Genomic DNA, 55,093 nt, shown 5'->3' on the forward strand with positions numbered 1-55,093 from the left:
GCGCTGCGACGCCGGCTGCCGCAGGGCGCCCCCAGCCTGGAGCTCAGGGTCGGCTTGCGGCGCCGGCTTCCCTCTACCGTACGAGCGCCACCGGTGACGTCGGCCCTGCCGGGGACGACTGGAGACCACCCGCCTTCGGGCCCGCGCAGCGTGGCCGGCGGACCGCGACGAGCGCGGCCGGCGGGCGGTCCGTGTCCCAACTCCGCCGGGCCGAAGGATGAGGATTCAGTGCTCGCAGAGGGAGAATTCTCGTTCGTAGAGCTGCTCATTGTGTTCGTCGACGAAGAACTTGCGCTCCTGCATGAGCTGTTCGCGGTAGTTCCTGGCCTGTTCGAGCGTCATGGTCGAGGTGTCGGACCATGGTTGTTGCGGTGACACATCGGATGTCGAGACGATCCTTTCCGACGGGTCGACCAGGAAGAACGCGAGAATCTTGCGATGTCCCGGGCGGGTGGTGTCCGTGAGGCGGAATGAGCCGACGCGGTGTTGCAGGACGTTCGGGAACGCCAGGCAGCGGCCCGCCGGGGTCGATGCCGACCCCAGTACCTGGTTCAGTGCGTCTTCGTCCTCCAGGCCGTAGACCTCACGCAGGCCGTTGTCGTCGTTCTGTTCGTAGTTCGGGTCGTCGAGCGCCGCCCGGAAACTCAGCCGGCTTTCGGTGATGTTCTCGCTGTCCCAGTAGTAGATGCCGGTAGAGACGATCCGTTCGTTCATCATCCCCTCGACGTGCCAGGAACCGCCGGGGTACTCCGGCTTGTCCGGGGTGAGATGAATGGTGGCGAGCTTGACGATGACCTGGAGACGGCTGCCGCGCAGGTCCACTCGGGCGGATGCGTCGGGCAACTCGGGCGGGGTGAAGGCCGGGGCGTCCGGGATGACCGGGCGGCGGTTCTCCCACCAGTCGTCCTGTGCCTGTTCCCACGTACGAACGGCTTCTGCGTAGGCCTCGTCATCGCTGTAGGAGGATTTGTCCGGATACTCCGGCTCCGAGTCGTACCACCCGTAGGGATCGGCCTCGATGCGCAGGGGCCGCGGATGGCGCAGATCGCTGAGCACGTTCTCCAGCAGCGGGCGCATGCGCGCGAACAAGTCCGGCAGGACGGAGGCCAGTTCGTGATGAGTCTCGGGGTGGACGTTGTTGACGTACGAACGGAAGGCGACATCGCCGTCGTCGCTGACCTCGACGTCCGTGGGCAGCCACTGGAACTTCTCCGAGAACTCGTGCTTCGAGTAGCGGTCCGTCGGGTTCTGCCAAGCCCGCTCGGGCGCGCCGCTCACGTCTCTCACCAGGCAGAACAGTGAGGGATGAACCAGATCCAGTACCTGACCGTCGGATCCGGGATGCCAGTCCCGTTCTGCTTCGGGGACCTGTTCCAGAACCTGAACCGCCTCGCGCAGCCGGGACCTGAGCTTGTCGTCGACCAGCGTGTCCGACTGCCACACCCCGTCGACGGCGGACACCTCGACGCCGGTCCGTCCGTCCCGCAGCGCGGCGTAATGCACGAGTTCGGCAAGCACGTAACGAACCTGCGCCTCGGTGAGGCCCTGTGCGACCGCTTCCTGCGTCCACCTGGCGACGACGTCAGCATCGTTCATCTTGTCGAACCAGCCCGGCTTCGCCCGAATGTGCGAGCTGCACTGCATCATCTGCAGTTCCCGGAGCGTTCGGGGTGTCGCGAACGATAGGGAACGGGATGCCTGAAAGGGCAGCGGGAAAGCAGACAGGCCAGTCAATTCTCTTGGTCCTCCGAGTCGGTGTGCGTGTGGCGGGAAGGTTACTTCAGCGGACTGACACCGCAGCCGTGGTCCCCGCCATCGATGCTCCGGGTGTGGTCCTCGCCGTGTGTGGCACACCGGGCCATCGGCGCGTTCGAGCCCAGGAGCCGGTGGGGAACGTCACCTGCCGGTGGAGCCGGGAGGTGAGCCACCTCGTGTGGAGGACGTCGGGTGCGCCCGCCAGGCTGCCAAGGACCGATCGGAACGAGCCTGGCGGGCGAAAGCCCGGTTCAGGCGCCGGCCAGGAACGGCGGGGAAGGGTTCGGTGGCGGCGTTGGTCCGCGACCGCGATCGGCCCGGATCCCGGTCTGTTCGGAGGCGTGATCGTGTGCTGTCGAGCGCGTCAGTGACCTGCGTACCGCACGCACGTTACGGCCGCAGTGGTGGCTTCCTCCGGCGGAGTCGTGAGCCGCGGCCCGGTGTAGTGCCCTGCTCAACGGTGCGCTGTTCAACGGATGCGCTGTTCAACGACCGATCGGGTCAGGACAAATCGACGAACCGTGCACACAATGGAGGTGGGCATAGGCCACAACCTGCGAGGTGACGGCGGCATGCTCGGAGGAGTCTCATCGGACCTGTCGGGTGGGCTCCTGCATGCACGCGTCGAATCGCTGATCGGCCGGATCGGCGCGGGCAGGACGAGCGTCCAGTCGATCGGGCCGGAGCTGCGCGGGCGCGTGGCGACGCGCTTGACGACGGCGTTCCACCTGCGTGGGGTCGAAGCCGCCAAGCTCCTCGCGGAGATCGAAGACGGCGGGGCGCCGGAAACAATGTGGACGGAGCTCTATCGCCTCCAGCTCGAACTCGACGAACTCTTCGAGGAGACCCTGTCCCTCGTGGAAGGCGCGGCCCTGCGCGCCGCCAGCCTCGATGACGGGTACTGCCAACTGGCCGACGCCCTGCTGGACGAGATCGGCGGGAAGACCCCGGTCGCGTGGGACTCGTTCACGGTGCTCGGTACGGAGGAGATCTTCGCGCGGTCCACACGGGTGATCCGTGTCCGCTTTCCGGGTAGGTCGTTCTGGGACCTTCCGGTGGTCGCGCACGAGTACGGGCACTTCGCCGGTCCCGCCGTGACGGTCGACGGGGGCGTGCGAACCGTCCACCCCCTCGAGGACCTGCTCGACGGCGCTCTGGAGGGGTCGTCCGGCGCGACCTGGCCATGGCTGCACGAGCTGTTCGCCGATGCTTTCGCAAGCTTTGTTCTCGGTCCGGCGTACGGCCTGGCCTGCGCGTTCGACCGGTTCGACCCGGCTGTGGCCCGAAACGGCACCGAAACCCACCCCGCCCCCAACATCCGAATGGCGGCGATCGGGGCCGCGCTGGACCGACTCAACCGGGACCATCGCTACGACTACGCGCTCCACACCATGCGCACGGCGTGGAACTCGGGTACGGCCGATGCGGGTACTGGGGGCGAGGAGGGTCTGACCGAGCCGTTCGGCAGCTGGCTGGACGCCTGTATGAACTTCATGTCCGGACACCTTCCGGAGGCCGGCTACGGCGGTTGGTGGACGGCGCAAGAGCTGGCGCACCACTTCGGCGAAGACGAGCAGGAGGGGCCGGAGCACCACGGGAGCGGTCCCGAGGGTGCATACCGGATATGCGACATCGTCAACGCCGGCTGGCTCGCTCGTATCGACGCGGCCGACGCCAGGGCCCGGCTTCGTATCGCGCGACAGGCCAGGAAGCTGGCTGAGTTCAGTGTTTCGTAGGAGGTGATCTGATGCCCCCGTCGATTCTGGAAGAACGCATCGCCTCTCTCCGGCGCAATCTGAAGAGGGCGAACGCAGCCTCCGAGCAGCAACTGGAGTTCGCCCACATCACGGTGGAGGAGGAGCCCTGGATCAGGGCGTTCAACGAGATCCGCAGGAACTCGGCGACCGACCTGAAGATGCTTGAGGCCCTCGTCGCCAAGGTCGACGGCGGGAACATCGATCCGAGTCAGGCCTGGCAGTCGTACTCCGAGATCGAATGCCTGAGCGAGGAGGTGTTTCGCGAATGCCTGGAGGTGCTGGGCGGTCTGGTCTTCCGTGACATGAGGCTGGATGAGCAGATCTGTCTGTTCGCGGACGAATTGATCAAGGAGTGTGCCAAGAGCGTCGGGAAGATGCCCACGATCGTCATCCCCTCGCCCGACCGCGTACCGCCTGTGGACATGCGCCGTATCGCCCACATTCGGTTCCCCGAATGGGATGTCTGGACCTTGCCGCTCGTCGCGCACGAGTACGGGCGCGTGGCGATCGTCGAAACGGAACAGGCGAACGAATTCGCCACTGAGACCGCGCACGAGGCATACCTCGGCCTCGCGGGCGGCCGGGCGGTCACGCCGGAGGCCGTCGAACAGCGGGTCCGCGTGCTGCTGGCGGACGCCTTCGCCGCCTTCACGAACGGCCCTGCCTACGCCTGTGCGCTCATGCTGCTGCGGCTCGACATGGTTGCCCCGTCTTTGGCGTCCCGCGAGCTCGTACGCCAGCGCGCCGACATGGTCAGGGGGGTGATCGACGCACTCGACACCCAGGGCCTGATCAAGGCCCAGATCCACCAGGAATTGGCGAACTGCTGGGAGCAGGCCATCGAGTCGCTGCCTCCCGCCGACCCCGAAGAGGTCGATCCATTGGGCACTCTCGCTCTGGAGCCGGCGGATGTATTCGCCGCTCTGAAGCAGGCCTTCTACCCGGGCGCCGCGTACACCCCTGCGCACTGGAGCAACGCGATGCGCTGGGGGTCGGACTGGCTGGCGCAGCTGGACAGGGGAGAGAGACCTGCCCGCCCCGGCGATGTGCTGAAGACGCATCGCTTGCGGGACGCGCTCCACGCGTCCTGGTACGTACGGATCCAGCGGCCCGAGTGGGTAACGGAGGGCGCCGGCGTGACCCGGGAGTTGTGCCAGAAGATCATCGATGGACGTGGCTGGGGTGGGCCGGGGCCTGTGCGCGGCGAGTCCCGCCCGCCGGGAGGTGGTTGAAGTGACCACGGTCAGCCCCTGGGGCTTCAAGGGCACTCTGGTAGGCCAGCTGTCATCGGAGCTGGCCACAGCGCGCGAGGCGCTCAGATCCGGCAGGGCCGAGGACGGCGCGAGGATCGCGACGCGCCTGGTGACGGAGATCGCCACCGGGAACGCGAGGGCCGACGACGCAGAGGACCAGCAGCGCCTCGAACTGATCCACGCATCCGCGCTGACCACCCTCGGGCGGGCGGAACAGGAGGTGTCTCGGCCGGAGGGCCTACCCCGGTTCGAGGACGCGGTACGGATCTTCAGCCGCGCGGTGCTTGCCGGGGCGGAGCTGCGGCGCGACGAATTCGCCGACTACGGCACGGCGCTCGGTGAACTGGGCAGGCTGGAGGAGGCGGAGCAGTTCGTCACTCAGGCACTGGAACAGGACGCACCCGTACCTGCGGAGGTGGTCCTGGACCTCGCCGACCTGCTGAGCCGACGCTCCGAACATGCGGAGGCGGACCGACTCCTGAACCTCGCGCTTGACGCCGGGGCCGAACATCCGGGGATCGCCGAGCGGCTCGCCCGGCGCCTGGGCGAGGCAGGCCAGCCGGACAAGGCCGCGGAGGCGTTCGCCCAGGCCGGCATGTGGTACGGAGCCGGCGGAACACCCGGCGAGGCTCTCAGATGCTTCGACCTGGCCCTCGGCCTGGCATCCGACCACATCGGAGCGATGGTCGGCCGGAGTTACGCCCTGTACGACCTCGGGCGGTGCGAGGAAGCGCTCGCGGCCGTCGAGCAGGCGCTGGAACGCCATCCGGAATCCGCCGAGGCGCGCGCGTACACGGCGCAGCTCCTCGGCTCACTGGGACGGGGCGAGGAGGCGCTCCGCCTGTTGGAGGACGGATTCGCACTCTCCGGGGAGGTACCGGAACTGCGTGCCGCGCTGGCCCACGTGCTGCTGTCCACGGGCAGGCCGCAGGAGGCCCTCACAGCCACGGACGGATTGCTCGCCGAACTGCCGACCCATGTCGAGCTGCGCAGGCTTAAGGCGCGGATCCTGCGCAACCTCGGTCGTCCGGAAGGTGCGATAGAGATCCTCAGCGGGCTCCTCGCCGAGAATCTGGCCACGACGGGCGACCGGCTCGACGTGATCGACACGGTGATCGGCATGGGCGAGTCCGAACGGGCCCTCACCGAGACGGAACACGCCCTGCTCTTCGTGCCGGAGAACGCTGCCCTGCTCGGGCGCCGCGCGCTGATCCTGGTGCTCCTCGAGCGGTTCGACGAGGCTCTCGACGCGGCGCTGCATGCGACCGCGCTGGACCCCACCGACCCGGTGCCCCTCCACGCCCGGACGGCGGCGCTGATCGCACTGGGGCGGGCCGAGGAGGCTGTGGGACCGCTCCGGCAACTCCTGAGCCTGGGCACGGACTCCCTGGACACCAGACGACAGCTCACCGAGCTCCTCGTCGATCTGGGGCAGCTCGACGAGGCGGACCTCCTGGTCCAGGCGGGACTGCGGATCCACGGAGAGGATCCCGCTCTGCTGAGGTCACAGGGGCACATCGCCATCCTGCGCGGGGCCTACGACGAGGCGCTGACACCTCTTGAGACGGCAGCCCGGCGACTGGACGAGGCCGCCGAGGGGGAAGCCGACGACGACACGGTGGTGGACGTGCACCTCTGGTGGGGTGAGGCGCTGCGCCAACTCGGACGGAACGCGGAAGCCCGCTCCTCCCTGGAGCGCGCCCTCGCACTCCGCCCGGACAGCGGCTGGCTCCTGGGCACCCTGGGGCAGGTGCTGCGGGCGTCGGACCGTGGAATCGCCGAAGAGACGCTGCGCCGGGCCGTCAGCAGTGAGGACAGTCCCACCTTCGCCCACGTCGAACTCGGAGAGCTGCTCCGGGAGGAGGGCCGGCTCGCCGAATCGCGGGACGTGCTCGCCGGAGGCACCGATCGGTGGCCCGCCGACGCATGGCTCTGGGGGAGCCTCAGCGCCACCGAGTACCTGCTCCAGAACTACGACGCGGCGCTCGCGTCCTGCGACAAGGCGCTGTCCCGCAACAGCGCCTACCCCTGGGCATGGGTGCTCAAGGGGTCCGTACTCATGGACACCGACGAACTCGGCCGGGCCATCGAGGCTTTCGACGCCGCTCTGGAGCTGGAACCGGCCAATGGCTGGCCGTGGATGCTTCGTGGCTGGACCCTGGAGATGCTGGGGCGGCGGGAGGACGCGCGCCGGAGCTTCCGGAATGCGGTGGACGGCGGCGCGGACGCCTGGGCGTCGATCGGGCTGGCCGACCTGCGGCTCCAGGAAGGAGGGTTCGAGGAGGCACGACGCGGCTTCGAGCAGGTCCTGTCCACCCTGCCCGGAGTCGACGCCTCCGAGCTGTCCCAGATCGGCTGGTGCCACCTGCGGCTGGACGCCTGCGAGCAGGCCGCGCGCGAGTTCGGCGAAGCCCTGCTCCTCGAGGAGTCCTTCAGCCCCGTCCAGTTCGACCTGGCACTCGCACTGCTGGGCATGGAGCCGGTCGAGCGTGCCGTGGACGCCTACGCCGAGGCCGTCGTGGCCGTGCGCGGCGTCCCGCATCCCGGCCGCAGGAGCTTCCTGCTGCACGTGGCCGAGCACGATCTGGACGTCGTACAGACCCAGCCGAGTTTCCAGAAGGTCGACCCCGAGTTCCTGGACCTGATCCGGTGGATGCTGCGGCGCGACGGACCGGCCGTACCGGGATGGAGGGAAGACATGGAAGGCAAGCTGACGCCGGAGAAGTACCACTGTGCCGTGCACGAGACCGATCTCACGGACAAGGTCGTCGAGTGCCTGTCCAGCGACCCGGTGAGGGTGGTCAACTTCGGCTTCTCCGTACGACGGCGCGGGGGCGCGCGGAAGGACAAGCCGTTCACCGTCGTGGTGCGGTGTCCCGGCTCCGGTACGGGCCAGGACGCGCACGACCACGAGTTCAAAGGAGTTGTCGTGTCATGACCGGCGCGACCGGCTCGGATGCGCCGCCGCAAGCCATGGTGTCGGCCGACACAAGGCGCTGGCAGCGGGCCGCGGCGGCGCTCGAACCCGAGCACACGCTGACCAAGATCGCGACCAATGCGAAATTCGTCCTGACGTCCATCACCCTGCTCGGCACCGCGATCTCCGCGGCCGGTCTCGTGTCGATCACCCGGCTGACGCAACGGCCGGAACTGCTCGCGCTCACCGTGTTCGCGTTCGTCCTTTCGCTGGGCGCGGTGCTGTTGGCTCTGTGGACGCTCGTGTTGCGCAGCCGCGAGGTCAACCTGGACGACCTGGAGGACGTCAAGGCCTGGTACGAGGAGGAGTTCGGCCACGCGGTGCGGGTGGCCGCAGCGGGATGGCTGCTCTGCGCGGGCGTCCTGCTGGCCGGCGTGGCGGCCGTGATCGCCGCCGTCGTGGCGGCTCCGTCGTACCAGGTCGCCCTGCAGAGTGCCGGGTCCGATGGCAAGCACAGCATCACGGCGTCCGCGTCCGCGACCGGCGCCGGCCAGGACTCGGTCCTGACCGTCACCGTCACTGGCACGGACGCGTCCGGCGCTGAGACGGTGCTGATCCGCAGCAGCAGCACGGCCGACGCCGACGGTGCGGCCAAGGTCAAGGCCTCCGTCGACACCGACCGGGCCTTCGCGTCCTACGCGATCGTGTTGACCGACGACGACAAGCAGAAGGCGGCCCTGACCGTTCGCGCGCCCTGACGCCCGCCCGCCATCGGCCAGTCCTCCTGGAACTGGCGCGGCAGGGCACCGCAGGCGGCGGCTGACTCGGATTCCGCCGGAGGCCGGCACCGGACCGTTCGTGTGGCGTACGCACGAGATCGCCGAGCTCGTCTCGGCGCTGGGAAACCAGCCGTTGGTCCCCGGTCGGGGTCGGGGTCGGCGGCGTCGGCGTCGACACAGCAGTCCCACGGGCTGAGCCACAATCCGGCCCGTGTGCGGCCCGGAACTGCTGGTCAGGACCGGGACGGGTGTGATGGACCGGAGAAGAGGCGTACTTCGACGCCTCCCCGATGGGCCAAGCTGCAGGCGGCTGGTCCGTGTAGGGCCGGATCGTGGTCGGCACGGAGCGGCCGGTGGACGTCTGCCGGCACCACCCGAAGGTAGTTCCTGCGTCGACGAGGTACGTGAGCATGTCGTCCGCGGTCGTGAACCCATGGACGATCAAGAACGTGAAGTCGTTCGCCTCAAGGCTGTACGGCACCACGAGGTGCGGCCGGCCGGCTGTCTCCACGTAGAAGGGCAGATCGTCCGAGTAGTCGTCGGGTTGTCGAGGAAACCGCCTTCCTCGACGACGAGGTGCCGTGTCGCGGAACTTGTCCGGCCGGTGTACCAGCCGACGGGCCGGCGTCCGACGAGTCGCTCGATCGTGGCGGCCGTGCGCCCGATATCGGCGCGCTCGACGTCCTCGGGAACGGCGCGGTCGTCGATCCAGCGCCAGCCGTGCCCTGCCACCTCCCAGCCGGCGGCGTCCATCGCGCGCGGCATCCGGATTGCGCTCCAGGGCCTGTCCGACGGCGTAGACGGTGAGTGGCACGTACCGAGTGTGCGATGAATGCGTCAGAACCCGGCGCGCGAGCAGTAGGCGAACATCGCCCCGACGTTCAGATCACGTCCGCCGACCACCGGCGGCGCACCGACGACCTCGTGCAGGAACCCCTCCGAGGCGCGGTCGCCGTCAAGGACGCTAGGCTCGCCGCCCTCCTCGTAGTCGAGAACAAGACTGACGGCGACGCGAGCGCCACCGGGCCAGGCGGCAGGAGGCGGCTCGGCGCCGTAGCCGACGAGGTCGCGCTGGTGCTCGGACACGGGCGGCACCCTATCGGTGATCGACGACCGTCCGGACGACGCGCTGCGACGCCACTCCGGGACCCACGCGTCTGGTCGCTCCGCACCGCTTCACCCGCCGGCCGATGACAGCCCACCCTGCCGGGCACGGCCGCGCATGCGCCTCACGGAGGTTCCGGAGAAGGCCGGCGGGGAACATGACGCTCCGGATCGTGGAGTCGCGGTACGTCGACGTCGTCGCCCCGGTATTGGCGAGCCCTCGTGCCGCACTCGATGTATGTGCCCCAGCTGTCCGTCGTTCTCGCTTGCTCAACGCACTTCGGGACGCCGAACATCCCAGGGTTCATCGGCGAGTTCGAATCCCGGAGGGGCGGTCCGGGCCTGGCCGGAGGGGCGGGTGTCGTGCCGGCGAGACCGTGCTTGGTTGCGTGGAACGTCATGTGCCGACCGGATGAGAGGCCGGAACTCACGGCTCGTCCGATTTCGACCGTTCTGCCCCTATGATGCCCGTGCCATCCCATTGTTCTGAAGGAGTATCTCGTGGCATCTCGTCTCAACCCGTACATCAGCTTCTCCGGCGATGCGCGGCAGGCCATGGAGTTCTACAAGAGCGTCCTGGGCGGTGATCTCAGGCTCAGCGGTTACGGCGAGTTCGGCTCCGAGGTGCCGCCTGGATACGACGACAAGATCATGCACGGCATGCTCGAGACCTCCGGCGGATTGACGCTGATGGGCGCCGACGTGCCGCCGGGCATGGAGCACAAGGCCGGGACCAACTTCGCGGTGAGTCTGAGCGGCGACGACGCGGACGAGCTCAGGGGCTACTGGGAGAAGCTGTCCGCCGAAGGCGCCGTCTCCGTACCCCTGGAGAAGCAGATGTGGGGCGACGTGTTCGGAATGTGTACGGACAAGTTCGGCATCACGTGGATGGTCAACATCAGCGAGCAGGTCTGACCGCGCTCCCGGCTCAGTGAGAACGGAAGACTCGGCCGCCCCATCCACCTTGGAGCGGCCGAGCCGGTGGTGCGCCACCTGCTGTGCGAGCCGGATGATCCCGCGCCGCCATCCGGGCCGTGTCCCGGTGTCTGCGGAGTCACGGTCGCGAGGCGACGTCCGTGACCGTGACGCCACGCCCGCCTCGTCCGGGAGGTTGGACCGGCGCTGTGGCCGGCATCGCGACGAGAGGAGCGGCCACGGGTCACTAGGTGGTGCTCCACCCGGCTGTGCCGGAGTACGACACATGGGCGGATCGAGTGCGGCGACTTCTCTGCCTGTGCGGTGCTTGTGTGCGTTGTCGGGTGCGTAGAGCAGCGCCTCGGCCCAGACGAGGTCGTCGGTGTACGGGACGAACCGCTGTGGATCTCGAAGTACGCTCTCGTGCTCTCCACGGCCGGCGACGACCGCGGCACGGGTGGAGAGGAACTGAGCGCTCGACAGATTGTCGCCGTACCGCGGTCCCGTCTGGACAAAGCCCAGGAGAGCTGCTCTGCGGACCTGGTCACCTTGGATACACGGCTGTTCGCCAGCCGGGCGTCAGGGCAGCGGCGATCTTGTCGCCCTGGACCGGCCTTCCGCGGAGGAGTCGCAATCCTGCGCGGCCGAACATCTGGCGACCGAGCGCGGCGACGGCGGCCGGTCCGGCACGGGCCGTGCGATGTCATGTGAAGTGCAGGTAGGCACGGAGGCGCACGTAGCTCCTTTGGCAGCCGAGGGGCACGATCTCTCCCCCCGCACACAGCTCCGGTCGTCGAGGCAGGGCCTTCACTCGTCCAGGACGGACGACCGCTTCCGCACTGGTCGGTGCAGCGCCGGCCCTCGGGTACGGCAGTGGCTTGCCCAGCCCTGCGCAGGGAGCCTTGAGCCGGCCCGGCCTCATGGGAAGTTTCACTGGCGGAACGGACAACCCCCCGCCCACGACCGTGCCGGTGAGCAGCCGGCCTGGCTCAGACTGAGAGCAGGTCCACCACGAAGACCAGGGTCGAGCCCGCCGGGATCAACGGCGAGGGCGACTGCTTGCCGTAGCCGAGACGCGGGGGAACGATGATCTCGCGCCGGCCGCCGACCTTCATCCCCCTCACCCCCCGGTCCCAGCCCTTGATGACCCTGCCACCGCCCAGGGCGAACTTGAACGGCTGGCCCCGGTCCCAGGAGGCGTCGAACTCCTTCCCGGACTCGAAAGTGACGCCGACATAGTGAACCCTGACCACCATGCCGGGCTTCGCCTCGGCCCCGTCCCCGACGACCAGGTCCCGGATGGTCAGCTCGGTGGGAGCATCACCCTCCGGAACGTCGACCTCAGGCTTCGTCAGTTCGCTCATCGCAGCCTCATCCCTCTCCGCCGGAAGCCCTCGCACGGACCAGCCGGACACATGGACACTCCATGCGGCAGATGATCACGCTATCGAGAATGCCGACTCCCGGAGCACATCAGCTCCAGCGGAGCGCGTCGCTCAGCCGGCATCCCGTACCGGCCTCCTCGTCCGCCATCGCTCGGGGCGATGCGCCAAGCGCTCGAGCGCTGCTGGCGGCACGCTTCAGGCCGGGCATGTCTCTCCCCGGCCGTCGTCGCGCAGGGCGGACGGCCGGGGAGAGCCAGGGGTTTCCTCCTAGAGGGTGCCGTGCCAGGTGCAGGCGTCAGCCCCTTCACCTGGCGGGCAGTTCCACCCGCGGGCGTCCGGGCCGGCCCAGGGCGGGTCGTTGACGTCGGAGCCGAAGGTGGACTTGGGCGGGGGCTCTTCCATCAGATACCCCGCCTTCTCTGTCTTGGGATCCTCCTCGGTGGTGTAGTAGTAGACGCGTACGGCCTTCAGGAAAGGCCGGTACGTGTCCCAGCGGCGCTCCACTGCCCCGAGCACGGGCAGATTGAGCCCTGTGCCGGCGGGCGTGGCGGCCGCTTGGTACGTGTCGTTCATGCCGCCGTCCTTTCGGGCCTGGCCGGGGCCGCGGCACAGCCGCGGGCGCCCGGGGTGCGGCCCTCACTTGAAGAAGGCGCCGATCGCCTTCGTGGCCAGGGGCAGCAGCCAGGCGAAGTCCGCCTCGACGCCGCCCCCGTTCTCAGAGCCGGCGGCATGGGGGGCCGGCCGGGTGCGATCGACGGCCGGTGCCTGGACAGGCGCGCGCACGACGGCCGCCGGGGCCGTGTGCTGGGGAACGTCCTTGTTCATGTCCGTGTCCTTTCAGAACAGTGCGCCGTGGTGCTAGGCCCGGCGGGAGAGCCAGGCGTCCAGCATTCCTTTGGCTCCGTGGCCGATCAGCTCCCAGGGCATCTCCCAGCTCGCCTCGACGCCCCGCAAGCCGGCGCCGGCGCGTGCCGGGGCCGCGGGGCTCCGGTCGACCGCGGGCGTCTGCAGGGGAGGCCGGGGGGCGGCCGGCGACGGGGCTGTGTGCGGGATTTCGCTGTTCATCGCGGTGTCCTTTCGAAGAAAGGTTCGTGCAGCGGTGGCCGGGGCGCCTGGGCGCGGGCCACCGCTGCCGCGAGGGGTGCTACAAGGTGACCTCTAGAAGAGGACCTTCTTCGCGATGTTCCAGACGTCACCCAGGCCGAAGTTGGCCTGGACGCCGTCGGTCCCTTCACCAGCGTTCTTGGGGCCGGTCGGGCTGCGGTCGATGGCGGGAGTCTGGAACGGCGTCTGCGGAGCGCCGGCCGGAGCCGGCCGCTCGTCGTACTGCGTGAACGACTCGTTCATCTTTCTCACCTTTCACCTGGTGACGATCCGGCGAGCGGTTGCCGCCGGACGGCTTGTGTTGCCCGGCGCCACGGCGTGTGTCACAGCGCCTGTGACCGCTGCGCGTAGCACATCTGCCGGGCAGGTCCCCACAGGTCCGCGCAGCCCGAGCGTGCTGCCTGGACGCCGTGGTCCGGCTGCTGCTGCGGCTGCCGCGACTGGTCGCGGCAGACCGGCGGCGCTTGCGGCGGGAAGGAGGCGGGCACGAGGGCGGGAAGCCGGGGGGTGGGGTTGGCGGTCGTGTCCATGAGGAGCTCCTCGGTGTGGGGCGGCGGTTACACGCCGCCGATGAAGGTGTGGACCGGAGCGAGGCTGACCGGTACTTCGTCGCTCACGTCGAACGTGAACAGGTACGACACCGGAGCGCGCTGGTCGTTCTCGGGGTCGAAGAAGGTCAGGACGACGTCCTGGCAGTCAGAACCGGTACGACAGAAGGGGCTTGGGGTCACGCTGACGGTGTCCAGCGAGTAGAAGTTGTTGCCGCTGCCGGGGACGTGCTCGGCGGAGAGGATGCCGTCCTGGATCTGGGCGCCGACCACGAACGCGTTGGTGCCGGCGGCGTTGAGCGCGCGGTCGGCGGAACTCCGTCCGAGGTTGCGGAACTTCCAGTAGATCTTGTCCAGCAGGGCGCGGATCGTCTTCTTGAGGAACTCGCCCTTCTTGCCGTCGAACTCGTTGCGGACCTCCGCCTCGGCGGCGTCCTGGGCCGCCGCGGAAGCCTCGTCTGTCAGGCCGTTGCTCTCGGCCTCCTCGGCTGCCTGCCGACGCGCCTCCCTCACGCGGGTGGCGACCACCGCGGCGTACACCGCGTTGACCAGCAGCGTCTCGTTCCACGTGAACAGTCCACGGCTCTTGACCTCCACCACGGGCAGCACTTCGCCCGAGAACAATCGGACGGTGCGGTCCGTGAGGACCCCGGGTATCGAGACCCGCGAGATGTAGTCGATGTCCTTCTGGTTCTTGGACTGCCCCAGCAGGGCGTCGCGGAAGGTGCGGTAGACGTAGGAGACCGGTGGGTAGGCGAGGGTCTCGAGGATCTGGGCGAGGAGCCCCGCGGTGTCGGCCCCGGCGTCCTTCCCGACGCCCTTGGCGGCGTTCTCCGCGAGCTTCTGCACCTTCTCCTTGGACGCCTTGGGGTCGGTGATGATGGGCCGGGTCCAGTCCATGCCCACCGGCATCTCCGCCTCCAGGGCGTAGATCGGGGTGGCGTCCATGTTGAGCGTCCAGATCAGCTTGTCGGAGGCCCACGGGTTCTTGCTCAGGTAGGCATGCAGCTGCTTGGGGTCGTAGACATTCGGCTGGGTCTCCGTCTCCGGCTGATCTCCCTTGGCATCGACGACGATGTTCGGCATCAGCTGGCGGAAGCTGTCGCGACGTGCCTCGGTCTGGAAGTCGAACCCGATGGTGCCGATCGCGTAGATCAGCTGCCGCCCCGGCGCCGGGGCCGTCGGGTGGCCGCTCCCGCTGGGACGACCGCCCGCTTCTGCGCACGTACCGCCGCACCCCGCACATGACGGGCACACGCCCGTGGGCGTCGCAGAGGCGGCGGGCTGCGCGGCGGTGGAAGGAGCGGCAGGCGCGGCCGGTGCGACGGGTGCGGCGGTGGGCACAGCTCCGGCGGCGGCCTGCACACCAGCCGTCATATCGGCCTGGGCCGCACCCTGCGTCGCCCTGGACGCTGCCGGCGGGTAGGGAGGGGGAGCGGGCAGCGCTTCCGGCGCTGTGGATACCGCAGCCGGCCAAGGCGCGGTGACCGGCACTCCATCGGTTCCCGCGGTCTGTGCGAATCCGCCGCCCGGCACACCCTCCGCCCACGCCGCGCCCGCCGGGTCCTGAGCCCCGGCCGGAATCGCAGGCGCGGCCGTGGGCATGGCTGCGGGCGTGGTCGTGCGCGCGTCTGTGGGCGTGGTCTCGGGAGGCTGGGAGGCCTGCGCGTGTACGGCATTTGTGTCCATGACGATGGCTCCTTCTCTCGGTTCGGCGTGAGTCGTCCCCCGGCCGGCCGGGGCCGGTCCGCCTGCCTGGTCGACCAGGGCGAAGGCGCCGGCGGCATTCAGCAGGCCGCGAAGCAGCCTGCGGCACTCGGTTGCGTCGTCGGGGCCGCAGGGCGGGCGGAGCGCCGACTCCAGGACGGCGCGGCCCGCCGCGATCGGGTCGGCCGCACGCCCCATGGCCAGCTGCCTGGCCACCAGCAGCGCCACGACCCCGGTCACCGCCGGGGCGGCGAAGCTGCTGCCGGTCAGCGAGGCGAGTCCGCCGTCGGGTGCGGCTCCCTGGATGTCCTGGCCTGGCGCCAGCACCCCGTTCAGCCGGTAGGCGGCGCCCCAATTGTTGATGCCGAGCGGCACCCCGGTGGCGTCGGCCGCTCCCACGGCGACCACGGACGGCGTGGCGGCGGGCGCCTGCAGACAGTCGCACCCGTCGTTCCCGACCGCCGCGACCACCAGCACCCCTTTGTCTTCGCACAGCCGAAGCGCCCGTTCGAGCATGCTGTTCGGGGTGCCTGCGGGGGTGCGTTCCCCGCCGCTGATGTTGATGACGTGGGCGCCGGCTTCCACGGCTTGCTCCACGGCCCGGGCCAGGTCCAGCTGGGGCACGCGGGTCACCCGGCCGTCGGGGGACTCCCGGAAGACCGGCAGCAGCAGGCCGGTGCAGCGCGGCACAAGGCCCGTCACCGAACAGGCGGGCTGTCCGAAGAGCAGGCTCGTGACGTGGGTGCCGTGGAGCGACATCGGACCGGGCCCGGCCGGGTCGGACACCAGGGTGGGCATACGGGTCAGGTTCGCTCCCGCGAAACAGGGATGTTCCACATCCACGGGGCCGTCGAGCACCGCCACACGTACCTCGGGGCTCCCAAGGAGCTCGCCGTGTCCGGCGATCCCGCGTACCACCGACCGGATGTCCATCCTGAACCTCCGCGATCTGCGACATCCCGGCGTACGCCGGGATGGGTCCGTCGTGGCCCGGCCAACCCGTACACGGCGTACCGCGCCACGACAGAAGGTGTCCCACCAGCGCATTGCGGAGACGTTGCTCTTCCCGGCGCGGCGCGTTCGCGAGCCGTCGCCGAAACGTTCGGCGCGCGTCGCACCACTCGGGGGCGAAACGTTTCTGCATCGTGAATGCGGCGCATCCCACGCCTCACCGGACCGGCACAAACGCGCCGCGACGCGCAACCGACCCGCACATTCCACCGGTTGCAGCCGCATAGGGCCTCGCGCACAGTGAAAAGCGTGTCGCAGCGAGCACGACTCGAACTCCTTCGCCCCCTCCAAATCACCTGCGGGGGGCGGCGCGTCACTGTCTCCGCCGCGGCTCAGCGCCTCCTGGCCTTCCTGGCGCTGCACCGCGACGGCGCACACCGACGTGACGCAGCCGAACAGCTGTGGCCCGACTGCACCCCATGCCGAGCGGCCGCCAACCTGCGATCCGCCCTTTGCCAGGGCAGGAAACTCGCAACGACACCCGTCATCGACAGCGCGGACCACACGCTGGCCCTCTCACCCTCCCTCGCCGTCGACTTCCACGACGCGTGGGACGCCGCCCACCTCCTCGTGTCCGGCGACGATCCACCCCCCGGCACCGACCAGCTCGTCACAGACCTCAGCCAGGTCATGCTCCCGGGCTGGGACGACGAATGGCTGCTCCTCGAACGCGAACGCTGGGACCAGCTACGGCTCTACGCCCTGGAAGCACTCGCCCAGCGCTTCCAGTCTGAAGGCCGCCACCTGTCGGCGCTGCAGACCTCTCTCGTCGCCGCCTCCATCGACCCGTACCGTGAGACCCCCCACCGCATCGCCGTCGAGGTACATCTGGCCGAGGGCAACCCTGCCTGTGCCGTCAAGCGCTACCACGACTACCGGCGCCTGCTCCAGGCGGAGTTGAAGGTTGCCCCGTCCGACCGGCTGACCCGCCTCGTCCGCGACCTGACGCGGACGTAGACGCCCCCGCATGCCCGCCCGTTCGTCAGCCGGCCTGCGGCCTCGGCGGCCTTGAGGTTGCGGACCATGTCGTCGAGGCTGGTGAAGTAGATCGGCGTCTCGCCCTGGTGTTCCCCCACCGCGCCCCCTTTGATGGGGGCGCCGGTGGCGGCTCGGTGCGGGCGCCGGCCGCGTGCTGATGGGCCCGCTCTATCGACGGCCGGGCCGGTGGATGATCGGCTGGGCGGAGGAAGTGTCGGCGGCTCGCGGCATCGGGGTGATAGTGGTGCGGCCGTGGGGGAGGGACTACTGGTGCGAGTGGCGAGGGCAGTATCGCTGTGTGGACGCAAGCGGCCAGTCTCTGCGGCACACTGACGGCAGGCAGGAATTGCGGCGAACGGGGGGTGTCGTGGTGCCCGATAGTACGGGGGAGGTACGCCGACTGCGGGAAGAGGTCTTCCGTATCCGCCGGGAGAACGGGGACGTGACCCCCGCCCGGTTGTCGCAGCTGGCCTGGGAATGCTGGTCGCACCAGCTCAGCGCCGAGACGGCATATCTGGCGCAGTGCACGATCCGACAGGACGCGGTCGACGGCGGCGACCCGGATCGGCGGGTGTACGCCCGGGCGCTCTTGATCGCGGCTTTGAACCGCGGCCAGCGGCTTGCGGAAGCGGCGGACATCGTCGACCAGGGGGAACCGCCGTCCCCGGGAAGCTCTCCCTCGGCCCGCTTCCAACTACACCTCAACGAGGGTGTGGTGATGATCGAAACGGGACGCTACGAGGAGGCACTCGACCGGTTCCGGCTCGCCGACGCACATGCCGACAACGTCGACTCCGGAGAGCTGCACGGTGTGCTGGAGCTGAATCGGGGAGCGGCGCTGAACTCCCTGGCCCGCTACGACGAGGCGATTACCGCGCACTCCCGTGCACTGGCCGAACTTCCGGCCCACCGTCACCCGGAAGCGCTGCACAACCTCGCCAACGCACTGGCAGGCAGCGGGCGCACGGATGATGCCGAGCAGCACTACCGGGAAGCGTTCGAATCGGCCAGCGGCAATCCCAGGGTCCAGGGGAACGTCCTGAGCAATCTTGCCAAACTCCTCATGCACGAGAATCGCGCCGACGAAGCAGCGGACATGTTGCGCGACGCCTTGGACCTTCGGGCCGCCGCTGGGGACGTCATCGGTCAGGCTCGGTCGCACGAGTTGATGAGCACCTTACTGGTCGAGCGTTGGGACTTCCGGGGCGCTCTGGACCATGTGGAGCGCTCCTTGGTGCTGAGCCGTGGCGCAGGGGTGCCCGATTCCCCGGAAGTGGTCGAGCGAGCACGCCGATTGGCGGAGATGCTGCACAGGCTGGACGCCTCGCCCGCCGAGGAAGCGCAGATCCTGGTTCACCGGATGCGCCAGGCAGTGATGGTCTCGGAACTGAGAGAGCTGCTCGAATCGGCCCCCCGGGAGGTGCTGAGGCGGGTCGGCCCGGTGCTGGAACGGGAGCAGCAGCAGGGGCGGGGCAGCGAGACGCTCAAGGAGCTGGCCCGTCTCGTGCATCGGGTGCTGGAGCAGGGCACTCAGATGGCGATCGCAGAGTTCACCGCGAAGCAGGCCGAGCGGAACAGGCTCATCAGCACCGCCAAGGAATTCTTCAAGAGTGATTCCTGGCTGGCGCGCAAGCGCTACTACGAGGCTCACCGGAAGGCGCTGGAGAGCGAAGAGCTGAGGGGGATGTTGCCGGGGCTGGCCGAGCGGCCGGGACCGTTGCACGTCGCGCCGGGGGATGCCGAAGCTCTGCTGCGGCTCGTCGCGGCATGCCGGGACGAGGGCGTGGACATGGCGTTCGCCCGGCTCCCGGCCGAGGGCCCCATGGACCTGATCAGCCGGTTCGTGCAGGTGGGAACCTGGCGGGAGAGCCTGGCTCTCGTACAGGCGCACCCTGCCTGGCTCCTCGGCGACGAGGTGTCGCGGGTACTGGAACAGGCGGCCCTCGGACCGAACCCGATCCAGCGCGCTCGCCTGCAGACCCATCTGGAAGTGCTACGGCAGTGTCGGCTGGTGGGGCCGGAGGCGGCCTGCGCCGCCGCTCCATCTGGCATGGACGGACCACTGGGCACCAAGAGCGCCATCGCCAGCTGGAGTTTGAAGGGCGCCGAGGACCATCCCGACGAACCGTTCGCAGCGGAGCGAAGACTGGCCGAGCACGCGGTAGCGAGCGGCGACGAAGAGTCCGAGATGCTGGCCCTCGTCGGCCTCGGAAAGCAATATCTGCAACGGGCCGAGGGCGATCGGCGGCACAATCTCGAACGGGCGCGGCAAGCGCTGTCGCGGCTACGGGAGATCTCCCGATCCATGCTCCGGTTCCAGACCTTCGGCGGGGCCAGCGTAGATCTCGGGATGGCACTGCTGGAACTGAGCAGGCTGAGCCCGCCGGGGGACGGGCTCCTGGAGGAGGCCCGGTCCGTCTTCAGGGAAGTGCTCGGGCGCTCGGACAACCGGTTCCCCGCTACGCACGTCCGGTCGGCCGCCCGCGGCATGTACGAGACCCTGAGAGCCCTCGAAGCGGCAGATCCGACTCTGGGGCGTCGCGCGCGGTTCCGGGCCGAACGCACCGCCGCCTGCCAGGCCGCGATGGACGCGTCCGATGAACTCGTACGAACCGGTGGGGTGGAGGACCGCCGCAAGGAGTTCCAACAGACGTTCTGGGCCTGTGCGCAATTGGTGGAGGACCGCTTCGCCGAGCGTCGCTTCGCAGACGCGCTGATCGCCGCCGAGCGGGGCCGAGGGCGCGGGTTCCTCGCGGAAATCGGCGGCACGGGCCCACTGCCCGACTTCGTCCCCGTAGCCCTCGTCCGTCGAGAGGACGAGGCGCGATCCCGGCTCGCCGTGCTGAGGGAGCGGGCCACCCAGGCAGACAGCGTGGACGCCATTGTGGCGGAGCAGACCCTGGCACACGTACACCGCGAACTCGCCGTCTTTTCACCTCGGTTGGCTCTGCTGCGTACGGGTGCCGCGCCGACCCTGGACGAGCTCCTCGAGCTGAGGGGCAGTCTCGAACCCGGCACGGTGCTGCTGTCCTGGTTCTCGATGCCCCATGCCTGCATCACCTTCGCCCTCTTCGACGACGGACAGGTGCTGGCCGAGAAGTCTCCCCTGTCCTGGGCGGACCTCGAGTCCTACTGCGCGCTGGCCAGAGCTGACGTCTGGCGCCGCCCCAGCAGCCCCGACCAGCCACTTTCCCCGGCGTGGGCGAAGCTCACCGACGCTCTGGTGCCACGGGCCTGGTGCCCGCGCATCGCCGAGGCGGCGGCCACCGTCCTCGTACCGCACGGCCTGCTCCACGATCTGCCGCTGCACGTGCTTCCCGTGGCGGGGCTGGACGGCCGATCGCTGACCGAGATCGCCCCTGTGCGTTACTTGCCGGGTCTGGTCCTGGGGCGACGCCTCGACAACCGCCGTCCCGAAGACGGGTCCGCCCTCGTGCTCGCCCACTCCGGTGCTGACCCGGCCGCGGGGAACGACGAGTTCCTCCGAGAGGCGCACGAGGCCACGGCACTGCTGGGCGCGGGAACGGACCGTATCGCCACCGGACCGGACGCGAGGATCGACCGCATCGCCGAACTGGGGCCGACACTCACGGCCTTGCACATCGCGGCACACGGGTTCTTCGATCCGGAGGACCCACTTGGTTCCGGCCTGCTCTTGTCCGACGGCACACAAGGAGGGTTCGAAGTGCTCTCCGCACGCACGGTGATCTCACGGGTAAGGCTCAATGGGGCGGTCGTGGTGCTCAGCGGGTGCGACTCCAACCGCCGTGAATTAGGACCGACCGATGAGGGCGAGGGGCTCGTTCGGGCTTTCCTGGTGGCCGGTGCCAGGCAGGTCGTTGCGAGCCAGTGGAAGGTTGACTCCGCGGTGACTCGCTCACTGATGAACGGCTACTACTCCCGGGTGAAGCGGAACGCCGATGTGCCCGGGGCCATGCGGGACGCCGCGCTTGAGCTGCGTGCCGAACCGGATACCGCACACCCCTACTACTGGGGACCGTTCGTAGTCGTGGGAGTGTGACAAGCAATGCCCTTGGACGAGGCCGACGCACAGACCGCCTTCCCCGAGTGGCGGCCGGACGCCGTCCACCGCTGGTTGGAACCTTCTGACGAAGGAGGCGGTGTACGGGGGCCGGTCGCGCTGCCTGATGCCGCTGGCAGACCACATGTCGAGCTGCCCCGTTCGGTCTTCGACTGCATTTCCCTCGACGGGCTGCGTGACCACCCGTCGGTGGATCCGCTCGTCAGGGCCCAACTGGACGCGGGCGTCTCTTTCCGGCTCCTGCGGTTCCCCTTCTCGCTGCGCCGGCCGGCCGACGGCAGGGTCCGCGAGATCGTCTTCTCCGTACGGCTCGACGGTGGCGACGGGAGCGGACCGCCGCGTGTGCACAGCATCCACCCCACACGCGAAGAGACGCATGACGAGGTAGCGACCGATGTCGCCCTGGAACCGCAGCTGAGTCTCGGTTCGCTCGCGCAGGTGGGAGTGGGCCGGATCGGGCGCACGGTCACGGCGCGGCGCAGCCGCGCGGCAGTGGTGGGGCTGTGGGGCGAACTCGGCGCGGACTGGGTGCTACAGACGCCGAATCGCTCGGACTCGGGTCTCGACGGCACCTGGGAGTTCCTTTCGGTCGTCCGCTGGGACGGGCCGCCGGGTCGACTGAGCGCTCTGCTGGCGGTATCGGCGACGGTGGAAACCTCAAGGAGGCTGTGGACGACGAAGCGGGTGGAGCATGCGTACGGGCCGTACGAACTCGTTGGGTGCCAGGCCATCGTCTGATTTCTTGCAATCAATCGTCATCGGACGGAACATAGGCGGCGATCAGCATGCGGCCGGCTGAGGGTGCGATCGAAGCCCCCTAGTGGCGTGGCTGGCCTGGTGCTGCCTGCGGCCGTAGCCGTGGGCGAGTTCGAAGGCGACGTCCTGGAGCAGGGCAGCGGGGACGTGCGCTGAGAGCCGTATGGACCAGAAGGGCTGTTCGGGATGGTTGCCACCCCAGATGGTCCAGGTGTCGCGTGTGGCGGTCGGCTTCGTCGCGGCGAAGGCGTTGAAGGGATTGCGGCCAGCTCCTCGGTGGGCGCGATCCACTCCACTGCTCGGGCGTTGACGGTCAACTGCCAGCCGGTCTCGGCGAGGCTGTCGAGTAAGGCGCTCATGCTTGGTGAAGAAGCCGGTCAAGAGGGCTTCGTGGTCGCCGGGGTCGGCGGCGTACACGGGCACCGTCTCCGGCCTCGGTTCGTTGGGCGCAGCGTTCTCGGCCGGCGTGAACGTGGGTGGCTGGGAGGGAGGTTTGGTGAGGAGTTCGGCGGCGGCGCGTTCGATGTCGGTGAGGGGGGCCGGTCCGAGGCGGGCGGCGATCGAGCACTGGCTGTGGAAGTCCGTCCTCGCCGTGGAAGTGGACGCTCCTGCCGTCTCAGTAGGTACCGACCGCCACGGTGGTCCAGCCGTCGTACGCGTGGAGGCGGCCGGAGGCGATGTCGTCGTGGATCTGCTGGGCGGCGGCGCTGGGAAGCCGCGCCATCGCACGCGGCGTTCCTCCAGTGGTGCGCGCCTGAGCATCTCGTTGCTTGTGCGCGGTAGGTGAGGAGTGTGGTTGACGAGCCGGGCAGAATTGCCGACGACCGCGATGCTGCTCGTCGGCCGGGACGGGGTTCATGGATCCGCCGGCTCCGGCGACCAGCCCGAGCAGGTTGACTCCGATGGCGAGGCCGTAGTTCTGGCGTACGACGCGCAGGGTGTGGCCGCTGAGTTCGACGACGGCGGGGACGTGGCGCAAGTCGTTGCCGGCCAGGGCAATGTCGGCGGTCTCCAGTGCCACGTGCGAGGAGTGCTCGCCCAAGGCGATGCCGACGTCGGCCAGCGCGAGGGCGGGGGCGTCGTTGGTTCCGTCGCCCACCATGGCGACCGTGTGGCCTTCGGCCTGGAGGTCCCGGATCAGCTGGAGTTTGGCCTCCGGCAGGGCATGCGCATGGACCTCGGTGATTCCGACGGGGCATTTGCACAGGCCAGAAAGTGCTCAGCGTCTGCTGGCATGCACAGTGGAGCGGCGATCGGACTGGCCCGTGCACGGCCCGGATCTTCGCTATGAAGTGGGATATCGGAGGCAAGCGAACTCTGCAATCACCCGACTTCGGTAGCCATCTCGAGACCAGGGAACGGTGCCTGACCGGCCTTTTTGTGCAGGTCAGACGCGTGCTCAACCTTTTAGAAGAAGCCGATCTTCTTGGGTGAGTAGCTTACTAATAGGTTCTTCGTCTGCTGGTAGTGGTCCAGCATCATCTTGTGGGTCTCGCGGCCGATGCCCGACTGCTTGTAGCCGCCGAAGGCCGCGTGTGCCGGGTAGGCGTGGTAGCAGTTCGTCCAGACTCGGCCCGCCTGGATCGCGCGGCCCGCGCGGTAGGCCGTGTTGCCGTCGCGGGTCCAGACGCCCGCGCCCAGGCCGTAGAGGGTGTCGTTCGCCGTGCGGATCGCGTCGTCGAAGTCGGTGAAGGAGGTGACCGCGACGACCGGGCCGAAGATCTCCTCCTGGAAGATCCGCATGCGGTTGTCGCCCTCGAAGATCGTCGGCTGGACGTAGCAGCCGCCCGCCAGCTCGCCGTCGTACTCGATCCGCTGGCCGCCCGTCAGGATCTTCGCGCCCTCCTGCTGGCCGATGTCGAGATACGAAAGGATCTTCTGGAGCTGGTCGTTGGACGCCTGGGCGCCGATCATCGTGTCCGTGTCCAGCGGGTGGCCCGGGAGGATCTCCTCCGTGCGGGAGATCGCCGCCTCCAGGAACTCGCTGTAATGGCCCCGCTGGATCAGGGCCCTTGACGGGCACGTGCAGACCTCGCCCTGGTTCAGCGCGAACATCGTGAAGCCCTCGAGCGCCTTGTCGCGGAAGTCGTCGTCCGCCGCCCATACGTCGTCGAAGAAGATGTTCGGCGACTTGCCGCCCAGCTCCAGCGTGACCGGCTTGATGTTCTCGGAGGCGTACTGCATGATCAGCCGGCCCGTCGTCGTCTCGCCCGTGAAGGCGATCTTCGCGACGCGCGACGAGGACGCGAGCGGCTTGCCCGCCTCCGCGCCGAAACCGTTGACGATGTTCACCACGCCCGGCGGCAGCAGGTCGGCGATCAGGCTCATCCAGAAGTGCACGGAGGCCGGGGTCTGTTCGGCGGGCTTCAGGACCACCGCGTTGCCCGCCGCCAGCGCCGGCGCCAGTTTCCAGACCGCCATCAGGATCGGGAAGTTCCACGGGATGATCTGAGCGACCACGCCCAGCGGCTCGTGGAAGTGGTACGCGACGGTGTCGTCGTCGATCTCGCTCAGCGCGCCCTCCTGGCCGCGCAGCGCGCCCGCGAAGTAGCGGAAGTGGTCGATCGCCAGCGGGATGTCGGCGGCCAGGGTCTCGCGGACCGGCTTGCCGTTCTCCCAGCTCTCCGCGACCGCCAGTCGCTCCAGGTTCGCCTCCATCCTGTCGGCGATCCGCAGGAGGACGTTCGACCGCTCGGTCGGCGCCGTGCGTCCCCAGGCCGGGGCCGCCGCGTGCGCCGCGTCCAGGGCGCGCTCCACGTCCTCGGCCGTGCCGCGGGCGACCTCGGTGAAAGGACGGCCGTCGACCGGGCTCGGGTTCTCGAAGTACTGCCCCCGGGCCGGGGCGACGTACTCACCGCCGATCCAGTGGTCGTAGCGGGCTTCGTACGACATGATCGCGCCCTCGGTACCGGGTGCGGCGTAACGGGTCATGGACATGGCCTCCCTCGGACCGCGCCGGCCGTCCCTGACCGGCGCTCACCGCCGAGAGTGCGCCGCCCGACGTTGCAACACCGTTGCGCCCGCCGACAGTTCCGCGTCCAGTGCCCGCAACCGGGCCAGCACGGGCGCCAGTCCGGAATCGGGGACGACCTCGGACAGCGCGCGCCACATCTCGACGTCGTCCTCGCCCCACGTGCTGTACGTCCAGTCCGCGAGCAGACCCGGATCGCCCCGGTCCACCAGCGCCGCCCGCAGCCGGTCCGCGAGCCGCTCGCGCAGCCGTACGACCCCGGGAGCGCGCGACGAAGGCAGCAGCGGCCCCGCGTATTCGCCGAGCGCCGCCGACACCGCGCCCGAGCCGAGCCGCCGGTCGACCGTGCCGAAGTCCGCGTCCACCACCGCGTCGAGCCGGTACGGACGGGAGCGCAACAGCTCCGCGCCGAGCAGCCCGCGCAGCCGGGACAGCTCCGCCCGCAGCGTGACCGGGGTGACCGACTCGTCCTCGTACAGGAGCGTCAGGAGTTCGTCGCCGCTCACCCCCTCGGGGCGGTGCGCGAGGACGACCAGGATCTCGCTGTGCCGCCGGCTCAGCCGCTGTCGGCGGCCGTCCACGCTCAGCAGGGCTTCGTCCCGGCCCAGGGCGGTCAGCCGCACCCGGTCCGCGGCCGGTGCGGGAGCGAGGAGGGCGAGCTGGGACTCGGCCGCCCGCGCCACGGCCTGCACGAAGGCGAGGCTGTGCGGATGGGCGAGCCGGTCCCCGCCCGTGATGTCGACCGCGCCGAGCAGCCGCCCGGTCCGTGGATCGTGTACGGGAGCGGCGGCGCAGGTCCACGCCTGCACGGGCCGCCGGAAGTGCTCGGCGCTGAAGACCTGCACCGGCCGGTCCACGGCGATCGCGGTCCCCGGTGCGTTCGTCCCCGCCACCGACTCCGACCAGCGGGCCCCGGCGACGAAGTTCATCGCGCGGGCCCGACGCAGCGTCCCGGGATGGCCCTCCACCCACAGCATCCGTCCGGCCGCGTCGCAGACCGCGAGCAGATGCTCCCCGTCCGTCGCGTACGCGCCCATCAACTCACGGATCACCGGCATCGCGGCGGACAGCGGATGCTCCTCACGGTGTCCGGCGAGCTCCTCGTCGGCCAGCTCCACACAGGCCGCGCCGTCCGGGCTCACCCGCGCCCGCGCCGAGCGCCGCCAGGAGTCGGCGACCAGCGGCCGTACCGGAGGAAGCTGCACCCTGCCACCGCTGTTGAACGCCTCGTGCGCCCGCCGCAGCGCACCGGCGTCCGGCTCCGACGCCACCCACGCATCGCTCAACTCGGCCTCCACGTCGAGGTCCACCGTTCCCTTCGTGGTCATCGTCGTGCGCGCGCGAGCCGCCCACAAGCGTCCGGACACCGCGGCATATGCACCCTGTCCTGACACCGCCGCCGGGTCCTCACGTAGAGTGGGGCTCGGGCCGTGACTGGCGCTTGAGGTGGATCACCACCGGGGAGCGGCCCCGCCGGACCCCGCGCACCCGCGCGGATCCGTCGCTGCCGTGCGCCTGGGCGATCACCTGTCATCGACGACGCCCAGGAGTGGCCCATGTCCACCAGCACCGCCTCCCTCATGGACGGCACCGCGCTCGCCCGCCGCACGGTCGAGGAGACCGCCGCCCGCGCCGCCGAGATCACCCGCCGCACCGGCGTCACGCCGTGTCTCGCCACGGTCCTCGTCGGCGAGGACCCGGCCTCCGTCACGTACGTGAAGATGAAGCAGAACCGCTGCGCGAAGGCCGGAATCCGCTCCAAGCACGTCGAGCTGCCCGCCTCGACGACCACCGAGGAACTCGTCGCCGCGATCACCCCGCTCTCCGAGGACCCCGAGGTCCACGGCATCCTGCTCCAGCACCCGGTCGGGCCGCACATCGACGAGCGTGCCGCCTTCGAGGCGATCGCGCCGGAGAAGGACGTCGACGGTGTCACCATGGCCTCCTTCGCCGCCATGGGCTTCGGCCTCCCGGGCTTCGTCTCCTGCACGCCCGGCGGCATCATGCGCCTGCTCGACGCCTACGACGTCGAGCTCAGCGGCAAGCGGGCCGTCGTCGTGGGCCGCTCCGCGATCCTCGGCAAGCCGGCCGGCCTGCTGCTGCTCGGCCGCGACGCCACCGTCACGTACTGCCACTCGCGCACCGCCGAGCTCTCCTCGATCGTCCGTGAGGCCGACATCCTCGTCGCCGCCGTGGGCAAGCCCCGCTTCATCAAGGGCGAGGACATCAAGCCCGGCGCGGTCGTGATCGACGCGGGCTACAACCCCGGCAACATCGGCGACGTCGACTTCGAGACGGCCGCCGAGCGGGCCTCGCTCATCACGCCCGTACCCGGTGGCGTGGGCCCGATGACCATCGCCGTGCTCCTCGCGCAGACCGTCGAAGGGGCGGAGCGCCAGCTCGGCCTTTAGCACGAGGACGGGGTGTCGCGCGACCCGTGGGTGAACGGACTTTGTCACCGTTCTGTCCGCGGTGTGCTGCAACTTGCCTTCAGCCAAAGGAAGCTGACGGTTCGTGAGTGATCCTGGTCACCATGTCCCGGCTCTCCGTCGACCTGCTGTCGCCGTTGCGGCACCTCCTCGTGCCCGTCCTTCTCCTGGTGGCGGGTCTCGTGGTCGTGAGCTGTCACGGCGGCGGGGGCGCGGGCCGGTTCTCGGCGGACCCGGGGGAGCGGGGGGATCTGCGGTCCGCGACCGCCCAGGCCGCGAGCCGTGAACTCGCACCCCAGGGCGGCGCCGCGACGCCCCGCCCCTGGCCCAGCACCAGCCCGTCCGGAGCGACCTCGCCCGTGCCGTACGAGCGGCTCGCGCCGGGGGAGTGCTTCGACATCGATCGGGAAGCGCCGGGCACCGTCGTGCGGCGCGGCTGCGAGCAGCCGCACGACGCCCAACTCGTCGTCGTGCTCCGGCTGACCGGCGATCACGGCACCGACCGGGACGTACGCGAGGGGGCCGCGGCCCTCTGCCGCGAGCCGCTGCGCCGCGAAGCCGCGGAGCAGCCGTACGGCACGCGCTGGACCACCTTCGTCCAGTACCCGTACCGCAGCAGCTACCTCCTCGGCTCCGACACCGTGGCCTGCAGCCTGGCCGCGCACACCCCGAACTCCGCCACGGGCGGCACGGTTCGCAAACTCACCGCGCCACTCCAGTGACAGTGACAGTGGAGCCTCAGCCCTCGCCCGCCACCACAACAGCGAGCGCGGCGGCCGGATCCTGGTCCGCCGGACCGGCAGGGACCCAGTGCCCGCGCTCCTTGCGATAGGGCCACCAGCGGCCGTCCTCGCCGAGCCGCAGCTGCGCCTCCGCACCGACCACCGTCCAGCGGGCCGCACCCGCCGGCCTCAGCACCGGCCGGTCGGCATCCGCCCACGCCTCCGCGAGCAGTGTCCTCGCCCGTGCCAGCGCCTCGGCGTCAGGCGTCCACTCCTCCTCCAGTACGGACAGGGCGGCGGCGCCCCCGTAATGCCACGCGCGCGTGGCCAGGTCCAGCTCAGCCCGCCGTCGTCCCGACCCGGCGGCGAGACGGGACGCGATCCCCGACGGCACGGACCCGGTGGCCGCCAGCCGTACCGCGTCCTGTCCGACCGTCAGGGACGCCTCCGCCGCGGACCGCTCATGACCCGGGGCGAGCGCCTCGGCAAGCAGCCGGTGCGCCCGACCGGCCGCGTCCGCCGCCAGGAACTCCAGCGCCGACGGGTCGAGACCGGGCGCCGGGTCCGTCTCTGTGTCCAGAGACGGTGGCATGCCCGGCGCCGAAGGGAGCACCGGCGGCGCCGGCAGCGGCGGCAGGATGTCGCGCGCGGCGAACGCCTCCACGGCCGATACGCCGCCGTTCTCGGCCCCTGCCTCGTCCGCGGCCGGGTCCGGGGCGCCCGGAGCCGCCCGCGCGGTGCTGCGCTCCTGCAGTTCGTCCAGGAGCGCCCGCTCCCCCCGCCCCCGCATCAACAGCAGCACGAACGGATCTTCGTCGAGCAGCCGCGCCACCTGGTAGCAGAGGGCCGCCGTATGCGGGCAGTGGTCCCACGCCTCGCAGCCGCATTCCGGGTCCAGATCGCCGATGCCCGGCAGCAGTTCGAGCCCGGCCGCCGTCGCGTCCTCCACGAGGTGCGGCGGCATCTCGTGGTCGAGCAGGGCCGCGATGTGCCCCGCGCTCTCCACCGCGAGGTCGAGCAGCCGGTCCCACTCGTCCGCCGACAGCTCCCGCAGCAGCACATCGCCGCGGTACGAGGAGCCGTCGCGGTCCCGTACGACCGCCGTGATCCGCCCCGGCCGTACCGACACCGCGCCCACCGCGCCCTCACGGGCGCGCTTGCGCCCCTCCTTCAGCTGCCGGCCGTCGAGCGCCGTGTCCTCCAGCGCCTTCAACCACGCCCGGCCCCACCATGTGCGGGCGAAACCGGAACCGCGGGCCGGCGGCAGCGCCGCGAAGGTCCGCTCGTCGTCATGTGTGTACCCGCTCATCGTCCGTCCCCTCGCAGCTGGACCAGATCCGCCAGCTCGGCATCCGTCAGTTCGGTCAGCGCCGCCTCGCCCGAGCCCAGCACGGAGTCGGCCAGCGCCCGCTTGCGCAGCAGCATGTCCGCGATCCGGTCCTCGATCGTCCCCTCGGCGATCAGCCGGTGGACCTGCACCGGCTGGGTCTGTCCGATGCGGTACGCGCGGTCGGTGGCCTGGGCCTCCACGGCCGGATTCCACCAGCGGTCGTAGTGCACGACATGCCCGGCCCGGGTCAGGTTGAGCCCCGTGCCCGCCGCCTTCAACGACAGCAGGAAGACGGGGACTTCACCGTCCTGGAAGCGCGCGACCATCGCCTCGCGCTCGGCGACGGGTGTGCCGCCGTGCAGGAACTGCGTCCGTACCCCCCGTGCCGCCAGATGTTGTTCGAGCAGCCGCGCCATCCGTACGTACTGGGTGAAGACCAGGACGCTCGCGTCCTCGGCGAGGATCGTGTCGAGCAGCTCGTCGAGCAGCTCCAGCTTGCCGGAACGGCCCTCGATGCGCGGCCGGTCCTCCTTCAGGTACTGGGCGGGGTGGTTGCAGATCTGCTTGAGCCCCGTCAGCAGCTTGACCACCAGCCCGCGGCGCTCCATGCCGTCGGCATCGGCGATGGCCGTGAGGGTCTCCCGCACCACCGCCTCGTACAGCCCCGCCTGTTCCTTCGTCAGGGAGACGGCCCGATCGGTCTCGGTCTTCGGCGGAAGTTCGGGTGCGATGCCCGGGTCCGACTTCCGGCGCCGCAGCAGGAACGGGCGGACCAGCGCGGCGAGCCGCTCGGCGGCGGCCGGATCCGCACCGCCCTCGACGGCCGACGCGTAGCGGGAGCGGAAAGTGCCGAGCCGACCGAGGAGGCCGGGTGTCGTCCAGTCGAGGATCGCCCACAGCTCGGAGAGGTTGTTCTCGACGGGCGTGCCGGACAGGGCGACGCGCGCCTTGGCTCCGATGGTGCGCAGCTGCTTGGCGGTGGCCGAGTACGGGTTCTTGACGTGCTGGGCCTCGTCGGCGACGACCATGCCCCACGGCCGTCCGGCGAGCTGCTCGGTGTCCAGCCGCATGGTCCCGTACGTGGTGAGGACGAACTCGCCGTCGGCCAGGCCTTCCAGGCTCCGGGCCGGGCCGTGGAAGCGGCGCACGGGCGTGCCGGGCGCGAACTTCTCGATCTCCCGCTGCCAGTTGCCCATGAGCGAGGTCGGACAGACGACGAGGGTGGGACCGGCGGCGTCGGGCTCGCTCTGCCGGTGCAGATGGAGCGCGATGAGCGTGATCGTCTTGCCCAGACCCATGTCGTCGGCGAGACAGCCGCCGAGGCAGAGGGAGGTCATCCGGTGCAGCCAGTCGAGGCCGCGCAGCTGGTAGTCGCGGAGCGTCGCGGCGAGCGCCGCGGGCTGTGCCACCTCCTGCGGGCCGCCCTCGGGGTCGGCGAGGCGGGCGCGCAGCTGCTCCAGCCAGCCTGTCGCATGCGCCTCGAACCGTCGGCCGTCGGCCTCCGCCGTCCCGGTGAGGACGGCGCCGAGTGCGTCCACGGGCGTGATCTTGCGGTCGTGCGAGTCGCGGGCGCGGCGCACCTCGGCCGGGTCGACCAGCACCCACTGGTCGCGCAGCCGGACCACCGGGCGACCGGCCTCGGCGAGCTGGTCCAGCTCGGCACGGGTGAGCTCCTGGTCACCGACCGCGAAACGCCAGTTGAAGGCGAGGAGCGCGTCGGCGGACAGGAAGGAGGGGAGCGCGGAGGAGCGGTGGCCGGCGGGGGAGGGTGCGGAGTCGGACGCCTCCCCGGGGTACGGCGCGTCCGTCGAGGCGGAATCGCCGTCCGACGGGCCGATCACCGCGCGGACCGTGAGCCGGTGGGCCAGGTCGCGCGGCCAGTGGATCTGGACGCCCGTCGCGGCGAGGGCCCGGGCCGCGGGGCCGAGCAGGTCGGTGACCTCCTCGTCCGCCAGCTCGACGGCGTCCGGGACGGCGGCCGAGAGCAGTGGGGCAAGCGGTGCCCAGGCACGGGCGGCACGGCGCAGCGCGAGAAGCGCGTCCATCCGGGCCCGGGGTTCGAACGCCCCGCCGGCAGGCCCCGATCCGGCCCAGACGTCCGCCGCGTCCGCGACCAGCGTCGGGTCGGCGACGCTGTGCATCTGCAGAACGGCCCGGAAGGACGGAGCCTCCCGCTCGTCGAGACCCGGCAGTTCGAGGCGCAGGGAGAGACGTACGCCGGCGTCGTGGCCGGCCGCCACGTCCGCCGCCCACGCCCGCTGCTCGGGCACCTCCCGCGGTTCGTCGGCCGCGAATACGGGCCCGCCGGCGGCGAGTGGCGCTGCCGGGGTGCGCGGCAGCGCGTCCGCGACCGCGTCCACGAAGGAGCGCAGCAGCCGCTCGGGCTCGGGAAGGAGAAGGGGACCGGCACCGGACAGCGGTACGGCATGGGCGGTGGGCGGCATCGAGGCGGCGAGCGCCCGCAGCTCGGCCAGCTCCTCGGGGCCGAGGGGCCCGGCCCGCCACGCGTCCCGGTCGGTGGCCGTGAGGCCGGGCAGGAAGAGCCCCTTGGCCCCGAGATGGAGGGCGAACAGGGCGGCGGCACCCCAGAAGGCGGTCGCGGGCGAGGACGCGTCGGAGAAGCGGGCGCGGGTGAGGACCGGCAGGGCGTCCCGTACGGGGAGGAGGAGCGCGGGAACGGTGTGCGGACGGACGTCGTCGGCGACCGCCGTCACGACGGTCAGTTCGTCGGCCATCACGGTCGGAGCGTCGGCCACGGCAGGCAGGTGATCGGCAGGCAGCTGGTCGGTCGGCGGACGGTCGGCGGTCGGGACCCCGTCAGGGGACCAGAAGGCGATCCGGCCGGCGCGTGGCGGATCGGAAGGCAGGAAGACGGCGGAGCAGCGGGCGAGTTCATCAATTCTCTGGGACGACGGCAACGCATTCCTCAAATTTGACTACTGGGCCGAGCGGCCGAGGGTACCTGAACCGACCACCCTCCCGTGGACGCGATCGCCGTGACCTGGCTCACGTCCCAGCCGTCGGCCTCGGAGACTCCGACGCCCGTGGTGGAGCCAGCCCCACCCCCGCCCCCGGGCAAGCCCCCCGGAATCCCGGGGGGTGACGCCATGGCTCCGGACGATCACCGATCCGTACGTTCGAGGGAGTCCGGGCGGCCAGCGCCCGGGCCCCGACAACGGACACCGGAGACCGCCATGCCCCAGGCCACCGCAACGCTCACGGCGCCCGACCGGAGCCTTTCGGCGCCCGACGAGAACAGCTCCACCAGAAGGGGCGGCGGCAGCGAGTTCGCGCCGTTGCTGCGCACCGTGAGGGAGCAGGGGCTGCTGGAGCGCAGGTCCGGCTGGTACGCCCGTGGGATCGCCGTCAACCTCCTCGGCCTCTCCGCCGTCGTCGCGGGTCTGGTCCTGCTCGGTCCGTCCTGGTGGGCCCTGCTGCTCGCCGTCCCGCTCGCGCTGCTCTCCGCCCGGGTAGCCTTCGTCGGACACGACGCCGGGCACTCCCAGATCTCCGGGGACCGGCGCCGCAACCGGATCATCCAGCTCGTCCACGCCAACCTCCTGCTCGGCATGAGCCAGGAGTGGTGGAACGACAAGCACAACCGCCACCACGCCAACCCCAACCACCTCGACAAGGACCCGGACGTCGCGGCCGACATCCTCGTCTTCGCCCAGCACCAGACCACCGGTCGAGCCGGCTTCCGCGGCTGGCTCACCCGCCATCAGGCCTGGCTCTTCTTCCCGCTGACCACGCTCGAGGGCATCGCGCTCAAGGTGTACGGATTCCAGGCACTGCTCTCCAAGGACGGTCCGTACAAGACCCGGCGCGAGCGACTCGTCGAAGGCGCCCTGCTCCTCGCCCATGTCGTCGGCTACGTCACCCTGCTGCTGACCACCCTCACCATCGGTCAGGCCCTCGTCTTCGCCCTGATCCATCAGATGCTCCTCGGACTGCACCTGGGCATGGCCTTCGCCCCCAACCACAAGGGCATGGAGATGCCCGACGCCCACCCGGACGGCGACAGCTGGGGCCATCTGCGCCGGCAGGTGCTCACCTCGCGCAACATCCGGGGCGGGATCCTGACCGACTGGTTCCTCGGCGGACTGAACTACCAGATCGAGCACCACCTCTTCCCGAACATGCCCCGGCCGCATCTTCGACTCGCCCAGCCCGCCGTGCGTGCGCACTGCCGTACGGTGGGTATCCCCTACACAGAGACCGGTTTCGTCGAGTCCTACCGACAGGCGCTCGGACATCTGCACGAGGTCGGGGAGCCGCTGCGCTCGGCAGCGTGACAAGGAGGCGTCGGACATGTCGACACGGACGAAGATCGTGATCGGGGGAGTGGCCGTCGGCCTCCTCCTGATGCCCCTCATCGGATTCTGGATGTCCCTGCTGGTGGTGCTCGGCGTACCGGCCGTCGCCTACCTGGCCCTCGACCCGAGCCAGCGGCGCCGACTGCGCAAGATCTCCCGCAAGGAGCTGAACCGCTGATCCGCCCTGGGCTCCGCTGACGCCGCAGACCTCTGCGGACGCCGCACGACCGCCGCTGACCTCGGAGAACGCCTGGCGTACGCTCGGAGGCGATCACCCGCATGTGATCATCGGAACGGAGAAGGGGAGCTCCAGCTCATGAGCAGCGCCACCGTCACGACGGTCAGCAGCAACGGCGTCTATGCGTTCACCAAGCCGAACCGGGACAGCATCACGCTGCTCGCCGGTCTCGGCGTGGAGGGCGACGTCCACGCCGGCGTCACGGTCAAGCACCGATCCCGCGTGGCCAAGGATCCGACCGTGCCGAACCTGCGGCAGGTGCACCTCATCCACGCGGAGCTCTTCGACGAGGTCGCCGGGGCCGGGTTCGAGGTCACCCCGGGCGCGCTCGGCGAGAACGTCACCACCCGCGGCATCGACCTCCTCGGCCTTCCGACCGGCACCCGGCTGCACCTCGGTGCCGAGGCCGTCGTCGAGGTCACGGGCCTGCGCAACCCCTGCGCCCAGATCGACAACTACCGGCACGGGCTGCTGAAGCAGGTCCTCGGCCGGGACGAGAGCGGGGAGATCGTCCGCAAGGCCGGGATCATGAGCATCGTGCTGACCGGTGGAGAGGTGCGGCCCGGCGACCCGATACGGATCGAGCTGCCGGCCGAGCCGCACCGCTCCCTGGAGATGGTCTGAGCCCCGGGCCTCCGGCCCGCCGACGCAGGTCCTACGAGGTCTTCAGCGTGCAGGAGTTGATCACGTCACCGCCCGCCGGCCGTGCGATCGTACGGTCCGCGGGCGGAGCCGTTCCCTCCTCGACCCACTCGCGGAGCGCCGCGAACGCCGAGCGGTAGCAGGGCAGGATCGGACGCAGCCGGTCGGGATGCGTGTCGTACAGACCGTCGGTGTGGGTGCCGTCCTGGACCGTGTAGTACCGGTGCAGCCCGCCCCGCCCCCGGTCGTCGATCATCCGCGCGTACACATCGGAGTCGGTCGCGATGGGCAGCAGGGTGTCCAGATCGCCGTGGAGGGTGATCAGCGGCTTCCCGATCCGCCCGGTCAGCGCGACCTCGGCGACCGCCCGGTGCACGGACGCAGGGCGGGAGGCGTAGTCGTACGACGCGTCGGAGGCACAGGGAGCGAGGATCTGCTCGACCGTCGAACCGGCCGTGGAGCCCGGACACGCGGAGTCGTACGACGGATCGAACTCGGCCCGGAAGATCTTCTGGGTCAGCCCCCAGTACGCCTTCTCGTGGTACGGCCACAGGAAGCGCGAGCCCGGCGCGAACCCTGCGTCGATCAGGTCCTCGTCCGAGGCCCGGCCGAGGGAGCGGGCGACGGTGACGGGGAGGCTCGTCAGCAGGTTGGGCCCCCGGGTCGTCCAGAGCACGCCCTCCCAGTCCACCCCGCCGTCGTACAGCTCCGGACGGTTCTCCAGCTGCCAGCGGGTCAGATAACCGGCGTTGGAGATGCCCGTCATGTACGTGCGCCGGGGCGCGCTGCCGTACCGCTGCCGCACGGCCTTCTTCGCCGCCCTCGTCAGCTCGGTCACCCGGCGGTTCCACTCGGCGACCGCGTCGCCCGGCCGCCGTCCGTCGGTGAAGAAGTCCGGCCCGGTGTTGCCCTTGTCGGTGGCGGCGTAGGCGAAGCCCTGGGCCAGCACGTGGTCGGAGATGAGCGCGTCGGTGGAGTACTGGCGCCGGGTGCCGGGCGCGCCGGTGACGACCAGGCCGCCGTTCCAGTTCTCGGGGAGCCTGATCACGAACTGGGAGTCGTGGCCCCAACCGTGGGTCGCGTTGAGCCGCGAGTCGTCGGGGAAGTAGCCGTCGATCTGGATCCCGGGGACGCCGGAAGGGTTCTTGGTGCCCGTCGCGGCCAGGCCCGCCTGGTCGGCCATGTCGGTGTACGGCGTGCCGGCCAGAGCCGCAGTCGTCAGATCTCCGAGGCAGGCCGTCTCCTGGTGCTCGGCGCCGGGCACGTGGATCCGGTGCTGCCCCGCGCATGCGGATGGCGGGCCCGACCGGGCGCCGGCGGGCGCGGCGGGACCGGCGACGGTCAGCCCGGTCAGGAGCGCGACGAGCAAGGGGACGCCTCGGTTCAGGCGCATGGACGGCCTCCGGTGGGACGACGGGAACGGGGTGCGCCGCCACATCGTGCGGCGCAGCATTCCCGTGCGGCCATGGTCCTGGACCACACCTCGGGTCCTCGGCCCATGTGGGGCCGCGGGTGCCGCGCCCAGGGCTCAGGAGGGGCGAACCGCCATCGCGTCCAGGGCCTCCAGGAGATCCGGCAGCTTCGGGCCGCGCGCCACCGGGAGGACTTCACGGGGCTCGTCGTCCAGGAGGACGAAGGCCATGTCGTCGGTCCGGGCGACGAGCGACCAGCCGGGTCCGTCGGCGCGCAGCATCCGCGCCCCGCCGGTGGCGAAGCTCGACCGCACGCGGCCCACCGGCGGCGCGTCCTCCAGATAGCCACGCAGCTCGGCGATCGCGCGACGGACACCGTCGTAGGGATCGCGGGCGAGGTCGTCCGGGTCGCCGTCGCCGGGGTCTGCGCCGGCGGGCGTGTCGCCTGTCCCGGCGTCGGCCTCGGGCCGTGATGCGTCCGGTACGGACCGGTCGGCGTCCTCGGCTCCCTCGTCGTCCATCTGCGCCCGCCAGGACGCCCACTGCAGGGCCACCTCGTCGGCGCCGAGCCTGCGCTGGGCCGGTCCCCAGACGGCGTCGTCCGGCGGGGTCAGGGGCGCGCGGACGCCCTCCTCCGGCTCCGGGTCGTGCGGGGCCGGGAGGTCCGGGGAGGCCGTCGCCACCGCGAGCGGCCAGCCCGGGAGCGCGGCCACGACCGAGCGCTCGTCGGGGGAGAGGTCGTACTCCATCCCGCAGTCCCACGAGGCGATGGCCACCGCGACCAGCGACACGTCGTCGATGGCCACGGTCCAACGGGCGCCCTCGCCGTCCTGGCCGAGGACGAGCCCGTACCCCTCGGCGTACGGCTCGAGATCCAGCGCCGCGCAGGCAGCCGGATAGTCGTCGCCCAAGGCGCTCGGGAACTGCGCGGGCGTGAGCAGCACCGCGGTCAGCACGTACAGCGCGTCGTCGTCGGCGGTAGCCACGTCAGCCTCCCCATCTGGTCGTCGGCGCACCTTAACCAGTGGGTAACCCGCGCGTCGAGAGTCTTCGGAAGGAATCTGGCACGGGCGATTCCGGACGGCTCAGGCCGTCGGCAGCCCGGGCAGTCCCAGGAGCGAGCGGGCCACGGTCTGCGGCGACTCGCCGCGCTCACGGGCGAGCGCGATCACGGCACGGCAGGCGAGCTCGTTGATGCCGAAGGAGAGGGCTTCGGGGGAGACCCACGCGGCGGCCTCTTCGATCCGGTCCTGATCCTCTTCCACACAGGCGGCCACATAGGTCGCCGCCGCCTCGAAGATGTTGTGCTGCCGTCGCGCCCGGGGCGGCTCGGGTGGGCCTTCCGGTGCTCGTCGCGCGGTCGGCAGGAGGGCATTGAGGAGTGCTCGCATTCTGGCCATGACCTGCCGCCTTCCCCGGACACGGCTGCCCGGCCCTCCCACCGTAGACAGGGAAGTGCCGGGACAGAAGGGCGCGTTGGGCCGTGAAACGACGAAATGGCTCAGTCGCGGACCGCGAGCACCAGGTAACGGTCGTCCGCGTCCACGTAACTGACCATCCGCCATCCGGAACCGGTGAGAAGCGGACGCAGACGGGGCTCGGCGCGCAGGTCGTCGTCGGTGATCTGCCGGCCGTGGCGGGCGGCGAGGGCGGCCCGGCCGATGGGGTGGAAGAGGGCCAGCCGTCCGCCGGGGCGGACCGCCCGGGCCAGCTCGCGCAGGTTCTCGGCGGGGTCCGCCAGATGGGAGATGAGACCGGCCCCGAACACCGCGTCGAGCGCCCCGTCGCGCACCGGCAGTCGGGAAACGTCCGTGAGGAGGAGTTCGGCGGATTCGTCCCGCCCGGCACGTACTGCCTGGGCCAGCATCTGCGGGGTCAGATCGGCGCCGACGACGGTCCCGGTCGGACCCACGGCCGCACGCAGCGCGGGCAGGGCGCGGCCGGTGCCGCACCCCGCGTCGAGCACGGCGTCACCGGGACGCAGCCCGAGATCGGCGACGGCCGCGGCGTACGCGGGACCGTCGTCGGGGAAGCGGGTGTCCCAGTCGGCGGCGCGGGGGCCGAAGAACTCCTGGACATGGGTGGGGTCATCGCTCATGCGTGCATGATGCCTCAGCCTCAGGGGTGAACGTCCTGTGCGCACGTTCGAGCGCGGCACGATCGTTCTGGAACATCTCTATGTCATATTCCATCAGGTTTCGAAATGCGCCCCCGATGCGCCCCCTGGTGCGGTCTAGCGTCCCTGAGTCATGGGACACCTGGACCACGCCACCTTCGGCTGGCTGACACCTGTGCTGTCGTACGCGATGGCCTGCATAGGCGCCGCCCTCGGGCTGCGCTGCACCGTACGAGCGCTCGACGCGACCGGCCGATCGCGACGCAACTGGCTGCTCACCGCCGCGTCCGCCATCGGCACCGGCATCTGGACGATGCACTTCGTCGCGATGCTCGGCTTCGGCGTGACCGGGACCGACATCCGCTACAACGTACCGCTGACCATCCTCAGCCTGCTCATCGCCATGGCCGTCGTCGGAGTCGGCGTCTTCGCCGTCGGCCATGGACGCGACCGGGTCCGCTCACTCCTGATCGGCGGACTCACGACCGGCGTCGGCGTCGCGAGCATGCACTACATGGGCATGGCCGCCCTGCGGCTGCACGGGCAGGTGACGTACGACCCCATGCTCGTCGCCCTCTCCGTCGTCATCGCGGTCGTCGCCGCGACGGCGGCGCTGTGGGCGGCGCTCAACATCCAAGCGCCGGCCGCCGTGGCGGTCGCCTCGCTGGTCATGGGAGCCGCCGTCAGCTCCATGCACTACACGGGCATGTTCGCCGTCCGCGTCGAGGTCGCTCCCTCGACGGCCGCGCTGCCGGGGGCCACGGCCATGCAGTTCATCTTCCCCCTCGCCGTGGGCCTCGGCTCGTACCTCTTCATCACCTCCGCCTTCGTCGCCCTCTCCCCGACGGCCAGGGAACGCGCCGCCTACGCCTCCGCGGAGCGTCTCACCGAGCCCGACGAGCGCGCGGTCGACGTGGCACCCCGCGGCTACCGACCGGAACCGGCCGCCGCCGCCACCGCGCGGGCAGCGGCCTCCTACGCCTACCCGGCGGGCCCCGTGGACGTCGGGCGGGACCACACGTAGGCACGCCCGGGCCACGGCTGGGCCACCAAGGGCCGGCCGAGGACTGAGCCGGGCGGACCCGGTGAAGACCTGAGCCGGACCCGGGCCCGACCTGGGACGCACCGAGACCGCCCCCTCGCCGAACGCCGCACCGCGGCACGAGCGGGACGCACACCGCACCTGGACAGACGCAGCCGGAACGAGGAGGCCATGCGAACTCCCCGCAAGACCAAGGACGCCGACACCCCGGCGCCGCAGGCGGCGCGCGGACGGCGCGCGCACGCAGGGCCGCCCGCCGACGAACCGCCGGAGCGCGCCCCCGCGGCGCAGGCGGGCCGGGCCGAGCAGGGCGGGGGGGCGGCCGGGATGTCCGCCCCGCCCCGACGCCGCGGCCTGCGCCCCAGGACCGTCCGGGCGAAGATCGTCTCGCTGCTGATGGTCCCCGTCGTGTCGCTGCTGGCCCTGTGGGGTTTCGCCACCGTCACCACCGCTCAGGACATCGCCCGGCTCCGCGAGCTCCAGCGGGTCGACGCGGAGATCCGCGAACCCGTCGCCGCGGCCGTCACCGCCCTTCAGGCCGAACGTCGCGCCGCCGTGCGCCAGGTCGCCGTGCCCGGGGCCGGACGCGTCACCGAGCTCAAGGAGCAGATGCGGCGCACCGACGCCGCCGTCGCGCGGCTCCGGCTGGACGGCGGACACACCGTCGGAGACACCGGGGACCTGCCCCGGAACGTCGCCGACCGGATCGGACAGTTCGTCACCAAGGCCGAGGGCCTCGACCGACTCCGTACGGCCGCGGCCGCCGGCAGCGCCGACTGGGACCAGGTGTACAAGGAGTACACCGCGGCGATCACCGCCGCCTTCGCCGTCGACGGCGCACTGAGCGGCATCCAGGACGCGGAGATCGGCTCCGACGCGCGCGTGCTGCTGGAATTCGGCCGCGCCGGCGAGATGCTCGCCCGGGAGGACGCCCTGCTCGCCTCGGCCCATCTCGGCGGAGAGCTCGGCGCGGAAAGGCTTCGGCAGTTCACCGGGGCCGTCGAGACGCGCCGTACCCTCACCGAGTCCGCCACCGCCGACCTGCGCGGATCCGAGCGCGCCGCCTGGGAGGAGCTCGCCGCCCAGCGCGGCTACCAGCAGCTCACGGCCGCGGAGGACCGGGTACGCGCCGCCGCCCCCGGCCGCAAGGCCGCCCAGGCCGTGCCCGCCGCCACCTGGGACGACGCCATGGCAGTCGTACGCGGCGGGCTCAGCACCATCGAGACGGACGCCCGGCGCGCCGCGGCCGACCGCGCGGACCCGTTCGCGGGAGGCGTGCTGACCGCCGGAGGCGCCGCGGTGCTCCTCGGCCTCGCCGCCGTCGCCGCCTCCCTCGTCATCTCCGTACGCATCGGACGTGCCCTGGTCATCGAACTGATCAGCCTCCGCAACACCGCTCTGGCGATCGCCCGCCGTAAACTCCCCGCCGCCATGACACGGCTGCGGGCCGGCGAGGAGATCGACGTCCACGCCGAGGCCCCGCCGGGACCCGCCCCGCAGGACGAGATCGGCCAGGTGGGAGAGGCGCTCACCACCGTCCACCGGGCCGCGCTCTCCGCCGCCGTGGAACGCGCCGAACTCGCCAGCGGCATCTCCGGCGTCTTCGTCAACCTCGCCCGCCGCAGCCAGGTCCTGGTCCACCGTCAGCTCAACCTGCTGGACAGCATGGAGCGCCGGGCCGACGACCCGAACGAACTCGGCGACCTCTTCAGGCTCGACCACCTCACGACCCGGATGCGCCGCCATGCCGAGAGCCTGATCATCCTCTCCGGCGCCGCCCCCGGCCGCGCCTGGCGGATGCCGGTCCCGCTGACCAACGTCGTACGGGCCGCCGTCTCCGAAATCGAGGACTACGCGCGCGTGGAGATGCGGCAGCTCCCCGAGACGGCCGTCGTCGGCGGCGCCGTCGCCGACCTCACGCACCTGCTGGCCGAGCTCATCGAGAACGCCGCCCAGTTCTCCCCGCCGCACACCAAGGTGCGGATCAGTGGTGAACCGGTCGGCAACGGCTACGCCCTGGAGATCGAGGACCGGGGACTCGGCATGGGCAAGGAGAGCCTCGCCGAGGCCAACACACGGATCGAACAGTCCGAGGCACTCGACCTCTTCGACAGCGACAGGCTCGGCCTCTTCGTGGTCAGCCGCCTCTCCTCCCGGCACGACATCAAGGTCCATCTGCGCACCTCGCCCTACGGCGGTACGACGGCGGTCGTCCTGCTCCCCAACGACGTGCTGCAGAGCGCGCTTCCGCCCGGGAGGAGCGCACCGGACCCGCGGGCGTCCGAAGGTTCCCGTACGGACGCGGCGCACGGCTACGCACCACCCGGCATGCACGGCGAACGTGGACGCGCCGAGGCCGGGTCCGGGACGCCCTTCCCCCGGCCCCGGCACCAGAAGCCGGTCGCCGTGGCCCCCGCACCGTCCCAGGCACAGCCGCTGCCCCGTCCGCCGCGCATCCCCGCCCTGGCGGGACAGCCGGAAGGCCCGGGAGCGGGCTCCACCGAGCAGCCGCCCGCCGGGGTCACCACCCTGCGTCAGCGCGGCCGTTCGGCTCCGCCCCCGCAGGCACCGCAGGCCCCGGCCGACGCCGGCGCCTCGGAGGCCCCCGTCGACGACTCCGGCGATCTGCCCCGCCGCGTGCGCCAGGCCAGCCTCGTACCGCAACTGCGCGAGGCGCCGCCGGCCGACCCTCCGCCGACTCCGGCCGTCCAGGGAGCGGACGAACGCACCCCCGAACAGGTCAGGGACCGTATGACCGCCTACCGCGACGGCTGGACGCGAGGCGGTGGAGCGGCCCCCGGCCACCGGCGCCCCCTCGGCTCGGGTTCCGGCCGCGGCTTCGGCGAAGAACCCGGCTTGGGCGAAGAGCCCGGCGGAGCGTTCGGCAACGCCCCGGGCCGCGACGTCGCCGACGACGCGGGCCGCCACTTCGGCTATGCCCCGGACGGTGCCCACGGCAACGACCCCGGCCGTCGCCTCGGCAACGCCCCCGGCACCGGCCCGGGCAGCGAGCTCGACCATGACCACGACCGTGACCGCGGCCGCGACTTCGGCAGTGAAGGAGACCACGCATGATCGACCACGAGAGGATTTCCCACCACCGCTCCGGTGAACTCGACTGGCTCCTCGACGACCTCGTCGTCCGGGTCCGCGAAGTCCGGCACACGGTTGTGCTGTCCAACGACGGGCTGGCCGTCGGCTCCTCCAGCGGCCTCAGCCGGGAGGACGCCGAGCACCTGGCCGCCATCGCCTCCGGGTTCAACAGCCTCGCCAAGGGTGCGGGCCGCCAGTTCCACACCGGGGGCGTGCGCCAGACGATGGTGGAGATGGACGACGGGTTCCTGTTCGTCGCCGCCGCGGGTGACGGTTCCTGTCTCGCCGTCCTCAGCTCGGTGAGCGCCGACATCGGGCTCATCGCCTACGAGATGGCCCGTCTGGTGAAGCGGGTCGGCGAACACCTCCACACCCCGCCGCGGCTCACCGCGACCCCGCCGGCCGCGGGCTGACCGGAGACGCCCATGAACGAGGACAGACCCGGCGACGGCCAGGCCGTGCCGGGCAGTCAGTGGTACGACGCGGACGCGGGGCCGCTCGTCCGCCCGTACGCCATGACCGGTGGCCGTACGAAGCCGGGACCCAGCAACGTACGGTTCGACCTCATCGCACTCGTCGTCGTCGACGACAACCCGCCCGGTGGGGCCGAGGAGTCGCTCCTCGGTCCGGAGCACCGGGCCCTGCTCACCCTGTGCCGGGCGGAGACGCAGTCGGTGGCCGAGCTGGCCGCCGACGCCGACCTGCCCGTCGGGGTCGTCCGGGTGCTCCTCGGCGACCTCCTCGAAGCGGGCTTCGTCAAGGTCAGCCGACCCGTACCGCCCGCACAGCTGCCCGACGAACGGATCCTGAGGGAAGTCATCGATGGCCTACGAGCGCTCTGACAGCAGCACCGGTGCGGGCGGCGGTGCGGACACCACGGCCCTCGCCCTGAAGATCCTGGTCGCCGGCGGTTTCGGCGTCGGCAAGACCACCCTGGTGGGCGCGGTCAGCGAGATCCGTCCGCTGCGCACCGAGGAACAGCTCAGCCGGGCGGGGGAGACCGTCGACGACACCGGAGGCGTCGCCCAGAAGACGACCACGACCGTGGCGATGGACTTCGGCCGCATCACCATCCGCTCCGGGCTCTCGCTGTACCTCTTCGGCACACCGGGGCAGGACCGGTTCTGGTTCCTCTGGGACGAGCTGTCCCAGGGTGCGCTCGGAGCCGTCGTCCTGGCCGACACGCGACGACTGGAGGACTGCTTCCCTGCGGTGGACTACTTCGAGCACCGCAAGATCCCCTTCGTCGTCGCGGTCAACTGCTTCGCCGGCGCCCGAAACTACGGCGCGCACGAGGTCTCGCGCGCGCTGGACCTGGACCGTGGCACGCCCGTGGTGCTGTGCGACGCGCGGGACCGGGACTCGGGCAAGGAGGTGCTGATCCGACTCGTCGAGTACGCGGGGCGCATGCATACGGCCCGGTTGCTGGACTCCGTCGGGTGAGGGGGTGGGGTGACACGAGCCCTCTGTGTCAGTCGGCGATGCCCGCCTGGGCGTTCACCTTGTCGATCCGTACGCGGACCAGCAGTTCGCCGGGGACTCCGTTGCGCTCGCCGAACTCCTCGGCGCGGTCCTCGCCCATGTAGCGGCCGCCGATCCGGGCGGCCCAGCGGCGCAGCTCGACCGGATCCTCGCTGATCTCGGCACGGCCCTTGAGCGTGACGAAGGCGAACGGCGGCCGGTCGTCGTCGACGCAGAGGACCACCCGACCATCGCGGGCCAGATTGCGCCCCTTCACGGTGTCCTTGCCGGTGTTGAAGACGAAGTCCTCGCCGTCGAGCACGAACCAGATCGGGGCGAGGTGCGGACTGCCGTCCTCGCGCACGGTCGCCAGCTTGCCGGTGCGCGTCCCCTCGGAGACGAAGGCCCGCCACTGTTCCTCGGTCATCTTTGCCATGCCCCCCATGGTGAGCCACGCGAGGCCCCCAGGGGTGCTTGCTCTGTCCACGACAGTGCGTAAGGCTTGCCGCGACACGCGGACCGCGGGGACTTCGGGTCGACGGGGACGCCACACACAGGGGGAAGGACCGACACATGGCGCTGGACAAGGGACTGGACTGGCTCCTGGACGACTTGACCCAGCGGGTCGAGTACATACGGCACGCGCTGGTGCTGTCGAACGACGGGCTGGTGACGGGCGCGAGCAGTGGTCTGGAGCGGGAGGACGCCGAGCATCTGGCCGCGGTGTCCTCAGGGCTGCACAGCCTGGCCCGTGGCTCGGGCCGGCACTTCCAGGCAGGCCGAGCGCGGCAGACGATGGTCGAGTTCGACGAGGCCCTGCTCTTCGTGACGGCGGCGGGCGAGGGCAGTTGCCTGTGCGTGCTGAGCGCGGCGGAGGCCGATGTGGGCCAGGTCGCGTACGAGATGACGCTGCTGGTGAACCGGGTCGGTGAGCACCTCGGCGTGGCGGCGCGGCAGCCGGGCAGGGCGGGCGTCGCCGAGCTCTGAGCTTGTCCACAGGCGCCGGGCCGGGGCAGTCGGCCGGCGCGTTCCACGGTTGTCCACAGGCCCAGCGGGAACGGGGCGCTGCGGGCTACGGTCGTCACCGAGAGTATTCGTCGCTCACGGGGGAGACCGTCATGACGGTGGAGGAAGGCACGCGCGCGGTGGCACCGACGCGGGCAGCGCAGGAACTGGAACTGAGGCGCGACGAGTTCCAGCTCGCCGTCCAGTTGGGGCTGGTGAGGACGGTGCCGGGCGTCGCGCCCGGTGCACCGAGGCCGGGGGCCGCCGGTGCACCGAGCGGGCGGCGCCGGGTGGAGCGGGCCGAGATCGACCGCCTCAGGGCCGCACCGGACTTCCCGGACGGACTGCGCGACCGTGTCCGCACGGTCGGGACGACGGAGGCGGCCGAGTTGCTCTCCGTGACGCCGGACCGCTTCACCAAGCTGGCCAGGACAGGGCACTTCAGCCCGGTGCGGTTCTATCTGAACCGCTATCGCGCGGTGGTGTGGCTCTATCTCGCCGGTGAGCTGGGCGAGTTCGCCCTGACAAGGCAGACCCTGCTGACCGGCAGGCTGCCGCGGGAGATCCGCGAGAGGATCGACGGGGGCGAGGACCGGCGGCCCAGGAACTGGCGTGCCCGGCGGCTGGGGCTGCTGCTCCGCGCGAGCGAGGATCCATGGGTGCGGGCGGCGGCGATCGCCTCGCTCCTGGACCCGGTCCAGCTGGCCGAGATCGTCGACGACCCCTACGAGCGCACCCATCTGGACCGGCTGCGTCCGGAACCGCCGTCCGGGCGCCCGGGGTCGGTGACCTCCCGCGAGATCGCCGACCGAATGATGCTGGCGGACGACCCGGACGAGATCCTCTGGCACCGCATGAGCCTGGCCCTCGCCCTGGACGAGGCCCGCGCGGACCGCCAGGCCCCGCGCCCGGACGGAGGAATCGGGGCGATCGTCGCCCGCCCGCCCCGCCCGACCACACTCCCGCGCCCCACCACCCGCCGCACCCGCCGCAGCCTTCTCGACCGCCTCCGCCGCCGGAAGACGGCGACGGCGCCTGCGACGGCCGGAGAGCAGGCGGCACCGGTGGCCTAGGGGCGTTCGTTCCCGGCGGGAGATGGCGCCCGTTCCCGGCGGGGGAAGGCGCCCGCTCCGGCGGGAGATGGCGCCCGTTCCCGGCGGGGGAGGGGAGGGGGAGCAGGCAGCACGGGCCGGGGTGCGCCCCGCTGGGCAAGGGGGCGCGTGCAGGCCGGATCGTCGCCGGGACCGTACCGGTATCCGGCGCGATGCCCGATGGCGGGTTGCCGTGGGCGCGGGGGAGGATGGGCCCATGCTTCTGGCCCGTGTCGCGGACGCTTCCCAACAGGTCGCCGCCACCTCCGCCCGCTCGCGGAAGATCGCCGTGCTGGCCGAGCTGTTCGCGGAGGCCGCGCCCGAGGAGAGCCCGCTGGTGATCGCTTACCTCTCCGGCCGGCTGCCGCAGGGGCGCATCGGCGTCGGCTGGAGCGTGCTCAAGAACGCGATCCCGCCGGCCGTGGCGCCCGCCGGGCAGCCGACCCTCACGCTGGCGGGCGCCGATGCCGCCATGACCGCGCTCGCGGCCGTGTCCGGTGCCGGTTCGCAGGCGGAGCGGGCCCGGCTCGTGCACGAGCTGATGGCCGGCGCCACCCGGCCGGAGCAGGAGTTCCTGCTCCGGCTGCTCTCGGGCGACGTGCGTCAGGGCGCGTTGGACGCCATCGCGCTGGAGGGTGTCGCGCGCGCCGCCACCGTCCCTTCCGCCGAACTCCGCCGCGCCGTGATGCTCGAAGGGTCGCTGCCCCGCGTCGCCCAGGCCGTGCTCGCCGACGGCCCGGCCGCGCTGGACACCTTCGCCCTGCGGGTCGGCACCCCCGTCCTGCCCATGCTCGCCCACACCGCCGGCTCGGTCACCGAGGCGGTCGCCGGCCTCGGTCCCTGCGTCGTCGAGGAGAAGCTCGACGGCATCCGCATCCAGGTGCACCGCGACGGCGACCAGGTCCGGGCGTTCACCCGGTCCCTGGACGACATCACCGGACGGCTGCCCGAAGTCGTCGCCCGCGCCCGGGAGATGACGGCCGACTCGTTCATCCTCGACGGCGAGGTCATCGCCCTGGACCCGGCCACCCGGCGGCCGATGGCGTTCCAGGACATCGCCTCGCGGGTCGGCTCACGCGTCGACGTCGAGACGGCCAGCGCCGCGCTGCCGCTCTCGCCCGTCTACTTCGACGTCCTCGCGGCGGAGGGCGAGGCGCTCATCGACCACCCCGGCCAGGAACGTCATACGGTCCTGGCCCGTCTGCTCCCCGAGGCCCTGCGGGTACGGCGGTTCGTCGTCGACGACCCCGGGTCCCCGGCCCAGGTCGAGGCGGCGGAGCGGTTCTTCGCCGACACACTGGCCCGCGGGCACGAAGGCGTCCTCGTCAAGGCCCTGGACGCCCCCTATGTGGCGGGCCGGCGCGGCCGCACCTGGCTCAAGGTCAAACCCGTGCACACCCTCGATCTCGTCGTCCTCGCCGCGGAGTGGGGCCACGGCCGTCGCACCGGGCTGCTCTCCAACCTCCACCTCGGCGCCCGCGCCGCAGACGACACGTTCGTGATGCTCGGCAAGACATTCAAGGGCCTCACCGACGAGATGCTGCGCTGGCAGACCGAGAGGCTCGGCGAACTGGCCGTGAACGACGACGGGTTCACCGTACGGGTACGTCCCGAGCTCGTCGTCGAGATCGCCTACGACGGCCTCCAGCGCTCCACCCGCTACCCGGCGGGCGTCACCCTCCGCTTCGCCCGCGTCGTACGTCACCGCCCCGACAAGTCCGCCGCCGAGGCCGACACCGTGGAACAGGTCACCGGTCAGGCGTGAACCGGACGCTCAGTTTCGGTCCCCGTCGTCGGCCTTGCCGTTCGTGTAGCGGCTGCGCACCCAGAGCGGCAGCGCGTACCAGCAGACCAGGTACCAGGCGACCAGCCCGCCGACCAGCCAGGGCACGTACGGCTCCCCTGTCGCCACCCGCAGGATCAGCAGCAGCGCCGCCGCCAGCGTCGCGAGCAGCAGCAGAAGCCCGATGAACGTCAGCCGTGAGGCCCAGACCACGGCATGCGGTTTGATCTGCCGCCCGGCCACCAGCCGGTGGAAGGAGACCGGTCCGATCAGGGCGCCCGTCGCCGCGGCGCCCAGCGACACGGTGACGATGTAGATCGTCCGGTCGGTCGCGCTCAGCTCCGGGAAGCGCGTGGTGAACACGACCGTGAGCAGAAAGCCGAACAGGATCTGCACGCCCGTCTGGGCGACCCTGATCTCCTGCATCAGCTCGCCCCACCGCCGGTCCGCCCGCTCCTCCGTCGTCTCGCGGCGGCCTCGGGAGAGTCCGCCGCCCTCCGCCTGCTGCTCCCTGCCCGGCCGAGTGGTCACGGAACCTCCTGATGTAGCCCCCTCGTCGCGGGTAACCGCTCAGGGCCACCTCAATCCCGATGTTCTCGGAGGGGCGGCACCGGCGCGCGTCGCCAGGGCCCCGGGCGCATCGGTCCGGATCTCGCGGGACGCCCGCCCGCGAGGGATGCTGGAAGCGTGAAATCGACCGGCCCGCCTGGCCGCGAGGAGATGAGCGACGTGTACGACACGCACATCGACACCGACGTCACGGTGCAGCTGAGCGACTGCAACCGGGAGGACGCCCAGGCCGTCTTCGACGTCCTCGACCACTACTACGAGCTCGAGGACATGACGGCGCCGGGACCGCGGGCGGCCACGGCGCCCGCGGCCAATGTCTGGATGGCCACCTTCGACACGGCCGCGGGCCGCCGCGAGGAGTCCGCCTCCGTTCATCTGGACGGAATGGTCGGGGCACTGCTCACCGGCGGATACCACGCGGTGGACGAGATGGAGAAGACACTCGCCGCCACCTTCGACATCCAGTCGCTGCAGTCCGTATCCGGCGACCAGGAGACCGAGGCCCGGCTGCTGCTCGCATCCCGCTGACGGGGAGCGCGGACCGAGCCCCCTGACAGGTCCCGCCGGCACACAGGACGCCCCGGGCGGAGCGGACGGGCGCCGCCCGGGGCACACGTGCGCCCCGGGGGGCCGCGGCCCAGCAGTGGATCACTGCCCCACCCCCCTATGCATGGCATGTATACACCATGTGTAGAGTGCTCGACGTCGCCACTCGTAGCCGCCCTGACCAGGCGCGAGTGGCTTTTCTGAGCCGTCGACGGGGAAGTGGGTTGCAGCAGCATGTTCAAAACCAAACCGGGGAAGCGCCGGGGACCGGCCGTCGCCCTTCTGGCGGCGGCCTCTCTGATGCTGGGGCTCAGTGGCTGCGGGGTCGACCCGATCACCCCGAGTGACGTCAGGGGCGAGGCCGCCGGCTCGGACGACAAGCCGGGCGCGGGCGGTGTGGTCGACTGCGCCAAGGCGAAGTGCATCGCGCTGACCTTCGACGCCGGCCCCGGAAAGGACACGCCGCACCTTCTCGACATCCTCAAGGAGAGGCAGGTCCCGGCCACCTTCTTCCTGCTCGGCAAGAAGCATGTGGACCGCTATCCCGAGGTGGTCAAGCGCATCGCCGACGAGGGGCACGAGGTCGCCAACCACACCTGGACGCACCGCGTGCTGACCGACCTGGAGGCCGATGAGGTGCGCGACGAACTCTCCCGCACCCAGGACGCGATCGAGAAGATCACCGGGCGCAAGCCCACCCTGATGCGGCCGCCGCAGGGTCGCACCGACGGCACGGTGTCCGATGTGAGCCGCGAGCTCGGTCTCGCGCAGATCCTGTGGAGCGCCACGGCCAAGGACTACTCCACGACCGATTCCGCGCTCATACGGCAGCGCATACTCGACGCCGCCGACGGTGACGGGATCATCCTGCTGCACGACATCTACGACGGCACCGTCCCCGCCGTCCCCGGGATCATCGACGAGCTGAAGAAGCGCGGCTTCACCTTCGTGACCGTGCCGCAGCTGCTGGCGCCGGGCAAGGCCGAGCCCGGCGAGGTCTACCGTCCGTAGGGCGAGACGACAGGTCGGCGAAATCGGGGTGAGGTGTCTCACAGCGGTCACCTCGGACACCCTGGAACACCGCATGAAGGTTTATCGTTCATGCATATGTGACAGCGAAGAGGTCCGGTCCCCAAGTCCCCCCTTGAGGTGACCGCTCATCGCGTCACGGCAAACGGCCCCGGTTGGAATCCCCCGTCCAACCGGGGCTGTGTCATTCCCGGATTCCTCGGACCCTTCCGCAGGCGCGGGCAGCTCCCGAGCGGCGCACACTCCGGCGCGTTCGACCCCTTCGGGTGACCTCCCGCATGGCCCGCTTCCACTCGGGCAGTGATCGTTCCGGGCCGGGGTGATCATCAAAGACTCCCCGCTGACCAGGCACTTCGCGAGGGGGATCGCCATGCTCCGCAGGGCCGCGCACATCCGCCGTACCGTTGGGACCGCGGCCGCCGCGCTGATCCTCACGGGCTGCGGCGCCACCGCACCCGGACCGACCGTCCCGCCGACGCCCCAGGCTCAGGACGAGCTCCTCAGGACCGTCGAGCGCACCCTCGTCGACCGCTGCCTCGCCGCCCGGGGGCTCACCCTCGCCGCCAAGCCGCGCACGCCCGAAGCCGACCGCAGCCTCTAGGCCGCCCTCTTCGGTACGGGCCCCAGCGAACTGTCCCTGACACTCGCCACCGGCCACACCGTCACCGCCCACACCGACGGCTGTCTGGCCGGCGCCCGGCAGGCCCTCTACGGCGATCAGACTCGCTGGTTCCGCGCCCAGGTCACCGTCGGCAACCTGCGCGCCGAGGCCCAGGCACGGATCAAGGACGAACCCGCCCATCGGGCCGCACTGGAGCGGTGGAACCGGTGCGCCGCCCCGCGCCCCGAACGCCCGGACGCCGCCGTCGTCGCCCGGTGCGAGCGCGAGAGCGGACTCGCCGACGTACGCGCCCGGCTGGAACCCGCCGAGCTGGCGGAGGTGCGCGTCCTGCGCGCCGATCAGCTCACCACCTACCGGCAGCTGCGCGAACGCGCGCTGCAGCGGGCAGCCGAACTGTCCGCGGGCACCACCACAGGGAAAGGCACCGACACCTGATGAAGCGCATTCTGACCACCACCGCCGCGGCTCTGCTCGCCCTCGCGGGCGGGCTCGCCCTGACCGCGCCGGTCCAGGCGGCCGAATGTCCGAGCGGAGAGTTCTGTACCTGGCAGGAGGCCAACTTCGGCGGCCAGCGTGCCAACTGGAGCGGCGACGACGGCTGGTGGGAGAGCTGGATCGCCGACACCGACTCCTCCTGGGCCAACCACGGCATCTCCGGACCGGGAATCAAGGACCACGTGAAGGTGTACGAGAGCGCCCATCAGGGCGGCTCGATGACGATCTGCCTGGCGCCCGGCCAGGAGGTCGGCTACAACGGTGCCGCCAACGACCGCGGGGACTCCCACACCTGGGCGATGAGCTGCTGAACCGAGCCCGGTCGCCCGGCCGGCCCCGCACCGCCGACGGCGCGGGGCCGGCCGGGCCTCGGACGCTCCGGCCCCGAAGCCCCCGAAGCCCCCGGAGCCGCCCGGGCGGTCCTAGGCGCCCAGCCACAGGTCCCGGGGCCGAAGGCCTCTCCTCGTAGAGCCGGGCCTCCAAGGCGATGAGGGCATTCGCCATCAGCCAGTAGACCTCGTCCCATGCCCGCGCGACCTCGGGCGTCACGGCCTCGCCGAGCACTTTGGCGATCGCGGCGAAGAGATGCTCGTACACCTATTAAGGGTGCTCGTGATGGTGGGCCGAGGAGCGGCGGCGCCACAGCCAGAGGCCGCCCACGACCACGGGAGAGACGATCAGCAGCAGTGCGATGAGCGGCCAGTGCGCGCCTCCGAGCTTCAGGTCCGTCAGGAGGACCAGAGCCACGCTCACGGCCGGTACCAGGATCGACGCCAACGCGCGCAGGCCGGCGGCCACCATCTCCGGCCGGAGGCGGGCGGGGCGTGTCGTCCGGGTGTCCCGGGTGCCGACGTAGAAGAGCGTCGCCCGGTCCGTCAACCGGGTGGTGGCCCGGTAGTACGAGGCCCCCATATAGGGCATCCATACGAGCGGCGCCACGAGGCCGATGAGGAAGACCGCGCCGACGAGAACCCACTGGCCGATGCGGGCGAGTCGGCTCCGGCCGTCGTCGTCGGGCACGAGGATGCCGAGGAGGCGGGCCATCCGCAGGACCAGGTACCGGAGTGCGGTGAACCGGCCGGTGCGAGGTCGAGCGCTGTCGACGGGTGCCTGGTGGGCACGCAGACCGGCGCGCGCCGCATCCGTGTCCTCGTACACCCCCTGCAGGACGAGGAGTTCGGCGGCGCGCTCGGGATCGGTGGTGTCCCGGCCGTCGAGACCCGCCAGTTCGAGCACTGTCCGCGCCTGGAGCAGAATCGCCCCGCAGAAGGCGAAGGGTACGAGCAGGATGAACGGCCCGCCCACGAAAGAGCCTTCGGCCGTGACCGCACGCCGGCCACGCTCCGCCGCCATGGCCCGGAGCTCGGCGGGGGTGGCCTGCGGATGCTCCCGGCGCAGTCGCTCCACGCGTCGGCCGGCCCGGGGTCCCATGTGCCGTAGGGCGTACCCCGCCAGAAGCTCCGGAAGCCGTCCCGGATCCGCGCGCGCCTCCCGCAGCAGTGAGCGGGAGAGCGCGGAGGTGGACGCTTCCGTCGTGTCGTCCGTCAGGACAGGACCTTGGCCTTCGCCTTCTCGAACTCCTCGTTCGTGATGGCGCCCTTCTCCTTCAGTTCGGCGAGCCGCGCCAGTTCGTCGGCGTGGCCGCCACCGGAGGCCGTCCCGGCCGTCTTGCGGATGTACGACTGGAACGCGGCCTCGCTCTCCTTGGCCTGCTTGAGGTCCCGTTCGGTCATGCTCTTGCCGCGGGCGATCACGTAGATCAGGACGCCGAGGTAGGGGAGCACGATGCACAGGATCAGCCAGCCCGCCTTGGCCCAGCCGTTCATGTCGTGGTCGCGGAAGATGTCCGTGATGACCTTGAACAGAAGGAACAGCCACATGATCCAGATGAAGAACCAGAGCATGGTCCAGAAGACATTGAGGAGGGGGTAGTCGTCCATGCCTACACTCCGTTCCGGCCGCGGCCGGAAGTCGACCGCGCGTACGAGCGAGTGTTGCCCACCCCCGGCCCGTCCGCATGTCGGGGCGGGGCGTCAGGGCACCCGGGCCCGCCCCGTCCGTTCAGACCGTGCGGGTCTTCAGCGCCGCGAGCGCGCGGTCGGCGTGGGCACTCATCCGCAGCTCGCTGCGGACCACCTCAAGGATCCGGCGGTCCGTGTCTATGACGAAGGTGACCCGCTTCGTCGGTGCGAGCGAGAAGCCCCGTGTCACCCCGAACCGGTCGCGGACCGCGCCCTCCGGGTCGGACAGCAACGGGTAGCCGAGCGAGTGGCGCGCGGCGAACTCCTGCTGCCGCTCCACGACGTCGGAGCTGATGCCGACCGGGCGCGCCCCCGCTGCCCGGAACTCGCCGGCCAGATCGCGGAAGTGGCAGGCCTCGGCGGTGCAGCCGGCGGTGAGGGCCGCCGGATAGAAGAACAGGACGACCGGGCCGTCCGCGAGGAGGTCGACCAGCGAGCGAGGCGTCCCCGTCTCGTCCGGGAGAGTGAAGTCCTCGACGATGTCACCGACGTTCATCCGGTCCGCCCCTTGTCCGCGACCGGCGCCTCCGGTCGACGACCGGTGACGTTACCGCAGGGTAAGGAGGCGCGTCACCAGTCGCGGGCGGCGGCCAGCAGGCGGTCGCGCACGAGCGTCACATGGGGGTTCTCGGGGGTGCCGGGCCGCTGGACCAGATAGGCCGTGTTGATCGGCGGGTCCTCCGGCTCCAGCAGCGCCACGAGCCGCCCGGCGTCGAGCTCCGCACGGCACAGGTACGCCGGCAGCACGCTGAAGCCGGCCCCCGCCGCGACCGCGGCCACGACGCCCCGTAGATCGGGCACGGTGACGGCGGCCTCGCCGGTCAGACGGCGGCCGAAGACATGGCGCCAGTAGCGGCGGGCGATGGGCAGATCCTCCGCGTACATCACCATCGGTACGCCGTGCAGCGCGGCGGGCCCGTCCTCGGCCACCGCCTCCGGGCCGATCCGACGCGCCCATGCCGGGGAGGAGACGAGGACGAACTCCTCGTCTTCCAGCGGTACGGAGGTCAGGGTCCGCCCGCGCGGGCGGACCGTCGAGATCACCAGATCGTGGTGCCCCGCCCGCAGCCCGTCGAGGAGCTCGTCCGTCAGTCCGGGCGTCACCTGGAGCCGCACACCTTCCCCGACCAGCGGCGCGAGGGCGGGCAGAGCGGTCACGCAGAGGAACTCGGCGGGCCCGGCGAGGTGGACCGGCTGGGGTGAGGGCGCGGCCCCCGGGCCGTGATCGGCCACGGCGGCAAGTGCGTCGATCGGCCCCGCCACCTGGGCGGCCAGCTCGTCGGCGTACGGCGTCGGCGCCACGCCACGCGGCTGTCGCTCGAACAGCTCCCGGTCGAGGCGGCGTTCGAGCGAACGGATCTGGGTGGTGACGGTCGGCTGGGACAGGCTCAGCAGCCGGGCCGCGGCCGTGAAGGAGCCGGTGCGGTGGACGGCGAGGAAGGTGCGCAGCAGCGACAGGTCGAGCGGCCCGCGCGCCCCCGCCCCGCGCGACACGGCCTCGGACCGGCCAGGATCGACATCCGATTCGACGGGCGCGCCGCCATCGCTCCTTCTATGTGTCACACCGCCAAGCATAGGTGTGTCAATGGGTCCCGGATCGGGCCGGGCTCTGCCTCAGGCCTGCTGACGTACGGTCCGGCGCTGGTCCAGGATCGCGAGCACCTGCTCGCCCCAGCGCAGGTTCTCCTCCTCGAGGGAACGGCCCCGCATCAGCGTGAGATAGGGGCCGATCCGCTCCGCCTCGCGGAGGTACGTGGCCTCGTCCCGGCCGTTGAGCATCCACTCGCGCAGCCTCTCCCACCGCGCGAGCTTGCCCCGGGCCCACTCCATCCGCTCCTCGACGAATCCGCGCACCGCGTCGGTGTCCCCCTCGTCGCAGGCCTGGACCTGAACCATCAGCTCGTCACGGATGGCGGTCGGCCGCGGCGGCTGCGCCGTGAACGCCATCAGGTCCTGGCGGCCCGCGTCGGTGAGCGAGAACATCCGCTTGTTCGGGCGCCGTTCCTGCTGGACGACACGGGCGGCGATCAGACCGGCGTCGGAGAGCCGGTCCAGCTCCCGGTAGAGCTGCTGCGGGGTGGCGGCCCAGAAGTTGGCCACGGACACGTCGAAGATCTTGGCCAGGTCGTATCCGGATGCCTCGCCCTC

52 protein-coding genes and 2 pseudogenes (1 of these 54 cut by a window edge) are annotated in these 55,093 nt (G+C 71.0%); 25 read left to right on the forward strand and 29 right to left on the reverse strand.

Annotated features, from left to right (window positions below):
* Nucleotides 1-225 precede the first annotated feature (225 nt).
* On the reverse strand, nucleotides 226-1,734 hold the full coding sequence (locus ACFVZW_RS05570) for a DUF4246 domain-containing protein (RefSeq protein WP_384517127.1): 1,509 nt from the start codon (nucleotides 1,732-1,734) through the stop codon (nucleotides 226-228).
* A gap of 593 nt (nucleotides 1,735-2,327) precedes the next feature.
* On the opposite strand from ACFVZW_RS05570, the gene ACFVZW_RS05575 reads away from it, so the two are divergent.
* From ACFVZW_RS05575 to ACFVZW_RS05590, 4 genes are read left to right on the forward strand one after another with little or no spacing between them, the layout of a single operon-like run.
* Complete coding sequence (locus tag ACFVZW_RS05575) at nucleotides 2,328-3,491, forward strand: hypothetical protein (RefSeq protein ID WP_384517130.1); 1,164 nt, start codon at nucleotides 2,328-2,330, stop codon at nucleotides 3,489-3,491.
* 11 nt (nucleotides 3,492-3,502) lie between these two features.
* The gene (locus ACFVZW_RS05580) at nucleotides 3,503-4,744 is read left to right on the forward strand and encodes a hypothetical protein (RefSeq protein WP_384517133.1); all 1,242 of its coding nucleotides are present in this window, start codon (nucleotides 3,503-3,505) and stop codon (nucleotides 4,742-4,744) included.
* A gap of 1 nt (nucleotide 4,745) precedes the next feature.
* Nucleotides 4,746-7,703 carry a tetratricopeptide repeat protein gene (locus ACFVZW_RS05585; RefSeq protein WP_384517136.1) on the forward strand — a complete coding sequence of 986 codons (2,958 nt, stop codon included), beginning with the start codon at nucleotides 4,746-4,748 and terminating at the stop codon, nucleotides 7,701-7,703.
* Entirely contained in the window at nucleotides 7,700-8,440 is a 741-nt protein-coding gene (locus tag ACFVZW_RS05590; protein WP_384517138.1) for a hypothetical protein, read from the forward strand. Before ACFVZW_RS05585 ends, ACFVZW_RS05590 begins: the two co-directional genes overlap by 4 nt.
* A gap of 462 nt (nucleotides 8,441-8,902) precedes the next feature.
* Here the strand turns inward: ACFVZW_RS05590 and ACFVZW_RS05595 are convergent, their stop codons facing one another.
* Both ACFVZW_RS05595 and ACFVZW_RS05600 read right to left on the reverse strand, forming a co-directional pair.
* Entirely contained in the window at nucleotides 8,903-9,226 is a 324-nt protein-coding gene (locus ACFVZW_RS05595) for a polysaccharide deacetylase family protein (RefSeq protein ID WP_384517141.1), read from the reverse strand.
* A gap of 72 nt (nucleotides 9,227-9,298) precedes the next feature.
* The gene (locus ACFVZW_RS05600) at nucleotides 9,299-9,547 is read right to left on the reverse strand and encodes a hypothetical protein (RefSeq protein ID WP_384517144.1); all 249 of its coding nucleotides are present in this window, start codon (nucleotides 9,545-9,547) and stop codon (nucleotides 9,299-9,301) included.
* A 519-nt stretch (nucleotides 9,548-10,066) separates the two neighbouring features.
* Here ACFVZW_RS05600 and ACFVZW_RS05605 point away from each other — a divergent pair.
* Nucleotides 10,067-10,480, forward strand: a complete 414-nt coding sequence (locus ACFVZW_RS05605; protein ID WP_384517146.1) for a VOC family protein — start codon at nucleotides 10,067-10,069, stop codon at nucleotides 10,478-10,480.
* Nucleotides 10,481-11,469: 989 nt separating this feature from the next.
* On the opposite strand, the gene ACFVZW_RS05610 is transcribed toward ACFVZW_RS05605, so the two are convergent.
* The 7 genes from ACFVZW_RS05610 to ACFVZW_RS05640 form a co-directional block, all read right to left on the reverse strand.
* Complete coding sequence (locus ACFVZW_RS05610; protein WP_384517149.1) at nucleotides 11,470-11,844, reverse strand: FKBP-type peptidyl-prolyl cis-trans isomerase; 375 nt, start codon at nucleotides 11,842-11,844, stop codon at nucleotides 11,470-11,472.
* 288 nt (nucleotides 11,845-12,132) lie between these two features.
* Nucleotides 12,133-12,438, reverse strand: coding sequence for a hypothetical protein (locus ACFVZW_RS05615; RefSeq protein ID WP_384517152.1), 306 nt, complete (start codon nucleotides 12,436-12,438; stop codon nucleotides 12,133-12,135).
* A gap of 63 nt (nucleotides 12,439-12,501) precedes the next feature.
* Nucleotides 12,502-12,690 carry a hypothetical protein gene (locus ACFVZW_RS05620; RefSeq protein WP_384517154.1) on the reverse strand — a complete coding sequence of 63 codons (189 nt, stop codon included), beginning with the start codon at nucleotides 12,688-12,690 and terminating at the stop codon, nucleotides 12,502-12,504.
* A 33-nt stretch (nucleotides 12,691-12,723) separates the two neighbouring features.
* Nucleotides 12,724-12,930, reverse strand: a complete 207-nt coding sequence (locus ACFVZW_RS05625) for a hypothetical protein (protein ID WP_384517157.1) — start codon at nucleotides 12,928-12,930, stop codon at nucleotides 12,724-12,726.
* 93 nt (nucleotides 12,931-13,023) lie between these two features.
* A complete protein-coding gene (locus ACFVZW_RS05630) occupies nucleotides 13,024-13,212 on the reverse strand; it encodes a hypothetical protein (RefSeq protein WP_384517160.1) in 189 nt (62 codons plus the stop codon).
* An 80-nt stretch (nucleotides 13,213-13,292) separates the two neighbouring features.
* Entirely contained in the window at nucleotides 13,293-13,499 is a 207-nt protein-coding gene (locus ACFVZW_RS05635; protein ID WP_384517163.1) for a hypothetical protein, read from the reverse strand.
* A gap of 27 nt (nucleotides 13,500-13,526) precedes the next feature.
* Complete coding sequence (locus ACFVZW_RS05640) at nucleotides 13,527-16,460, reverse strand: S8 family serine peptidase (RefSeq protein ID WP_384517439.1); 2,934 nt, start codon at nucleotides 16,458-16,460, stop codon at nucleotides 13,527-13,529.
* A 405-nt stretch (nucleotides 16,461-16,865) separates the two neighbouring features.
* Here ACFVZW_RS05640 and ACFVZW_RS05645 point away from each other — a divergent pair, with 405 nt between their 5' ends.
* The gene (locus ACFVZW_RS05645) at nucleotides 16,866-17,192 is read left to right on the forward strand and encodes a BTAD domain-containing putative transcriptional regulator (protein ID WP_384517442.1); all 327 of its coding nucleotides are present in this window, start codon (nucleotides 16,866-16,868) and stop codon (nucleotides 17,190-17,192) included.
* On the opposite strand, the pseudogene ACFVZW_RS05650 reads toward ACFVZW_RS05645, so the two are convergent.
* A pseudogene (locus ACFVZW_RS05650) lies at nucleotides 17,183-17,284 on the reverse strand (AAA family ATPase); the annotation flags it as partial. The gene ACFVZW_RS05645 and the pseudogene ACFVZW_RS05650 overlap by 10 nt on opposite strands.
* 371 nt (nucleotides 17,285-17,655) lie before the next feature.
* Between ACFVZW_RS05650 and ACFVZW_RS05655 the strand changes: the two are divergent.
* Nucleotides 17,656-21,234, forward strand: coding sequence for a CHAT domain-containing protein (locus ACFVZW_RS05655; RefSeq protein ID WP_384517165.1), 3,579 nt, complete (start codon nucleotides 17,656-17,658; stop codon nucleotides 21,232-21,234).
* 6 nt (nucleotides 21,235-21,240) lie between these two features.
* Nucleotides 21,241-21,993: a hypothetical protein gene (locus ACFVZW_RS05660; protein ID WP_384517168.1), complete on the forward strand. Its 753-nt coding sequence runs from the start codon at nucleotides 21,241-21,243 to the stop codon at nucleotides 21,991-21,993.
* Nucleotides 21,994-22,035: 42 nt separating this feature from the next.
* Here the strand turns inward: ACFVZW_RS05660 and ACFVZW_RS05665 are convergent, their stop codons facing one another.
* The 4 genes from ACFVZW_RS05665 to ACFVZW_RS05680 form a co-directional block, all read right to left on the reverse strand.
* A complete protein-coding gene (locus tag ACFVZW_RS05665; RefSeq protein ID WP_384517171.1) occupies nucleotides 22,036-22,740 on the reverse strand; it encodes a DUF317 domain-containing protein in 705 nt (234 codons plus the stop codon).
* Entirely contained in the window at nucleotides 22,628-23,218 is a 591-nt protein-coding gene (locus ACFVZW_RS05670) for an HAD-IC family P-type ATPase (RefSeq protein ID WP_384517445.1), read from the reverse strand. The genes ACFVZW_RS05665 and ACFVZW_RS05670 overlap by 113 nt, the downstream gene beginning before the upstream one ends.
* Before the next feature lie 200 nt (nucleotides 23,219-23,418).
* Nucleotides 23,419-24,942, reverse strand: a complete 1,524-nt coding sequence (locus tag ACFVZW_RS05675) for an aldehyde dehydrogenase family protein (RefSeq protein ID WP_384517174.1) — start codon at nucleotides 24,940-24,942, stop codon at nucleotides 23,419-23,421.
* A gap of 45 nt (nucleotides 24,943-24,987) precedes the next feature.
* On the reverse strand, nucleotides 24,988-26,268 hold the full coding sequence (locus ACFVZW_RS05680) for a GAF domain-containing protein (protein ID WP_384517448.1): 1,281 nt from the start codon (nucleotides 26,266-26,268) through the stop codon (nucleotides 24,988-24,990).
* Between the two features lie 270 nt (nucleotides 26,269-26,538).
* On the opposite strand from ACFVZW_RS05680, the gene ACFVZW_RS05685 reads away from it, so the two are divergent.
* A complete protein-coding gene (locus tag ACFVZW_RS05685; protein WP_384517177.1) occupies nucleotides 26,539-27,393 on the forward strand; it encodes a bifunctional 5,10-methylenetetrahydrofolate dehydrogenase/5,10-methenyltetrahydrofolate cyclohydrolase in 855 nt (284 codons plus the stop codon).
* A 107-nt stretch (nucleotides 27,394-27,500) separates the two neighbouring features.
* Entirely contained in the window at nucleotides 27,501-28,133 is a 633-nt protein-coding gene (locus ACFVZW_RS05690; RefSeq protein WP_384517180.1) for a hypothetical protein, read from the forward strand.
* Nucleotides 28,134-28,149: 16 nt separating this feature from the next.
* Here ACFVZW_RS05690 and ACFVZW_RS05695 read toward each other — a convergent pair whose 3' ends face one another.
* Nucleotides 28,150-29,442 (reverse strand): SWF or SNF family helicase, encoded by a 1,293-nt coding sequence (locus ACFVZW_RS05695; RefSeq protein ID WP_384517183.1) that lies wholly within the window; start codon nucleotides 29,440-29,442, stop codon nucleotides 28,150-28,152.
* Complete coding sequence (locus tag ACFVZW_RS05700) at nucleotides 29,439-32,381, reverse strand: SNF2-related protein (protein WP_384517185.1); 2,943 nt, start codon at nucleotides 32,379-32,381, stop codon at nucleotides 29,439-29,441. Before ACFVZW_RS05700 ends, ACFVZW_RS05695 begins: the two co-directional genes overlap by 4 nt.
* 276 nt (nucleotides 32,382-32,657) lie before the next feature.
* Here ACFVZW_RS05700 and ACFVZW_RS05705 point away from each other — a divergent pair, with 276 nt between their 5' ends.
* The 3 genes from ACFVZW_RS05705 (at nucleotide 32,658) to ACFVZW_RS05715 (ending at nucleotide 34,641) form a co-directional block, all read left to right on the forward strand.
* Nucleotides 32,658-33,758, forward strand: coding sequence for a fatty acid desaturase family protein (locus ACFVZW_RS05705; RefSeq protein ID WP_384517188.1), 1,101 nt, complete (start codon nucleotides 32,658-32,660; stop codon nucleotides 33,756-33,758).
* A 16-nt stretch (nucleotides 33,759-33,774) separates the two neighbouring features.
* On the forward strand, nucleotides 33,775-33,957 hold the full coding sequence (locus ACFVZW_RS05710) for a hypothetical protein (protein ID WP_384517191.1): 183 nt from the start codon (nucleotides 33,775-33,777) through the stop codon (nucleotides 33,955-33,957).
* 138 nt (nucleotides 33,958-34,095) lie between these two features.
* Nucleotides 34,096-34,641, forward strand: coding sequence for an MOSC domain-containing protein (locus ACFVZW_RS05715; protein WP_384517193.1), 546 nt, complete (start codon nucleotides 34,096-34,098; stop codon nucleotides 34,639-34,641).
* 31 nt (nucleotides 34,642-34,672) lie between these two features.
* Here ACFVZW_RS05715 and ACFVZW_RS05720 read toward each other — a convergent pair whose 3' ends face one another.
* The 4 genes from ACFVZW_RS05720 to ACFVZW_RS05735 all read right to left on the reverse strand — a co-directional run bounded on the left by ACFVZW_RS05720 (nucleotide 34,673) and on the right by ACFVZW_RS05735 (nucleotide 38,169).
* The gene (locus ACFVZW_RS05720; protein ID WP_384517196.1) at nucleotides 34,673-36,052 is read right to left on the reverse strand and encodes a tannase/feruloyl esterase family alpha/beta hydrolase; all 1,380 of its coding nucleotides are present in this window, start codon (nucleotides 36,050-36,052) and stop codon (nucleotides 34,673-34,675) included.
* Nucleotides 36,053-36,187: 135 nt separating this feature from the next.
* Nucleotides 36,188-37,057, reverse strand: coding sequence for a hypothetical protein (locus ACFVZW_RS05725; protein ID WP_384517199.1), 870 nt, complete (start codon nucleotides 37,055-37,057; stop codon nucleotides 36,188-36,190).
* A gap of 99 nt (nucleotides 37,058-37,156) precedes the next feature.
* Nucleotides 37,157-37,462, reverse strand: a complete 306-nt coding sequence (locus ACFVZW_RS05730) for a hypothetical protein (protein WP_384517451.1) — start codon at nucleotides 37,460-37,462, stop codon at nucleotides 37,157-37,159.
* Between the two features lie 110 nt (nucleotides 37,463-37,572).
* Entirely contained in the window at nucleotides 37,573-38,169 is a 597-nt protein-coding gene (locus tag ACFVZW_RS05735; protein ID WP_384517202.1) for a class I SAM-dependent methyltransferase, read from the reverse strand.
* Between the two features lie 151 nt (nucleotides 38,170-38,320).
* On the opposite strand from ACFVZW_RS05735, the gene ACFVZW_RS05740 reads away from it, so the two are divergent.
* The 5 genes from ACFVZW_RS05740 (at nucleotide 38,321) to ACFVZW_RS05760 (ending at nucleotide 43,765) form a co-directional block, all read left to right on the forward strand.
* Nucleotides 38,321-39,211 carry an MHYT domain-containing protein gene (locus tag ACFVZW_RS05740; protein WP_384517205.1) on the forward strand — a complete coding sequence of 297 codons (891 nt, stop codon included), beginning with the start codon at nucleotides 38,321-38,323 and terminating at the stop codon, nucleotides 39,209-39,211.
* Between the two features lie 189 nt (nucleotides 39,212-39,400).
* Entirely contained in the window at nucleotides 39,401-42,304 is a 2,904-nt protein-coding gene (locus ACFVZW_RS05745; RefSeq protein WP_384517208.1) for a nitrate- and nitrite sensing domain-containing protein, read from the forward strand.
* Nucleotides 42,301-42,735 carry a roadblock/LC7 domain-containing protein gene (locus ACFVZW_RS05750; RefSeq protein WP_329112621.1) on the forward strand — a complete coding sequence of 145 codons (435 nt, stop codon included), beginning with the start codon at nucleotides 42,301-42,303 and terminating at the stop codon, nucleotides 42,733-42,735. The genes ACFVZW_RS05745 and ACFVZW_RS05750 overlap by 4 nt, the downstream gene beginning before the upstream one ends.
* Before the next feature lie 12 nt (nucleotides 42,736-42,747).
* Nucleotides 42,748-43,164, forward strand: coding sequence for a DUF742 domain-containing protein (locus tag ACFVZW_RS05755; protein ID WP_384517211.1), 417 nt, complete (start codon nucleotides 42,748-42,750; stop codon nucleotides 43,162-43,164).
* Complete coding sequence (locus ACFVZW_RS05760; RefSeq protein WP_376434098.1) at nucleotides 43,145-43,765, forward strand: ATP/GTP-binding protein; 621 nt, start codon at nucleotides 43,145-43,147, stop codon at nucleotides 43,763-43,765. The genes ACFVZW_RS05755 and ACFVZW_RS05760 overlap by 20 nt, the downstream gene beginning before the upstream one ends.
* A 28-nt stretch (nucleotides 43,766-43,793) precedes the next feature.
* Here the strand turns inward: ACFVZW_RS05760 and ACFVZW_RS05765 are convergent, their stop codons facing one another.
* Complete coding sequence (locus tag ACFVZW_RS05765; RefSeq protein ID WP_384517215.1) at nucleotides 43,794-44,219, reverse strand: PPOX class F420-dependent oxidoreductase; 426 nt, start codon at nucleotides 44,217-44,219, stop codon at nucleotides 43,794-43,796.
* Between the two features lie 137 nt (nucleotides 44,220-44,356).
* On the opposite strand from ACFVZW_RS05765, the gene ACFVZW_RS05770 reads away from it, so the two are divergent.
* From ACFVZW_RS05770 to ACFVZW_RS05780, 3 genes are all read left to right on the forward strand, one after another.
* Entirely contained in the window at nucleotides 44,357-44,770 is a 414-nt protein-coding gene (locus ACFVZW_RS05770) for a roadblock/LC7 domain-containing protein (protein WP_362357998.1), read from the forward strand.
* A gap of 131 nt (nucleotides 44,771-44,901) precedes the next feature.
* Nucleotides 44,902-45,861 carry a DUF6397 family protein gene (locus tag ACFVZW_RS05775; RefSeq protein ID WP_384517218.1) on the forward strand — a complete coding sequence of 320 codons (960 nt, stop codon included), beginning with the start codon at nucleotides 44,902-44,904 and terminating at the stop codon, nucleotides 45,859-45,861.
* A 235-nt stretch (nucleotides 45,862-46,096) separates the two neighbouring features.
* A complete protein-coding gene (locus ACFVZW_RS05780; RefSeq protein WP_384517221.1) occupies nucleotides 46,097-47,644 on the forward strand; it encodes an ATP-dependent DNA ligase in 1,548 nt (515 codons plus the stop codon).
* Nucleotides 47,645-47,653: 9 nt separating this feature from the next.
* On the opposite strand, the gene ACFVZW_RS05785 is transcribed toward ACFVZW_RS05780, so the two are convergent.
* Nucleotides 47,654-48,193: a DUF6328 family protein gene (locus ACFVZW_RS05785; protein WP_384517224.1), complete on the reverse strand. Its 540-nt coding sequence runs from the start codon at nucleotides 48,191-48,193 to the stop codon at nucleotides 47,654-47,656.
* Nucleotides 48,194-48,349: 156 nt separating this feature from the next.
* Between ACFVZW_RS05785 and ACFVZW_RS05790 the strand changes: the two genes are divergently transcribed.
* From ACFVZW_RS05790 to ACFVZW_RS05805, 4 genes are all read left to right on the forward strand, one after another.
* Nucleotides 48,350-48,760: a hypothetical protein gene (locus ACFVZW_RS05790; protein WP_384517226.1), complete on the forward strand. Its 411-nt coding sequence runs from the start codon at nucleotides 48,350-48,352 to the stop codon at nucleotides 48,758-48,760.
* Between the two features lie 252 nt (nucleotides 48,761-49,012).
* Nucleotides 49,013-49,789: a polysaccharide deacetylase family protein gene (locus ACFVZW_RS05795; RefSeq protein ID WP_384517228.1), complete on the forward strand. Its 777-nt coding sequence runs from the start codon at nucleotides 49,013-49,015 to the stop codon at nucleotides 49,787-49,789.
* A 388-nt stretch (nucleotides 49,790-50,177) separates the two neighbouring features.
* Nucleotides 50,178-50,408 (forward strand): hypothetical protein, encoded by a 231-nt coding sequence (locus ACFVZW_RS05800; RefSeq protein ID WP_384517231.1) that lies wholly within the window; start codon nucleotides 50,178-50,180, stop codon nucleotides 50,406-50,408.
* 455 nt (nucleotides 50,409-50,863) lie between these two features.
* Nucleotides 50,864-51,235, forward strand: coding sequence for a peptidase inhibitor family I36 protein (locus ACFVZW_RS05805; RefSeq protein ID WP_384517234.1), 372 nt, complete (start codon nucleotides 50,864-50,866; stop codon nucleotides 51,233-51,235).
* 145 nt (nucleotides 51,236-51,380) lie between these two features.
* On the opposite strand, the pseudogene ACFVZW_RS05810 reads toward ACFVZW_RS05805, so the two are convergent.
* The 6 genes and pseudogenes from ACFVZW_RS05810 to ACFVZW_RS05835 form a co-directional block, all read right to left on the reverse strand.
* Nucleotides 51,381-51,521: pseudogene (locus tag ACFVZW_RS05810) on the reverse strand (hemin transporter); the annotation flags it as partial.
* A gap of 3 nt (nucleotides 51,522-51,524) precedes the next feature.
* The gene (locus ACFVZW_RS05815; RefSeq protein WP_384517236.1) at nucleotides 51,525-52,355 is read right to left on the reverse strand and encodes a hypothetical protein; all 831 of its coding nucleotides are present in this window, start codon (nucleotides 52,353-52,355) and stop codon (nucleotides 51,525-51,527) included.
* A gap of 113 nt (nucleotides 52,356-52,468) precedes the next feature.
* Nucleotides 52,469-52,864 (reverse strand): SHOCT domain-containing protein, encoded by a 396-nt coding sequence (locus ACFVZW_RS05820; protein WP_384517239.1) that lies wholly within the window; start codon nucleotides 52,862-52,864, stop codon nucleotides 52,469-52,471.
* 121 nt (nucleotides 52,865-52,985) lie between these two features.
* Nucleotides 52,986-53,441 carry a peroxiredoxin gene (locus tag ACFVZW_RS05825; RefSeq protein ID WP_384517241.1) on the reverse strand — a complete coding sequence of 152 codons (456 nt, stop codon included), beginning with the start codon at nucleotides 53,439-53,441 and terminating at the stop codon, nucleotides 52,986-52,988.
* A gap of 74 nt (nucleotides 53,442-53,515) precedes the next feature.
* The gene (locus tag ACFVZW_RS05830; protein WP_384517244.1) at nucleotides 53,516-54,508 is read right to left on the reverse strand and encodes a LysR family transcriptional regulator; all 993 of its coding nucleotides are present in this window, start codon (nucleotides 54,506-54,508) and stop codon (nucleotides 53,516-53,518) included.
* Nucleotides 54,509-54,559: 51 nt separating this feature from the next.
* A protein-coding gene (locus tag ACFVZW_RS05835) for a PadR family transcriptional regulator (RefSeq protein ID WP_384517247.1) crosses the window boundary here: on the reverse strand, nucleotides 54,560-55,093 show its 3' portion. 36 nt of this gene lie beyond the right edge of the window; only the last 534 of its 570 coding nucleotides appear in the window; the start codon falls outside the window, past its right edge — the gene reads right to left on this strand; it ends in the stop codon at nucleotides 54,560-54,562.

Source organism: Streptomyces sp. NPDC059567 (genome assembly GCF_042735655.1).
Classification (GTDB): Bacteria; Actinomycetota; Actinomycetes; order Streptomycetales; family Streptomycetaceae; genus Streptomyces.

Excerpts from the sequence above, each read along its gene's own strand:
- ACFVZW_RS05575 (WP_384517130.1), top strand. The coding sequence starts at position 2,328 with ATGCTCGGAGGAGTCTCATCGGACCTGTCGGGTGGGCTCCTGCATGCA.
- ACFVZW_RS05580 (WP_384517133.1), top strand. The coding sequence starts at position 3,503 with ATGCCCCCGTCGATTCTGGAAGAACGCATCGCCTCTCTCCGGCGCAAT.
- ACFVZW_RS05590 (WP_384517138.1), top strand. The coding sequence starts at position 7,700 with ATGACCGGCGCGACCGGCTCGGATGCGCCGCCGCAAGCCATGGTGTCG.
- ACFVZW_RS05595 (WP_384517141.1), bottom strand. The coding sequence starts at position 9,226 with ATGCCGCGCGCGATGGACGCCGCCGGCTGGGAGGTGGCAGGGCACGGC.
- ACFVZW_RS05610 (WP_384517149.1), bottom strand. The coding sequence starts at position 11,844 with ATGAGCGAACTGACGAAGCCTGAGGTCGACGTTCCGGAGGGTGATGCT.
- ACFVZW_RS05615 (WP_384517152.1), bottom strand. The coding sequence starts at position 12,438 with ATGAACGACACGTACCAAGCGGCCGCCACGCCCGCCGGCACAGGGCTC.
- ACFVZW_RS05620 (WP_384517154.1), bottom strand. The coding sequence starts at position 12,690 with ATGAACAAGGACGTTCCCCAGCACACGGCCCCGGCGGCCGTCGTGCGC.
- ACFVZW_RS05625 (WP_384517157.1), bottom strand. The coding sequence starts at position 12,930 with ATGAACAGCGAAATCCCGCACACAGCCCCGTCGCCGGCCGCCCCCCGG.
- ACFVZW_RS05630 (WP_384517160.1), bottom strand. The coding sequence starts at position 13,212 with ATGAACGAGTCGTTCACGCAGTACGACGAGCGGCCGGCTCCGGCCGGC.
- ACFVZW_RS05635 (WP_384517163.1), bottom strand. The coding sequence starts at position 13,499 with ATGGACACGACCGCCAACCCCACCCCCCGGCTTCCCGCCCTCGTGCCC.
- ACFVZW_RS05640 (WP_384517439.1), bottom strand. The coding sequence starts at position 16,460 with ATGCGGCTGCAACCGGTGGAATGTGCGGGTCGGTTGCGCGTCGCGGCG.
- ACFVZW_RS05645 (WP_384517442.1), top strand. The coding sequence starts at position 16,866 with ATGCTCCCGGGCTGGGACGACGAATGGCTGCTCCTCGAACGCGAACGC.
- ACFVZW_RS05660 (WP_384517168.1), top strand. The coding sequence starts at position 21,241 with ATGCCCTTGGACGAGGCCGACGCACAGACCGCCTTCCCCGAGTGGCGG.
- ACFVZW_RS05675 (WP_384517174.1), bottom strand. The coding sequence starts at position 24,942 with ATGACCCGTTACGCCGCACCCGGTACCGAGGGCGCGATCATGTCGTAC.
- ACFVZW_RS05685 (WP_384517177.1), top strand. The coding sequence starts at position 26,539 with ATGTCCACCAGCACCGCCTCCCTCATGGACGGCACCGCGCTCGCCCGC.
- ACFVZW_RS05695 (WP_384517183.1), bottom strand. The coding sequence starts at position 29,442 with ATGAGCGGGTACACACATGACGACGAGCGGACCTTCGCGGCGCTGCCG.
- ACFVZW_RS05705 (WP_384517188.1), top strand. The coding sequence starts at position 32,658 with ATGCCCCAGGCCACCGCAACGCTCACGGCGCCCGACCGGAGCCTTTCG.
- ACFVZW_RS05710 (WP_384517191.1), top strand. The coding sequence starts at position 33,775 with ATGTCGACACGGACGAAGATCGTGATCGGGGGAGTGGCCGTCGGCCTC.
- ACFVZW_RS05715 (WP_384517193.1), top strand. The coding sequence starts at position 34,096 with ATGAGCAGCGCCACCGTCACGACGGTCAGCAGCAACGGCGTCTATGCG.
- ACFVZW_RS05720 (WP_384517196.1), bottom strand. The coding sequence starts at position 36,052 with ATGCGCCTGAACCGAGGCGTCCCCTTGCTCGTCGCGCTCCTGACCGGG.
- ACFVZW_RS05730 (WP_384517451.1), bottom strand. The coding sequence starts at position 37,462 with ATGCGAGCACTCCTCAATGCCCTCCTGCCGACCGCGCGACGAGCACCG.
- ACFVZW_RS05735 (WP_384517202.1), bottom strand. The coding sequence starts at position 38,169 with ATGAGCGATGACCCCACCCATGTCCAGGAGTTCTTCGGCCCCCGCGCC.
- ACFVZW_RS05740 (WP_384517205.1), top strand. The coding sequence starts at position 38,321 with ATGGGACACCTGGACCACGCCACCTTCGGCTGGCTGACACCTGTGCTG.
- ACFVZW_RS05745 (WP_384517208.1), top strand. The coding sequence starts at position 39,401 with ATGCGAACTCCCCGCAAGACCAAGGACGCCGACACCCCGGCGCCGCAG.
- ACFVZW_RS05750 (WP_329112621.1), top strand. The coding sequence starts at position 42,301 with ATGATCGACCACGAGAGGATTTCCCACCACCGCTCCGGTGAACTCGAC.
- ACFVZW_RS05755 (WP_384517211.1), top strand. The coding sequence starts at position 42,748 with ATGAACGAGGACAGACCCGGCGACGGCCAGGCCGTGCCGGGCAGTCAG.
- ACFVZW_RS05760 (WP_376434098.1), top strand. The coding sequence starts at position 43,145 with ATGGCCTACGAGCGCTCTGACAGCAGCACCGGTGCGGGCGGCGGTGCG.
- ACFVZW_RS05765 (WP_384517215.1), bottom strand. The coding sequence starts at position 44,219 with ATGGCAAAGATGACCGAGGAACAGTGGCGGGCCTTCGTCTCCGAGGGG.
- ACFVZW_RS05770 (WP_362357998.1), top strand. The coding sequence starts at position 44,357 with ATGGCGCTGGACAAGGGACTGGACTGGCTCCTGGACGACTTGACCCAG.
- ACFVZW_RS05775 (WP_384517218.1), top strand. The coding sequence starts at position 44,902 with ATGACGGTGGAGGAAGGCACGCGCGCGGTGGCACCGACGCGGGCAGCG.
- ACFVZW_RS05780 (WP_384517221.1), top strand. The coding sequence starts at position 46,097 with ATGCTTCTGGCCCGTGTCGCGGACGCTTCCCAACAGGTCGCCGCCACC.
- ACFVZW_RS05795 (WP_384517228.1), top strand. The coding sequence starts at position 49,013 with ATGTTCAAAACCAAACCGGGGAAGCGCCGGGGACCGGCCGTCGCCCTT.
- ACFVZW_RS05800 (WP_384517231.1), top strand. The coding sequence starts at position 50,178 with ATGCTCCGCAGGGCCGCGCACATCCGCCGTACCGTTGGGACCGCGGCC.
- ACFVZW_RS05805 (WP_384517234.1), top strand. The coding sequence starts at position 50,864 with ATGAAGCGCATTCTGACCACCACCGCCGCGGCTCTGCTCGCCCTCGCG.
- ACFVZW_RS05815 (WP_384517236.1), bottom strand. The coding sequence starts at position 52,355 with ATGGGACCCCGGGCCGGCCGACGCGTGGAGCGACTGCGCCGGGAGCAT.
- ACFVZW_RS05820 (WP_384517239.1), bottom strand. The coding sequence starts at position 52,864 with ATGGACGACTACCCCCTCCTCAATGTCTTCTGGACCATGCTCTGGTTC.
- ACFVZW_RS05825 (WP_384517241.1), bottom strand. The coding sequence starts at position 53,441 with ATGAACGTCGGTGACATCGTCGAGGACTTCACTCTCCCGGACGAGACG.